This is a genomic window from Sphingobium estronivorans (assembly GCF_008692605.1).
GTDB lineage: Bacteria > Pseudomonadota > Alphaproteobacteria > Sphingomonadales > Sphingomonadaceae > Sphingobium > Sphingobium estronivorans.
In genome coordinates this window covers 1-57,671 of record NZ_LFCT01000018.1, presented here as the reverse complement: position 1 = coordinate 57,671, position 57,671 = coordinate 1, and the positions used below count along the sequence as shown (strand labels likewise).

The 57,671-nt window shown below is 60.4% G+C and carries 54 protein-coding genes; 22 read left to right on the top strand and 32 right to left on the bottom strand.

The window, feature by feature from the left end:
* Window positions 1-30 precede the first annotated feature (30 nt).
* Both F7P65_RS13475 and F7P65_RS13470 read left to right on the top strand, forming a co-directional pair.
* Complete coding sequence (locus F7P65_RS13475) at window positions 31-1,053, top strand: DMT family transporter (RefSeq protein ID WP_205452061.1); 1,023 nt, start codon at window positions 31-33, stop codon at window positions 1,051-1,053.
* A gap of 47 nt (window positions 1,054-1,100) precedes the next feature.
* Window positions 1,101-1,406, top strand: a complete 306-nt coding sequence (locus F7P65_RS13470; protein ID WP_162854615.1) for a putative quinol monooxygenase — start codon at window positions 1,101-1,103, stop codon at window positions 1,404-1,406.
* Window positions 1,407-1,455: 49 nt separating this feature from the next.
* Here F7P65_RS13470 and F7P65_RS13465 read toward each other — a convergent pair whose 3' ends face one another.
* From F7P65_RS13465 to F7P65_RS13455, 3 genes are all read right to left on the bottom strand, one after another.
* Complete coding sequence (locus F7P65_RS13465; RefSeq protein WP_150292529.1) at window positions 1,456-1,971, bottom strand: hypothetical protein; 516 nt, start codon at window positions 1,969-1,971, stop codon at window positions 1,456-1,458.
* A 112-nt stretch (window positions 1,972-2,083) separates the two neighbouring features.
* On the bottom strand, window positions 2,084-4,306 hold the full coding sequence (locus F7P65_RS13460; RefSeq protein ID WP_150292527.1) for a TonB-dependent receptor: 2,223 nt from the start codon (window positions 4,304-4,306) through the stop codon (window positions 2,084-2,086).
* A 459-nt stretch (window positions 4,307-4,765) separates the two neighbouring features.
* Entirely contained in the window at window positions 4,766-5,668 is a 903-nt protein-coding gene (locus F7P65_RS13455) for an IclR family transcriptional regulator (RefSeq protein WP_205452060.1), read from the bottom strand.
* Window positions 5,669-5,797: 129 nt separating this feature from the next.
* Here F7P65_RS13455 and F7P65_RS22035 point away from each other — a divergent pair, with 129 nt between their 5' ends.
* The 10 genes from F7P65_RS22035 to F7P65_RS13410 all read left to right on the top strand — a co-directional run bounded on the left by F7P65_RS22035 (window position 5,798) and on the right by F7P65_RS13410 (window position 15,661).
* The gene (locus F7P65_RS22035; protein ID WP_162854613.1) at window positions 5,798-5,941 is read left to right on the top strand and encodes a hypothetical protein; all 144 of its coding nucleotides are present in this window, start codon (window positions 5,798-5,800) and stop codon (window positions 5,939-5,941) included.
* A gap of 278 nt (window positions 5,942-6,219) precedes the next feature.
* Window positions 6,220-7,419, top strand: coding sequence for a CoA transferase (locus F7P65_RS13450; protein WP_150292523.1), 1,200 nt, complete (start codon window positions 6,220-6,222; stop codon window positions 7,417-7,419).
* On the top strand, window positions 7,416-8,633 hold the full coding sequence (locus F7P65_RS13445) for an acetyl-CoA C-acetyltransferase (protein ID WP_150292521.1): 1,218 nt from the start codon (window positions 7,416-7,418) through the stop codon (window positions 8,631-8,633). Before F7P65_RS13450 ends, F7P65_RS13445 begins: the two co-directional genes overlap by 4 nt.
* Entirely contained in the window at window positions 8,633-10,228 is a 1,596-nt protein-coding gene (locus F7P65_RS13440) for an acyl-CoA dehydrogenase family protein (RefSeq protein ID WP_150292519.1), read from the top strand. The genes F7P65_RS13445 and F7P65_RS13440 overlap by 1 nt, the downstream gene beginning before the upstream one ends.
* 3 nt (window positions 10,229-10,231) lie before the next feature.
* Window positions 10,232-11,086 (top strand): HTD2 family dehydratase, encoded by an 855-nt coding sequence (locus F7P65_RS13435; protein ID WP_150292517.1) that lies wholly within the window; start codon window positions 10,232-10,234, stop codon window positions 11,084-11,086.
* A gap of 2 nt (window positions 11,087-11,088) precedes the next feature.
* Window positions 11,089-11,901 (top strand): aldolase/citrate lyase family protein, encoded by an 813-nt coding sequence (locus F7P65_RS13430; protein ID WP_150292516.1) that lies wholly within the window; start codon window positions 11,089-11,091, stop codon window positions 11,899-11,901.
* Between the two features lie 68 nt (window positions 11,902-11,969).
* Window positions 11,970-13,439 carry a 3-hydroxyacyl-CoA dehydrogenase gene (locus tag F7P65_RS13425; protein WP_150292514.1) on the top strand — a complete coding sequence of 490 codons (1,470 nt, stop codon included), beginning with the start codon at window positions 11,970-11,972 and terminating at the stop codon, window positions 13,437-13,439.
* Window positions 13,440-13,446: 7 nt separating this feature from the next.
* Complete coding sequence (locus F7P65_RS13420; RefSeq protein WP_150292512.1) at window positions 13,447-14,238, top strand: enoyl-CoA hydratase-related protein; 792 nt, start codon at window positions 13,447-13,449, stop codon at window positions 14,236-14,238.
* 66 nt (window positions 14,239-14,304) lie between these two features.
* Window positions 14,305-15,093 (top strand): enoyl-CoA hydratase/isomerase family protein, encoded by a 789-nt coding sequence (locus F7P65_RS13415; RefSeq protein ID WP_150292510.1) that lies wholly within the window; start codon window positions 14,305-14,307, stop codon window positions 15,091-15,093.
* A 67-nt stretch (window positions 15,094-15,160) separates the two neighbouring features.
* Window positions 15,161-15,661 carry a flavin reductase family protein gene (locus F7P65_RS13410; RefSeq protein WP_150292506.1) on the top strand — a complete coding sequence of 167 codons (501 nt, stop codon included), beginning with the start codon at window positions 15,161-15,163 and terminating at the stop codon, window positions 15,659-15,661.
* 91 nt (window positions 15,662-15,752) lie between these two features.
* Here F7P65_RS13410 and F7P65_RS13405 read toward each other — a convergent pair whose 3' ends face one another.
* The 11 genes from F7P65_RS13405 to F7P65_RS13355 form a co-directional block, all read right to left on the bottom strand.
* The gene (locus tag F7P65_RS13405) at window positions 15,753-16,514 is read right to left on the bottom strand and encodes an SDR family NAD(P)-dependent oxidoreductase (protein ID WP_150292504.1); all 762 of its coding nucleotides are present in this window, start codon (window positions 16,512-16,514) and stop codon (window positions 15,753-15,755) included.
* A 71-nt stretch (window positions 16,515-16,585) separates the two neighbouring features.
* The gene (locus F7P65_RS13400) at window positions 16,586-17,548 is read right to left on the bottom strand and encodes an alpha/beta hydrolase (RefSeq protein ID WP_150292502.1); all 963 of its coding nucleotides are present in this window, start codon (window positions 17,546-17,548) and stop codon (window positions 16,586-16,588) included.
* Window positions 17,549-17,646: 98 nt separating this feature from the next.
* Complete coding sequence (locus tag F7P65_RS13395; RefSeq protein ID WP_150292500.1) at window positions 17,647-18,663, bottom strand: NADP-dependent oxidoreductase; 1,017 nt, start codon at window positions 18,661-18,663, stop codon at window positions 17,647-17,649.
* Window positions 18,656-19,441, bottom strand: a complete 786-nt coding sequence (locus tag F7P65_RS13390) for an acetoacetate decarboxylase family protein (RefSeq protein WP_150292498.1) — start codon at window positions 19,439-19,441, stop codon at window positions 18,656-18,658. Before F7P65_RS13390 ends, F7P65_RS13395 begins: the two co-directional genes overlap by 8 nt.
* 139 nt (window positions 19,442-19,580) lie before the next feature.
* A complete protein-coding gene (locus tag F7P65_RS13385; RefSeq protein WP_150292496.1) occupies window positions 19,581-20,363 on the bottom strand; it encodes an SDR family NAD(P)-dependent oxidoreductase in 783 nt (260 codons plus the stop codon).
* An 89-nt stretch (window positions 20,364-20,452) separates the two neighbouring features.
* Window positions 20,453-20,854: a nuclear transport factor 2 family protein gene (locus tag F7P65_RS13380; RefSeq protein ID WP_162854612.1), complete on the bottom strand. Its 402-nt coding sequence runs from the start codon at window positions 20,852-20,854 to the stop codon at window positions 20,453-20,455.
* A gap of 94 nt (window positions 20,855-20,948) precedes the next feature.
* A complete protein-coding gene (locus F7P65_RS13375; RefSeq protein ID WP_150292492.1) occupies window positions 20,949-21,308 on the bottom strand; it encodes a DUF4286 family protein in 360 nt (119 codons plus the stop codon).
* A 134-nt stretch (window positions 21,309-21,442) separates the two neighbouring features.
* A complete protein-coding gene (locus tag F7P65_RS13370; RefSeq protein WP_150292490.1) occupies window positions 21,443-23,242 on the bottom strand; it encodes a flavin-containing monooxygenase in 1,800 nt (599 codons plus the stop codon).
* Window positions 23,243-23,372: 130 nt separating this feature from the next.
* Window positions 23,373-25,781, bottom strand: a complete 2,409-nt coding sequence (locus tag F7P65_RS13365) for a TonB-dependent receptor (protein ID WP_150292488.1) — start codon at window positions 25,779-25,781, stop codon at window positions 23,373-23,375.
* Window positions 25,782-26,102: 321 nt separating this feature from the next.
* Window positions 26,103-26,936: a phytanoyl-CoA dioxygenase family protein gene (locus F7P65_RS13360; protein WP_162854611.1), complete on the bottom strand. Its 834-nt coding sequence runs from the start codon at window positions 26,934-26,936 to the stop codon at window positions 26,103-26,105.
* A 253-nt stretch (window positions 26,937-27,189) separates the two neighbouring features.
* Entirely contained in the window at window positions 27,190-28,047 is an 858-nt protein-coding gene (locus F7P65_RS13355) for a 3-hydroxyacyl-CoA dehydrogenase family protein (RefSeq protein ID WP_205452059.1), read from the bottom strand.
* A gap of 102 nt (window positions 28,048-28,149) precedes the next feature.
* On the opposite strand from F7P65_RS13355, the gene F7P65_RS13350 reads away from it, so the two are divergent.
* Together F7P65_RS13350 and F7P65_RS13345 are read left to right on the top strand one after the other, a co-directional pair.
* Window positions 28,150-28,938 carry an enoyl-CoA hydratase-related protein gene (locus F7P65_RS13350; RefSeq protein WP_150292482.1) on the top strand — a complete coding sequence of 263 codons (789 nt, stop codon included), beginning with the start codon at window positions 28,150-28,152 and terminating at the stop codon, window positions 28,936-28,938.
* A gap of 100 nt (window positions 28,939-29,038) precedes the next feature.
* Window positions 29,039-29,422 (top strand): nuclear transport factor 2 family protein, encoded by a 384-nt coding sequence (locus F7P65_RS13345; protein ID WP_150292480.1) that lies wholly within the window; start codon window positions 29,039-29,041, stop codon window positions 29,420-29,422.
* A gap of 237 nt (window positions 29,423-29,659) precedes the next feature.
* Here F7P65_RS13345 and bioB read toward each other — a convergent pair whose 3' ends face one another.
* The 18 genes from bioB to groL all read right to left on the bottom strand — a co-directional run bounded on the left by bioB (window position 29,660) and on the right by groL (window position 51,244).
* Window positions 29,660-30,697, bottom strand: coding sequence for a biotin synthase BioB (gene bioB, locus F7P65_RS13340; RefSeq protein ID WP_150292660.1), 1,038 nt, complete (start codon window positions 30,695-30,697; stop codon window positions 29,660-29,662).
* Window positions 30,698-30,718: 21 nt separating this feature from the next.
* A complete protein-coding gene (locus F7P65_RS13335) occupies window positions 30,719-31,909 on the bottom strand; it encodes a thiolase family protein (RefSeq protein ID WP_150292478.1) in 1,191 nt (396 codons plus the stop codon).
* Between the two features lie 2 nt (window positions 31,910-31,911).
* Window positions 31,912-33,366: a pyruvate carboxylase gene (locus F7P65_RS13330; protein ID WP_150292476.1), complete on the bottom strand. Its 1,455-nt coding sequence runs from the start codon at window positions 33,364-33,366 to the stop codon at window positions 31,912-31,914.
* A gap of 4 nt (window positions 33,367-33,370) precedes the next feature.
* Complete coding sequence (locus tag F7P65_RS13325; RefSeq protein WP_150292474.1) at window positions 33,371-34,756, bottom strand: acetyl-CoA carboxylase biotin carboxylase subunit; 1,386 nt, start codon at window positions 34,754-34,756, stop codon at window positions 33,371-33,373.
* On the bottom strand, window positions 34,749-35,249 hold the full coding sequence (locus F7P65_RS13320) for an acetyl-CoA carboxylase biotin carboxyl carrier protein (RefSeq protein WP_240334292.1): 501 nt from the start codon (window positions 35,247-35,249) through the stop codon (window positions 34,749-34,751). The genes F7P65_RS13325 and F7P65_RS13320 overlap by 8 nt, the downstream gene beginning before the upstream one ends.
* 10 nt (window positions 35,250-35,259) lie before the next feature.
* Window positions 35,260-36,999, bottom strand: a complete 1,740-nt coding sequence (locus F7P65_RS13315) for a pyruvate, phosphate dikinase (RefSeq protein ID WP_150292472.1) — start codon at window positions 36,997-36,999, stop codon at window positions 35,260-35,262.
* Window positions 36,999-37,601: a hypothetical protein gene (locus F7P65_RS13310; protein ID WP_150292469.1), complete on the bottom strand. Its 603-nt coding sequence runs from the start codon at window positions 37,599-37,601 to the stop codon at window positions 36,999-37,001. Before F7P65_RS13310 ends, F7P65_RS13315 begins: the two co-directional genes overlap by 1 nt.
* Window positions 37,598-39,076: a class I adenylate-forming enzyme family protein gene (locus tag F7P65_RS13305; protein WP_150292467.1), complete on the bottom strand. Its 1,479-nt coding sequence runs from the start codon at window positions 39,074-39,076 to the stop codon at window positions 37,598-37,600. The genes F7P65_RS13310 and F7P65_RS13305 overlap by 4 nt, the downstream gene beginning before the upstream one ends.
* Window positions 39,076-40,617, bottom strand: a complete 1,542-nt coding sequence (locus F7P65_RS13300; RefSeq protein WP_150292465.1) for a hypothetical protein — start codon at window positions 40,615-40,617, stop codon at window positions 39,076-39,078. Before F7P65_RS13300 ends, F7P65_RS13305 begins: the two co-directional genes overlap by 1 nt.
* A complete protein-coding gene (locus F7P65_RS13295) occupies window positions 40,614-41,354 on the bottom strand; it encodes a PEP-utilizing enzyme (RefSeq protein WP_240334291.1) in 741 nt (246 codons plus the stop codon). Before F7P65_RS13295 ends, F7P65_RS13300 begins: the two co-directional genes overlap by 4 nt.
* Before the next feature lie 389 nt (window positions 41,355-41,743).
* A complete protein-coding gene (locus F7P65_RS13290) occupies window positions 41,744-42,826 on the bottom strand; it encodes a zinc-dependent alcohol dehydrogenase (protein ID WP_150292463.1) in 1,083 nt (360 codons plus the stop codon).
* Window positions 42,827-43,184: 358 nt separating this feature from the next.
* Window positions 43,185-44,081: a GntR family transcriptional regulator gene (locus F7P65_RS13285; RefSeq protein ID WP_162854610.1), complete on the bottom strand. Its 897-nt coding sequence runs from the start codon at window positions 44,079-44,081 to the stop codon at window positions 43,185-43,187.
* A 241-nt stretch (window positions 44,082-44,322) separates the two neighbouring features.
* Window positions 44,323-45,555 carry an amidohydrolase family protein gene (locus F7P65_RS13280; RefSeq protein ID WP_150292459.1) on the bottom strand — a complete coding sequence of 411 codons (1,233 nt, stop codon included), beginning with the start codon at window positions 45,553-45,555 and terminating at the stop codon, window positions 44,323-44,325.
* Between the two features lie 296 nt (window positions 45,556-45,851).
* The gene (locus F7P65_RS13275) at window positions 45,852-46,079 is read right to left on the bottom strand and encodes a DUF2274 domain-containing protein (protein WP_150292457.1); all 228 of its coding nucleotides are present in this window, start codon (window positions 46,077-46,079) and stop codon (window positions 45,852-45,854) included.
* A gap of 10 nt (window positions 46,080-46,089) precedes the next feature.
* A complete protein-coding gene (locus F7P65_RS13270; RefSeq protein WP_150292456.1) occupies window positions 46,090-47,106 on the bottom strand; it encodes a TraB/TrbI/VirB10 family type IV secretion system protein in 1,017 nt (338 codons plus the stop codon).
* Window positions 47,107-48,279: 1,173 nt separating this feature from the next.
* Window positions 48,280-48,408, bottom strand: coding sequence for a hypothetical protein (locus F7P65_RS22505; RefSeq protein WP_275897560.1), 129 nt, complete (start codon window positions 48,406-48,408; stop codon window positions 48,280-48,282).
* A gap of 345 nt (window positions 48,409-48,753) precedes the next feature.
* Window positions 48,754-49,032, bottom strand: a complete 279-nt coding sequence (locus tag F7P65_RS13255; RefSeq protein WP_205452058.1) for a hypothetical protein — start codon at window positions 49,030-49,032, stop codon at window positions 48,754-48,756.
* Between the two features lie 586 nt (window positions 49,033-49,618).
* Entirely contained in the window at window positions 49,619-51,244 is a 1,626-nt protein-coding gene (gene groL, locus F7P65_RS13250; protein ID WP_150292450.1) for a chaperonin GroEL, read from the bottom strand.
* Between the two features lie 392 nt (window positions 51,245-51,636).
* Between groL and F7P65_RS13240 the strand changes: the two genes are divergently transcribed.
* From F7P65_RS13240 to F7P65_RS13205, 8 genes are all read left to right on the top strand, one after another.
* Complete coding sequence (locus F7P65_RS13240) at window positions 51,637-51,855, top strand: hypothetical protein (protein ID WP_100238915.1); 219 nt, start codon at window positions 51,637-51,639, stop codon at window positions 51,853-51,855.
* A 751-nt stretch (window positions 51,856-52,606) separates the two neighbouring features.
* Window positions 52,607-52,813 (top strand): cold-shock protein, encoded by a 207-nt coding sequence (locus tag F7P65_RS13235; RefSeq protein ID WP_150292446.1) that lies wholly within the window; start codon window positions 52,607-52,609, stop codon window positions 52,811-52,813.
* Between the two features lie 60 nt (window positions 52,814-52,873).
* A complete protein-coding gene (locus F7P65_RS13230) occupies window positions 52,874-53,209 on the top strand; it encodes a DUF6481 family protein (protein ID WP_150292444.1) in 336 nt (111 codons plus the stop codon).
* A complete protein-coding gene (locus F7P65_RS13225) occupies window positions 53,206-53,505 on the top strand; it encodes a hypothetical protein (protein ID WP_150292442.1) in 300 nt (99 codons plus the stop codon). The genes F7P65_RS13230 and F7P65_RS13225 overlap by 4 nt, the downstream gene beginning before the upstream one ends.
* Before the next feature lie 58 nt (window positions 53,506-53,563).
* Window positions 53,564-53,785 (top strand): hypothetical protein, encoded by a 222-nt coding sequence (locus tag F7P65_RS13220; RefSeq protein ID WP_150292440.1) that lies wholly within the window; start codon window positions 53,564-53,566, stop codon window positions 53,783-53,785.
* A gap of 12 nt (window positions 53,786-53,797) precedes the next feature.
* On the top strand, window positions 53,798-54,508 hold the full coding sequence (locus F7P65_RS13215) for a polyamine aminopropyltransferase (protein ID WP_150292654.1): 711 nt from the start codon (window positions 53,798-53,800) through the stop codon (window positions 54,506-54,508).
* Window positions 54,509-55,139: 631 nt separating this feature from the next.
* Window positions 55,140-55,427 carry a hypothetical protein gene (locus F7P65_RS13210; protein ID WP_150292438.1) on the top strand — a complete coding sequence of 96 codons (288 nt, stop codon included), beginning with the start codon at window positions 55,140-55,142 and terminating at the stop codon, window positions 55,425-55,427.
* Between the two features lie 457 nt (window positions 55,428-55,884).
* Window positions 55,885-57,671, top strand: a 1,787-nt coding sequence (locus F7P65_RS13205) for a recombinase family protein (protein ID WP_240334289.1), incomplete at its 3' end; no start/stop codon positions are given.

Genomic DNA, 57,671 nt, shown 5'->3' with positions numbered 1-57,671 from the left:
TAGAGTTCGATGAAGAGGGGCGGGCGGATTATGCGTATAATGGGCATGGATGAGGAGCAGCATGGTCGGCTGAATGAGGGACTGGAAGCTATCGCCAACCCCCTGACCGGCGAAGCGCCTGTCGCCAGAGGTCCTGCGACGGCGCTGACTGCGGCGCCCCCGAAACAGGCCCTGCCCTTGACCTCGAACCTTCGGGGCGCGACCTGGATGTTGGCCTCCGCCCTGGTCTTCACCGTCCTGATGGTGCTGGTGCGCTATCTGGGGACCAGCTTTCCCGCGCCGGTGCAGACTTTCTACCGTCAACTCGCCAGCTTCCTCGTGCTGATGCCCCTCATCCTGAAGCGGGGGTCGGCGGCCTTCACCGCCAGCCGCCCCTGGGTCCTGTGCCTCCTTTCCGGCTTCGGGACTGCAGCGCTGGGGCTGTCCTTCTACGGCTTCCAGAAAATGTCCCTGGCAGAGGCCAACGCCTTGTCCTTCACCCGCGCCCTGTGGCTCGTACCGCTGGCGGCCATCGTGGTACGCGAGCGGGTGGGCGTCATGCGGATCGTGGCATTGTTCGCCGGCTTCGGCGGCGTACTGATGATGATCCGCCCGGCCGAGGGCCTGCACTTCACCATAGACGCGCCGACCTTGGCGATGCTGGCCTCCGCTTTCCTGCTGGCGATGACGGTCGTCAACCTGAAGCTGTTGACCCGGGATCATTCGCCGACGGTGATTCTGGTCTGGGGCGCCGCGCTGGGCGTGCTCTTCACGCTGCCGCCGGCGCTTCTCGTCTGGCGCTGGCCTCATGGAGTGGATTTGGCTCTGCTAACGCTGCTTGGGGTGCTCGCCACCGTTCAGCAGGCCTTCTTCGTGAAGGGAATCCAGCTGGGCGACGCCGCCATCATGGGCTCGATGGACTACAGCCGGCTGCTCTTCGGTGCGGTCGCCGGCTACTGGCTATATCACGAGGTGCCCGGCCCCTGGACGCTGGGCGGCGCGGTAATCATTGTCGCCTCCACCCTGTTCATCACGCTGCACGAGCGGCGGCTCGCGTTGGACGGCAAGGCATAGGACCCGTTTATTTTCAGCTAAGGTTTTGGATGGATCAGGAGAAATCGATGGCGATAATTCGGCACTACCAGATGACCGCCATCAGCGGCCGAGAAGACGATCTGAAATCGGCGTTGGTCTTGCTAGCGCAGAAAGTGAGCGCAATGGATGGATGTGTGGAGCTACAGATTTTCCAGGATCCAAAAGCTACTGAAACATTCATATTCATCGAACGTTGGCGGTCTCTCGCCGATCACGAAGCTTCCGGAAAGGTGCTGGGGCGTGAAGCATTCTCAAATGTGATGGCTGCTCTCAGCACGCCGCTCTTGGCACGCTATCTTGAGCCGGTCTGTCAAGTACACCCCGTTGGCTGAGCACGGGAACGAAACAGATAGATCCTGCGTGTTCGGCTCGTAAAGTCGCCTAACTTGGCGTTGCACAAGTTTTGGCGGCCTTTGCCTTTCGCCCCGCAAGGGCCGTCTGTATAATTGCCTGTATAGTCGCCAGACCACCGAAAATGATAACGCCCGCGGCGATCCCCAGAAAAACTTCGGCGGGCTTCGTTGAATTGACGATCTGCGGAATGGTCGCCACGGTCAGGAAGGCCATCGTCGCTGGATTGATGACAATTCCGGCCATTCCACGGATCAGCAGGAAAACAGCCACCAAGACTGCGAACAGCATTACGGCCAGGGCTGCACCGGCGCCAAGCAGCGGTGTCAACCAAGTCGGCAGCGAAGCAATCGCGACACCCGTCAGCGCACCCAGCGCAGAGCGCGGCAATCGATTGAGTTTCATGCCTTCCATCATACTCCACTGGAACAGGAACAGAAATCCAGCCCAATGTTCACGTACACCGAATGCACCGGTCAGGATGAAGAAAATGGCGATCAGGATGCTCGCGGCGCCCAATGTTGCGATCGCCTTGGTCGTCGACATGTCCGTCTCCTTATATAATGGGCTCGCGATGGCCAAGGTCCCGCACGGTCGCGAGATCTTGGCCATTCTTCATCATTGCCCCCGATATTTCAGGAGGACTCTTCCATATCCGTCAAAACTCGAACCGTAGTTCGGCTCCATACATGCGCGGATCGCCATAGGCGACGCTGTTGAACCCTAACACGGTGGCCAGCGGATTTCCCTGCTGCACATATTTTGCGTTCAAAATGTTGGAACCGAAGAGAGCGAGCGATAACGGCTTGCCGCCGATACGCGACCATTCGGCCCGCAAATTGACGAGATCATAGCCTGGTGCGCGGGATTCAGGATTGTTGAAATTCAGGTCCCACAAATATTGATAACTCTGATGATAATAAATCGCCCGGAAGCTGACGGCGCTATCCTTATCGGACAAGGGGGCCTTGATTTCACCGGTCAATCCAATCTTGGTCTTCGGCGTGTTGGAGAATTCGGAGTCTACGGCATTGCCTTCCGAGGAAGGGAATTTCTTATAGAAGGCATCTGTGTAGGAGTAGAATGCCGAGAGATTCAACCAGGTCGTCGGATTGACCGTAGTTTCGAAATCCACGCCTCTCACTGTGCCTTTCGCGGCGTTCAACGTCGCGCCGACAAGCTCTCCATTGACCGACACAGTCTGCGATTTCTGTACATCGGTATAACTTCCTGTATAGAGGGTGAGATTTGTCCGGCCCGCCACGCCGGCAATTCGCCAGTCCGCCTTAACGCCAACCTCATAGTCCGTTATATATTCCGGCTGAAACTTGGCGAGCTCCGGAACGGGCGAGGTGGGATTGAACCCGCCGCTCTTATAGCCCCGGCGTGTAGCGGCATAGACGAACAGATTGGGATCGATACGGTAGTCGAGGCTGAAGTTATAGGTCGGGGCCGTGAACCGCGCGGTCAGGGGCAGCGTGCCGGCGAGCAGATCGGCATATTTACGATAATCCCACGTATATCTGCCACCAGCGGTAAACTTCAGGCCCGACAGGAAATCGCCCAGATCATAGGTCGCCTGCCCGTAAATGGCTTTGCTGGTCTCATGGCGGCTAGCCGATGAGGGAAATGGTCCACCGAATACCCGCGCCTGTGATGAATTCGCTCCGGACGGCGACGATTTCTCGTAATAAAAGCCGGTGATCAGATTGAGCTTGCCATCGAACGCCGTTCCGAAGGCCTGAAATTCATTTGTAATCAGCTTGGTATGCATCTGCAAAGGAAACCACAGAATATTGAACGGACTTCCATCCTGATCCGTGACAAACTTCTGGCTGAAGCGCTGATATCCGAAAATATCCCTTAGGGAGAAGTTCGGCGTAAATTCATACGTGGCGGTATTGACCACGATCAGCTGATGTTGCCTGTTGGATGTCGTGACGTCGGATTCTATGATGCGTGGCCCACGCGCATTTTGGGTTTGCACATATTGCACGATATCCGGGTAGACGAGGGCGACGATCGAATTGGGCCGCACCGCGTTCATCATGAACGTTCCGCCGCTATCGTCCGCTCCGGAACCATCCACCACCAGATAATCGGAAAAGCCCCCGGCTGGCGTGAAAAGCACACTGCCGCGATAGGCGTAGCTGTTGACGTTGTCGCGATGCTTGCCGGTTGTGAGATTCAGCGTGTAGCCGTCGCGCTTGATCCTCTGGCCCGCGAACCGCACGGCCAGAACATCAGGAACAATCGGAATGTTCACCGCACCTTCAGCGTGCCTTAGATTGTAGTTTCCCGCTTTGAGCATGACGTAGCCATCCAGTTCGCTGGTTGGCCGCTGCGGCGCGAAGAGCACCGCCCCACCGGTGGTGTTGCGACCGAATAGCGTCCCCTGCGGCCCTTTCAATACCTGAACATTCTGAAGATCGAGGAAGGGCGGACTCCCCTGATTAATGATCGGCATATCCGCAAAATAGGAAGCAACGCCGGGCAACGCGCCCCCATAAGCCTGGGTTTGCCCGCGCATCGCGTAGGTTACCTGGTTCCGGCTTCCTCCCCCTCCAACGACCGTCAGTTCGGGCGTGTGAAATTGCAGGTCGATGATATTCTTGACGCCTGCAGCGACGAGCGCCTCGGCCGAAATCGCCGTGACCGACAACGGGACGGTCTGCAGGGATTCTGCCCGTCTGCGGGCCGTCACTACAATGTCCTCCAACGCAATCGGAGCTTTGCCGCGAGCGGAATCAGAGGATTTTTCCGATGCACCCGCCCGAACCAGGGCGTTTTCTTCCGCGACCGCAGGCGACGCCGCCATGCATGTCAAGACTATCGGCAAAGCGCTCACACCTAAGCGCATCAAACTCTTTGACCCCTGCATATTGCCTCCCCCCTGTTACCAGTTTTCCTGGTGGTTACCTCGCGAATTGCTCTTGAGGCTCTGTGCCCAAGCGCCCCGCGATTGAAGGGGTGCGAATGAGCGTCGAGAATGCTCAGCTATAGTGTTCCAGGCTGCCAATGCGTGACCGACATCAGCTTATGTGTTTATGGTCCGCCGAGGTGATCTTGAGCGATATTCATCTGCCCGGATTGCTGGAGAAGTGGAATTTCGAGGCTGGATCTGATCATCACGGAGAGCGCAGAAAGTTTTTTGCCTGGGACAAACATCTCAGGCACCGCGCCGCGGCATGGCTCTCCCCCGTCGCCGCTTCATGGGCAGCGGCGGGGGTTGAGCGAACGGGTTGAGCTTCGTACCGAGAATGGTTGACCGGACAGTGTAATCAGCGCCAGAAATCGCTTACGCCCGGTTTGGGCAACGCCAGATGACTATCGATGGGGGTCACAGCGCTCTGGGCATTCTTCCGCCCAGCACCTCGGTAAGCTTATCCGCCTTCTTCTTCACGATTTCCCCAATATGGGGCAAGCCGTTGGGCTGAACCTGCGCGAGCAAAGATATGACGCAAAGTTGCAGCTGGGTCTCGCCGTTGATGTCGAAGATCGGCGCGGCAATGCCAAGGGTCGGGACCTGGTAGACACGCGTGGCGGTGGTCGTCTTTCTCGCTTCTGTGAATTTCAGAATTTCGTCGAGCTGCGCTTCCCGTCCCTGTTCCGACGATCGCCCTATGCCCTGCGATCCGGCTTCCTGGAGCCAACCCTTGATCTGGTCGAGATTCGCGCTTGCATTGTCACCCGCTGATATCGCCCAGGTATATCCATGAGAACGGACCCAGCGGATATCCTCCTCCAGCTCAGGGGTGAATTCCTCGGGAACCCTGCCTCCATTCCGAAAGCCCTGCCCCTGTGATCCGGCTTTGCCGCTCCACGCGATCTGCAGAAGGTTGACCAGCGGGAGATGAGGCAGTCTCGATCCGACGGAACGGTTGATGGCGACCGGCCCAGGACCTGCGCAAGTGGCAATGCAGATGACCTGAGCATCGGGCATCACCTGAAATGCCTCGGCGTTCATCCCGGTCTCATTGGCCAGCTCGTTCAGAGCATTGCGCACCAGTTGGAGGACAGGCCCCTCGCCAGCCGAAGCTGCGCCGAGCGCAATCAGGGCCGATCCCAGTGTGTAAGTCAGGTCTTCCGGATTTCGCATGACGAAATGCCCTGCCAAAAGGGCGAGCAGGAACCGGTGCGTGCTCGCTTTCGACAAATCGCACCGACGCGCGATCTCCGAAGCGTTCAGCCAGCGAGGAGATTCCTCCAGCAAAAGTCCCAAAATCTTGACGACACTCGTCACCGCGGGTGCGGGCGAAGGGGCAGTAGGTTGAACAATCAAATTGACAGCTCCTGATGGGTCTGACAGATATTATATGCAGAACACGTGTCTTATATATGATCCACCGAAGATCGTCCAGAGGAACTTATCATGCGCATGACCTTCGGCGTTTTTTCGCCCTGCCACGGGCCGAAAGCGCCGGTTACTGCGGATTTTCCTTCAAATCCCAAAGAGTTGGACCGTAGATTCAGGCACCACCGCACGCACGACAAGATGAGCGATGCTTCAAAATGACGCCCCTTGGACACACCCTCCCTATCGATTCGCACAGACGCCATCCTCATACTGCAGCAGACGCACTTTTGCGACAGAGCCATCCTTGCGTGCTAGGATTGCGGCGACCGGCGAAGCGATTACCAGTTCGGGTAATGCCTACCCCCCAGTTTCATCGGCGCCGAATTGTCGAAGCAGGGATGCTCTGATCTCCTACCACCCATGATTTGACGCCGCCCAATATTGGCGTTTCGAGGGACGACGTTTTCAGCATCCAGAATTTCGTAAAAGAGATATTCATGTATAATTTAATCTCTGATCTGTCGATAATAGAGGCATCGTCATTCGTTGCGTCGCCTTCGGCCGGTCTTTATTGCGCACAGATGGGCGCGGAGGTGATCCGGGTCGACCAGATTGGTGGCGGACCTGATTTTCGCCGCTGGCCGGTGACTGACAACAATGATTCCCTCTATTGGGAGAATCTCAATCGCGCGAAGAAATCCGTCGCCCTCGATCTGGGCAAGCCGGAGGGGCGCGAATTGTTGCAGGAACTTGTGCGCGCAACGGGCCAGTTCATCACCAATTTCCCATCCGAGGGCTTTCTCTCCCACCAGACATTGGCTGAAGGCCGCCCCAACCTCATCACCGTGCGCGTGATGGGCTGGCCCGATGGCTCGCCCGCGCTGGATTATACGGTGAACAATGCCGTGGGCTATCCGATGATGACCGGACCGGGACCCGAGCCGGTGAATCATGTGCTCCCCGCGTGGGATCTGCTGACGGGCGCTTACGCCGCCTTCGCGCTCTTGGCGGCGATCAGGCGGCGCGAGGCGGACGGTTCAGGGTGCGAAATACGGATACCCTTGTCGGACGTCGCCATCGGCACGGTCGCCAATCTCGGCGGCGTTGCCGAGATGATCTATGAGGACGCCAACCGCCCGCGCCTCGGCAATGCCGTCTATGGCCTGTTCGGGCGCGATTTCGTCACCGCTGATGGCAAGCGGACCATGATCGTCGTGGTCACGCCGCGTCAGTGGGCAAATCTTGTCGCGGCGCTGGGTATCGGTGAGGCAGTGGCAAACGTCGAAGCCGAACGAGGTGTGTCCTTCGCGAAGGACGATGGCCTTCGTTTTGCCCATCGCGACGCGCTGTTTCCGATTTTCGACCAAGCCATCGCCGCGCGCAACCATGCCGATCTTGCCGCCGCTTTGGATGCTGCCGGCGTGGTGCATTCCGCCTATCGCACCATGCTGGAAGCTGTGAACGACCCCGCGCTGGTCGGTGACAATCCCATATTCGGCGCGGCGCCCAATCCCAGCAAGCTCATCTATCCCGCCGCGGGCACCTTCGCTTCGGTGCCGCAGCAGGAGCGCGGCGCGCCCAGCTCCGCCCCGCGCAACGGCCAGCATAGCGTGGAAGTGCTCAGCCAGCGCCTCAATCTCCCCTCGGGCACCATCGCCCGTCTCATTGACGCCGGAATCGTAGGAACAAGCCAATGACCCAGCTTCGTCGTGCCGCAATCGTCGCACCCATCCGCACCGCCGTCGGCAAGTTCGGCGGCGCGCTGTCCACCATCGCCGCCGGAGACCTTGGCGCGGTGATCATCAAGGCGCTGGTCGAGCGGACGGGCATCGATCCCGGACGGGTCGATGACGTCGTCTTCGCCCAGGGCTATGGCAATGGCGAAGCGCCCGCCATCGGCCGATGGTCATGGCTGGCGGCGGGTTATCCGATCGAGGTTCCGGGTTACCAGCTTGACCGCCGCTGCGGTTCCGGGCTTCAGGCGGTCATCGACGCCGCCATGATGGTGCAGACCGGCGCCTCCGACGTGGTGCTGGCGGGCGGCGTTGAATCGATGTCGAATGTCGAACATTACACCACCCAGATCCGCAAGGGCGTCAAGTCCGGCGGCCTCGACCTGCATGACCGGCTGACGCGCGGCCGGGTGATGAGCCAGCCGATCGCGCGTTTCGGCGTCATCAGCGGCATGATCGAGACGGCCGAAAATTGCGCCAAAGACTATGGCATCACCCGCGATCAGTGCGACGCCTATGCCGTGCGCAGCCACCAGCGCGCCACCGCCGCCTGGGCCAATGGTCTGTTCGCCGATGAACTCGTCCCCGTGCCTGTGCCGCAGCGGCGCGGCGAGCCTGTGACATTCGATCATGACGAGGGGTATCGCGCCGATGCCAGCGTGGAAACGCTCGGCGCGCTCCGGCCCATCGAAGGCGGCGTGGTGACGGCGGGCAACGCCAGCCAACAGAATGACGCAGCGGCCGCCTGCCTGGTGGTGGCAGAGGACAAGCTCGATGAACTTGGGCTGGAACCCATTGCCTGGTTCCATGGCTGGGCGGCGGCCGGTTGCGAACCGAGCCGCATGGGCATCGGCCCGGTCCCGGCGGTCGAAAGGCTGTTTCGCCGCACGGGGCTTGGCTGGGATGATCTGGGCGTGATCGAACTCAATGAAGCCTTCGCGCCGCAGGTGCTCGCCGTGCTCAAGGGCTGGGGCTGGAGCGAGGATGACAGCCGCAACGACATACTCAACGTCAATGGCTCGGGCATTTCGCTGGGCCATCCGATCGGAGCGACCGGCGGACGCATACTCGCCAATCTCGCGCGCGAGATGCAGCGCCGCGATGCGCGCTATGGCCTGGAAACGATGTGCATCGGTGGCGGACAGGGCCTTGCCGCGATTTTCGAAAGGGCAGCGTGATGGCGGAACTGGCAAAGACTCTGGAGGGCGCGCGCGCCTATCGCGAAGCGGCCCTCTCGGCGTTGCGCAAACGACTTGAGGCCCGCAGCATCGATGCCGAACAGCGCGCCGCGCATGGCTTCGCCTGGGTCGCGACATCGGTTGCCGCGCTGGAGGCGATCCATGGCTGGCTCGCGGCAAATGGCAAGGCCAACCCGCTAGACGAAAAGATTGCGCATCTCGCTTTCGCCGAAACCGTCTCGCAACTGATCGGCGGCCTGCCGATGGGCCAGAACGAGATTTTCCGTCCCGGCGATCTGGACCTTGGCGAAGCGGCGTCCGCGCTTCGCGAGGCTTCGCTCGGCGTGATCCACGGCGATCTTGCGACGCTGCGCGCCGAAGTCGCGGCCATGTTGGCTGAAGGCCATTGGCCGTCCGAGACCTTCCACGACAGCGATCTTGACGCGATCCGCGACCAGTATCGTCGGTTCACCGATACCGAAATCATCCCCAATGCCCACCAATGGCATCTGGCCAATGCGCTGATCCCCGACGAGACGGTGCGGCACATGGCCGAACTCGGCACCTTCGGCGTCTGCATCCCGGAGGAGTTCGGCGGGCTGGGCCTCGGCAAGCTGGTCATGTGCCTCGTCACGGAGGAGCTGTCGCGCGGGTGGATCGGCACCGGCTCGCTCGGCACGCGTTCGGAAATCGCAGGCGAACTGATCGTGCTGGGCGGAACGGACGCCCAGAAGGCGCATTGGCTGCCCCTGATCGCCAGTGGCGAAATATTGCCGACCGCCGTGTTCACCGAGCCCGATGTCGGCTCCGACCTTGGCAGCCTGACCACGCGCGCACGGCAGGATAGGAACGGCGAATGGGTGATCGAGGGGGCCAAGACGTGGATCACCCACGCCAGCCGGTCGGACCTGATGACCATGCTCACCCGCACCCTGCCCGATGCGAAGGGCTATGCCGGCCTGTCGATGCTGCTGGTGCCCAAGCCGCGCGGCACCGAAGACGACCCCTTCCCCGCCGATGGCATGGCCGGCAGCGAGATCGAGGTGCTCGGCTATCGCGGCATGCGTGAATATGCGCTGTCGTTCGACGGCATGCACGCGCCTGCCGATGCGCTGCTGGGCGGCGAGGAAGGACTGGGCTTCAAGCAGCTGATGCGCACATTCGAGGGCGCGCGTATCCAGACCGCCGCCCGCGCCGTGGGCGTGGCCCGGCGCGCGCTGGAGCTGGGGCTCGACTATGCGTTGAACCGCAAGCAGTTCGGCAAGGCGATCGTCCACTTCCCGCGCGTCGCCGACAAGCTGGCGATGAGCGTGGTCGACATGGTGCTGACGCGCGAGCTGACTTACGAGGCCGCGCGCGCCAAGGATTCGGGCAAACGCTGCGATATCGAGGCGGGCATGGCCAAGCTGCTCGGCGCGCGCGCGGCATGGTCGAACGCTGATGCGGCGCTCCAGATCCACGGCGGCAATGGCTATGCCATGGAGTTCGAAATCAGCCGCGTGCTGTACGACGCCCGCATCCTCAACATTTTCGAGGGCGCCGCCGAAATTCAGGCGCAGGTCATTGCCAAAGGCCTTGTCGGCGGGAGGAACTGAAACATGACGCAATGGGCTGCATGGCTAGGCCGGGAAGAAGTGCGCGAAGACAGGATCGACATGGCAGCGGTGACGCGCTGGTGCGCGACGCTCGATCGGGTGGCCGCTGCCGACGGCACGGTTCCGCAGGGTTATCACTGGTGCCTTGGCCTGCCTGACGCTGCAACGGCTGATCTGGGCGAAGACGGCCATCCCCGCCGCGATCCATCCTCCTCCAGCTTCCTGCCGCCCGTCCCCCTGCCCCGGAGGATGTGGGCGTCGAGCAAGGTCGAATTCCTCCATCCGTTGCGCATCGGCGGGACGGTCGAGCGCCGCTCCCGCTTGAAGGCGATCACGCCAAAGCAGGGTGGTTCAGGACCGCTGGTCTTTCTGGAGGTCGAGCATGAAACCATCTCCGAAGAACGGGTCACGGTGCGCGAGGTGCAGTCGATCGTCTATCGCGAGGCGGCCCCCGAAGGGGCGCCCACAGTGCCGCCGCCGGGGCCTGAGCTGAAAGGACTCGACGGCTGGAGCGCCACACGCACCCTCATCCCATCCGAGCCGCTGCTGTTCCGTTTTTCGGCCCTGACATTCAACAGCCACCGGATTCATTATGACCTGCCCTATGCGACCGCCCAGGAAGGCTATCGCGGTCTGGTGGTCCATGGGCCACTGACCGCGACCCTTCTGCTGGACCTTGCCCGGCGCACATTTGGCGAGCAGCCGCTCTCACGCTTTTCCTTTCGCGCGATATCGCCGGCAATCTGTGGCGAGGCCCTTCATCTCGCGCTGAGAGAGGGGGAGGCAGGCCTGGAACTCATGGCTCTGGCAAGTGACGGCCGCCAGATCATGGCCGCAACGGCAACGATGCGGAACTGACCATGGCATTCTCCCGATCCTGGCTATTTGTTCCCGGAAATCGTCCCGATCGTTTCGCCAAGGCTGCGGGTTCCGGAACCCAAGCCGTTATCCTTGATCTGGAGGACGCCGTCGCGCCTGATCAGAAGGATGCGGCTCGCGCTGCGGTCTGCGAATATCTGGGCACCCCAGGGGCTGCGGCGGGGGCCAGCATCGCGGTTCGCATCAATCCCGCGTCCAGCCGCCCGGGTTTGAAGGATTTGCTGGCCCTGTCGGGGGAAATTTCGGCAGCGCCGGATTATATCGTGATGCCAAAGGCTGAGGCTGGCGCGGAGATTGCTCTTCTGGGTCGATTGCTCGACGAATGCAGGAGTCCTTCGCGCATAGTCGCACTGGTCGAAACTGCGCGGGGTATCGCGGGACTCAAGGAAATTTCAGAGGCCTCGCCCCGGTTGGCGGCGTTGATGTTCGGCGCGGCAGACTATGCCGCCGACCTTGGCATGAGGGTGTCCGCTCTACGGTCGGATTTTGCTCGCGCCGCCTTGGTCAACGCTGCCGCCGCAGGCGGGCTGGCAGCGCTTGATTCACCGTTTTTTGATGTGGGTGACGAGGCGGGACTGGCGCGCGAATGCGCCGCTTCCGCAGCTCTGGGATTCCATGCCAAGGCTGCAATCCACCCCAGCCAACTGGCCGCGATCGGTCATGCTTTCGACGTGAACGACGAAGACCGGAATCTTGCCCGACAATATCTCAATGCCAGCATCGACGGTGTTGGCATGATCGATGGAAAGATGGTCGATGTCGCCATGCTCAACTGGGCGCGCAGGATCGTCTAAATGCAGGCAAATGCAAAGTTCGGTTACCCGCGGCGGTAGCCTGACTTAAGAAGAAAGGCTTTGATTCAATGGACGATATAAACGCGATGGGCGTTGTTGGAGCCGGTCCGATGGGATCGGGCATTGCCCAGATCGGCCTCACCAGTGACATGTCGGTCGTCCTGATCGACAAGGATCAAGGCGCGCTGGACCGCGCTGTGCAGGACATACACAACCGGATCGCGCGGCTGGTCGAAAAGGGCACCATTCCGCGCGAACGACTGGATGCCATTCATTATCGGCTCAGCACATCGACCGATCTCACTGACCTCGCCTCCTGCGATGTAGTGATCGAAGCCATCATAGAGCGCCTCGAGCCCAAGCAGGCCCTGTTCAGCGATCTGGAAAATATTGTCAGTGCGCAATGCATATTGGCGACCAATACCTCGTCCCTGTCGGTTGCGGCGATTGCCGCGAAATGCCGCAACAGGCAGCGGGTTTGCGGAATGCATTTCTTCAATCCCGTGCCGCTGATGAAACTGGTGGAAGTGGTCATCGCCCCGGGGACAAGCAGCGAGGTGGGCGAAGCGGCCCACCGCCTTTCGCTCAGGCTCGGCAAGGTGCCCGTTACCGTGAAGGACGGCCCCGGCTTTCTGGTGAATCTGCAGGGACGGGCCTATACGACGGAAGCGCTTGCCATCGCTCAGGAAGGGGTGGCCGACTTTGCCATGATAGACCGCATCATGCGCGATGGCGCCAGCTTCCGGATGGGACCCTTCGAGTTGATGGACCTGACGGGAATCGACGTCAACTATCCGGTGACCCAGTTCATCTACGAAGGCTATCAGCACGATCAGCGGCTGCGGACGACAACGCAGCATGCCCTTCTCGCCGCGGCCGGAAATTTCGGCCGCAAGAGCGGGCAGGGCTTTTTCGACTATGGCGAAGGCCGCACGGAGGCGCCGATCGACCGGGCCGCTGGCGGGGCAGAACTTCGCCCCAGGCTGATCGGAAATGCGCCTGTCTGGGAAGACTTGCGCGCGGCGACGAAGCTTGTCGAAGGCGCCGACGTCAATCTTGTCGCACCGGTGGGCGAGGATTGCGCGACGATCTGCCACCGGCTCGACCTCGATCCCGCGAACACTGTCGCGGTGGATTTTACCGCGGTCGAGCGAAAGCATCTGACTGTCATGAGCGCCATCGGAGGGTCACCGAAAGCGGAACAGGTTGCGCAATGGCTGCGCGGACATGGTTTCACGGTCGAAATCATTCAGGATTCGCCCGGATTCGTGCTCCAGCGCATTCTGGCGATGGTGGCCAATCTCGGTTGCGAACTCGCGCAGATCGGCGTCGGCAGTCCCGCAGATATCGACACCGCCATGAAGCTGGCCCAGAACTACCCCCTCGGCCCGCTGGAATGGGCGGAAAAGCTGGGCGTGGCCACATGCCACGCCATTCTCGTCCAGTTGCAGGCGATCACCGGCTCCGACCGTTATCGTCCCAGCCTATGGCTCCGACGCCGCGCCCTGCTCGGCCTGTCGGCACATACACCCAAATGAGGCCCTTATGAGCGATATAGAGGCAGACGAGCCGCTACTGTTCGACGTCATCGACGACCACATCGCCCTGGTGCGTTTCAACCGTGCAAAGGCGCGCAATGCCATTGACGGCGCGACCGCCCTCGCCCTTTCGGCGGCGGTGACGCGCATCGAAGCGGACCCCGCCCTGAGAGTGGCGATCCTCGCGTCCTCAACCCCCGCAATGTTTTGCGCGGGTGCCGACCTCAAGGTCGTCGCGGCAGGCCGCGTGGCTGAACTGCGACCGAACGACAGTGGCTTTGGCGGATTTGTCGATGCCATCAGGCAAAAGCCATGGATTGCCGCGGTCGATGGAGCGGCCTTGGGGGGCGGGACGGAACTTTGCCTCGCGTGCGACATGATCGTCGCCAGTCGAAGTTCCGCGTTCGGACTGCCCGAGGTCAAGCGAGGACTGATGGCGAATGGCGGTGGAGCCTCGCGTCTGGTCCGCACCCTGCCGCGCAATATCGCTCTGGAATTGCTGGCGACCGGGGAAAAGTTCAGCGCGGAGTTCGCGGAACGCCACGGCATGGTCAATCGGCTGGTCGACTCCGGCGATGTCATGGAAGCGGCGCTGGAACTGGCGCGGACCATCCAGGCCAATGCCCCGCTATCCGTTCGCGAATCGCTCTACATCGGACGTCTGGTCGGCGATCGTTCCGACGCGGAACTGCGGCGCCTTTCGCGCGAACGCATGCAGGTCGTTATGGCAAGCGATGATGCAAAGGAGGGGCCACGCGCCTTCGCCGAAAAGCGCGATCCGCAATGGAAGGGCCGCTAGGGCGGATGCAGGCCCGATGTCCCAGGCTCCTGGTAGCCTGGCAGGTTTTCGAGTTTGGAGGAACCAATGGACTATCATTTCATCACCTATGATGTCGAAGACCGGATCGTCACCGTCACCCTCAATCGACCCGAGGCGATGAACGCGCTGACCGACGAGCTCTATCGCGAACTGCATGACGCTCTGGAACGTATCCGGTCCGACAAGGACATCGCATGCGTGATCCTGTCCGGCGCGGGCCGGGCATTTTGTGCCGGCGCCGACCTGAAGGTGCCCCGCGATCACATGACGGCCATCGACCGGAGGACGCGACATCGCTGGATCCTGAAGGATGTTCTCGAACCGCTGCACAGACTGGAAAAGCCAGTCATAGCCGCAGTCAATGGAGCCGCGGTCGGCGCTGGGTGCAACCTTGCGCTGGCATGCGACTTCATCGTGGCGAGCAAAAGAGCGTCGTTCCATCAATCCTTTACAAGACTGGGCCTGGTGCCCGACCTTGGCGGGCTTTATTTCTTGGTGCGCGCTGTCGGGCTGAACATGGCGAAGGAACTGTGCCTGACCGGTCGAAAAGTCGATGCGGAAGAAGCTGGCCGCATTGGGCTGGCCAATCGTGTCGTACCACATGAGGACGTTCTTCCCGTGGCGCGCCAGATCGCGTCTGAAATCGCGAACGCTTCGCCGACGGCTAACGCCATGGCCAAGACCTTGCTCAACATGTCCGGCAGTTCTTCACTGGAACAAATGCTCGAATATGAAGGCTATGCACAGACAATGGCCTTCATGTCGCCCGATTACAAGGAAGGTGTCCAAGCATTTCGTGAGAGGCGCCCACCGAACTTCTTCGATTCCCTGTGAGAGGTCTGAAAGCCCCCGTCGTCAACGGGGTTCAGCAGGCCATTCAATCAACCCGGGGAGGATGAAAATGGTTGCGAACGAAGCAACGATAGATGCGGCGCATTTTCGGCATGCTCTCGGACATTATCCGACGGGCGTTTGCATCATTACGGCACGCAGCGCCGAAGGCGAACTGTTCGGCATGGCCGTTGGGTCGTTCACCTCGGTATCGTTGAGTCCGGCATTGGTCGGCTTCTTTCCCGACAATGGTTCGACAAGCTGGCCCAGAATCCGGGCCTGCGGCAGCTTTTGCGTGAATGTCATCGGCAGCCATCAATTGGGTCTTTGCCGCCAATTTGCCGCACGGGGCGGCAACAAGTTTGAGGGCGTGACGCATCGCCTTTCTCCAGCAGGGCATCCTATCCTGGATGACTGCGTCATGTGGATCGATTGTGCTCTCCACGATGAGGTTGCGACAGGGGACCATAGACTGGTTCTGGGACGGGTCGCCGCGCTGGAGGTCGAGCGTGCCGACCACCCCCTCCTGTTCCTGCGCGGAGCCTATGGCGCTTTCCAGCCACTGTCCTGAGGAAGCATCGCTCCGGCCCTCGCCGCACAGGACCGGCGCAACCGCCGGACCTGATCCGCATCGATATGCGCGGCTCCATGTGACGGGCCGCTTACCGCATATAGCTGCCCCCGTTGAGAAGGATGGTGTCGCCGGTCATCCACGACGCTTCGGAGGAGGCGAGATAGACGGCGAGCGCCGCCGGATCGTCCGGCATCCCTGCCCGGCCGACGACGATCGATGCAATGCGCTCCCCCAGCACCGGATCGGACGCCTTGATCTCGTAGGGAGGGATCATGCCCAGGGCAATCGCGTTGACCGTGACTCCCGATTTGCCGACCTCGGCGGCGAGCGCCCGGGTGAAGCCCAGAGCGCCCGCCTTGGCCGCCGAATAGATCGACACGCCGATGTCGGTCCCTCTCAAGCCGGACGCGGATGAGATATTGATGATCCGTCCCCAGCCCTGATCGATCATGGAAGGCAGCGTCGCCTTGCAACAATAGAGCACGCCAAAAATGTTGACGTCGAACGTGGAATGCCAATCCTTGGGGTCCATATCGACGAATTGCGCCATTTTGACCGCCTCCGCACCGGCATTACCCGCATTGTTGACCAGAATGCCAATCGGCCCCTCAGTTTCTGCAACAGACCGGACGACCCGCGTGGTCGCGTCGAGATCGGTCACGTCGAATATGGCGGGAACGGCGCGCCCGCCTGCATCCACTATCTCTTGCACGACCCGCTCGGCACGGTCGGCATGATAATCGTTTACAGCCACGACAGCGCCCCTGCTGGCAAGCGCCCTGGCGATTCCCGCGCCAACATTCTGGCCCGCACCCGTGACGAGCGCGACCCTGCCAGTGAGATCGAACATGCTTATGTTTCCACTTCTTCCAATGTCCCGATCCGATCGATCGGATTGTCGTTTATCCGGCAGCCGCCCACCTATGACTTCGTGAGGGCACGCTTCAACGCGCCCATAGAGTCGCGGTCGAGGGCCATGGTGATGTCCGCATCCGGCACAAGATTGAAAGCATGCGGCCCACCGGGATAGATGTGCAGTTCTGTCGAGACACCCGCAAGGATCAGCCGCCGCGCATATTCGAGATTCTCCTCCAGAAAGAGATCGAGCGCGCCGCAGGCGATGAAAGTCGGCGGCAGGCCGGAGAGGTCCTCCGCTCTTGCGGGTGCGGCATAGGGGGAAATGTCCGCCCCGCCTGGCTCGCCGCCGATCAGCGAGCGCCAGCCGAAACGGTTATTATCCTGCGTCCAGATGAACTGGCCGAGATAGGGCGAGGGATCGTCGCGGGTTGCCGTGCGGTCATCCAGCATGGGATATATGAGGTGCTGGAAGGCGACGGGCACCTCGGCACGGTCGCGCGCCAGAAGCACGAGCGCGGCGGCCAGCCCACCACCCGCACTCTCGCCAGTGACGGCGATGGTAGCGGGATCGACGCCAAGCGCCAGGGCATTTTCGTGCAGCCATTTCAGCGCCGCGTAGCAGTCGTTGACGGGTCCTGGATGCGGCGTTTCCGGCGCAAGCCGATAGTCGACCGAGACGCACACCGCCCCGAACGCCCCGGCATAGGCCGCGTCGATCTGCGCGGTCATGTCCGCCGAACCCATGATATAGCCGCCGCCATGGATGTGCAGGATAGCCGGTCTTCCAGAACCGCTCGCCTTGGGAGCGGTGATGATCAGACGCACATCCGGCGCGCCGTCAAGACCCGCTATGCGCTCCTCATACATCTTCAGATCGGCCGCCAGCGGTGCGGGCTGCGGAAGCATCTCAGCCATGGCCACCATCGCGGCTCGGGATTCAGAGAGATGCTCGGCATCGAGCACCACGGAGGGCGCCTGCTCGACCATGGGCAGAATTTGGGGGTCGACGAGATGGCGGGACGGCATGACGTTTTCAGCTCCAATCGATCTTCTGGTGCCCTAAGCTTTCCAGTGAGGCGTTGCGGACGGCCCATGATGGACGCCGCCACCGGGCAATATTTCGCTCATTCGACCGCCGCCAGCAGGGTGCCCTCATTCCCCCCCTCGAACAACGCCGCGAAGGTTTTCGGAATGCGCTCGAAGCCGGGCCTAATGTCGGCGCGGTGAACGATCAGTCCCTGATCCACCCATTGGCGCAATTGCCTGAGCGCGGCGTCCGTCTCGTCTTCATAGTCGGCTTGCAGGAAGCCCTGCATCGTCACGCTCCCATAGATCAGCCGCATCATATTATTGGGGCCTCGGGCCGGGCCACCTTCGGTATAGGTCGCGATCTGGCCGCAGAGTATGATGCGCCCGAACTTCGCCATGTTTTCGATTGCCGCCTGCAATATGTCGCCGCCAACATTATCGTAGAAAATGTCTATTCCGTCCGGGCACAGTTCGCGCAGCTTCTCCTGAACGTCACCGCTTCGATAATCCACGGCCGCGTCCAACCCGCATTCCCCGGTCAGCCACGCGCATTTCCGGGCGCCGCCGGCGATGCCGATCACCCGGCATCCCATGATCTTCCCGATCTGGGCCGCGATCGAACCTGTCGATCCCGCCGCGCCCGACACGACCAGAGTGTCGCCCGCCTTCGGTTTGCCCACTTTGAGAAGCCCGAAATAGGCGGTGCGAGCGTTGAGTCCATAGGTCGTCATGATGTCGATCACCCTCAACCCATCGGGAACGGGCGTCACGGGATGATCGGCTGCGACGCGCTGATAGTCCTGCCAACTCGTAAAGGCGGTGACGCGCATGCCGACCGGTACACCCTCCCGCGCCGAAGCCACAACCTCGCAAGCGGCGGGCGCCGTGACGGGGTCTCCGATGGCAATGGAGGGGTAGAGGCTGTTCCCCGGCGGCTCCATCCAGTTCCGCATGGTCGGCGCACAGAGGAACAGCAGGTTGCGCAGGATCAACTCCCCCGGCCGCAACGATGAACTGTCAGGTATCGATGTCTCGGAATATTCGAAATCGTCCGCGGTGACATTGCTGGTCGGACGACGACGCAGCAACCATTGGCGGTTGACTTCAGCCATTTTTTCCATCGACCAATCCCTCGGCGAGATAATCCTTCACGACCTTGCCAAGGGGAAGCGAGAAATTGGCGGTCTGGACATGACCGGCAAGCATGCGTACCGGCTTGAACAGGTGCCAGGGGTCCACCTCGCTCGGGGAATCGAATGCGACCGAGGCGCGTCCCGCCCAGAGCACGTCGCCCAGCACAGGCGTCTGGTGCAGTCCACCCTCGACGTCCAGCCTGACGAGTTCGGCCGCCGCCGGGCCGCGCTCCGGATCGGATGGCGGAATATAGCGCAGCGACAGGATCGGCAGCCCCTCCACTTCGTCCGGCCGGGCGAGCCGGTCGCGCGAAAGGGTGAAGGTGACCAGCCGCTTGCCCACGGGCCGCTCGATGGTGAAGATGATCTGCTCGGCCTCCTCACGCCAGGCCATGGTCGCAAGCTTCTTGGCATAGCCCCATATCTCCCGGCCGGCGGCCAGAGCAGGCTCGCGATTGGTGAAGATCACCGGTTGATACCAATAGCGCACCCCGTCCACCTCCACGCGAACATGGACATAGGCTTCCAGATAGGGTCCGAAGGTGGTCGAGGGATAGTCGCAGACCCAAAGCTCGCAGACGGGCGGGTTGCTGTCGGGCTTCACGCCGGGAGGGAGCATGCGCGCCACCGCTTCGGCATCGGCTTCATAGGTTGCCCATGCCAGTTTGGCGCCGTGGAAGTGATGGGGCGGCGGCGGATAAAGCGACGCTCCCATCGGCATTGAAAAACCTGACGGCCCCGTCAAATCGATAGCCATGCCCTCTCCTCTCCAGCGGATTATGTTGCGTTCTTACCGGCCAGCGACGGGACCGCCATATTGCAGCACCCGCCAGCCTGTCCTTTTATATTATCCTACAATATTATAATGCCATTCCCGGTCAATTGGCCACATGAAACTACTGCCGGGCCGAAGTTCCCCCGTCGATGACCAGCACCGAACCGTTGCAATAGGAAGCTTCATCGGATGCGAGATACAGGCATCCATAGGCGATTTCCTCCGGCCGGGCCGCGCGGCGCATCGGGGCGATCTGCTCGGCGGCAGTCTCATCCTCAAAGACATTCATCACAGAGGCCACCATGGGGGTGTCGATGAAGCCCGGCGCGACACAGTTGGCGCGAATATTATGCTTCGCATAGGCAACGCACAGCGAACGCGTCAGGTTGATCATCCCCGCTTTGGCGGCCGTATAGGCATGCGCCGCAGCCAGTCCCTGAGAACCGGAGATACTAGCCACATTGACGATGGCGCCCCCGCCATTGCCGATCATGTGCGCCAGCACGGCGCGATTCACTAAATAGCAGGCGTCGAGATTGATGCCGATCACCTCGCGCCACTTGTCCGGCGTCGTGTTCACCACATCGTTCATGCTGCCTGGGCTTTTCTCTTGCCAGCTATAGCCCACGCCTGCGGCATGGACGAGGATGTCGATCCCGCCATAAGCCTCCAGTGTCGCGTCGACCACCTCCTGCGCGCCATGATCGAGGCTGAGGTCCGCCACGACAACGCGGCCCTCACCGCCTGCTTCCGTCACAAGGGCCAATGTCTCATCCAGGCTGGAGCGGGTACGACCTACGCCCACGACCCGGGCCCCTTCGGCAGCGAGCAGCATCATGCACGCACGGCCGACACCGGTTCCCGCCCCGGTAACAATCGCGACTTTATCGGCTACCCTTGCCATGACCTCACCTCTCAAATACAGGCGCCGTCAAAAGGGCGCCTTTTCTCTCTTGCCGATGACGTGGCCATTTCATCCAGCCGCCCCATCGATCAATTTCGGTTTTCTTCCGGCGCCCTGAACGGCGCGGAGTCCAGATATTCGTCGAGCCGTTCTATCCGGCCATCCCGTGTCCGGCAAACCACGCAGGAGGGAAACTCAATCTCATGGCCGTCCAGATGGCGGCCCCAGAAGATATGCTGCTGCACGAATCCGCCCTCGAATGCGCTTACCCGGCGGTCCCGGAAACGCCGCTCAGGATATTGCGCGTCCAGGAAGCCGAGAGCGGCGACCTGATCGGCCAACGTCATCTCCTTGCCATCGGTGTTGTGCCAGATCACAGGATCACCGACATAACAGTCGACCACAGCCTGCATATCGCCCGTCTCGATAGAGTCGAAGAACTTCCGCGCGAGCGCCATGTCGGCGGCCGGCGTTCTGATGGACCCGGTCATGATATATTCTCCCCGCCTTGTTCGCATTTGCGCAGAAGCAGACGCCGACCCTGAAATTGGCTCCCTGAAACCAGCCCAATCATGGCTGGCGCCATCAACCCGGCACGCCCGGCGAATGTCCGGGAGCATAGACGATTTCCGAACATGGCTCAAAGATGCCACTGTTTTCGGACGCGGCATCCAGTGCCGGAGAAACGAACATCTGTTCGGTACCGGCGCGGCGGCCGATTTCGGCCATCACTGCCATGGGATCGTCGGTCTCCATATCGTAGATCGCCACATATCGGTTCCTGATCTCGCCGGCGGTGGTAGCCTTCAGAACGAAACGCTGGGCGGAGATGAATCCGGGGATCGCGACGACATCCGACAGATGCACCTCGTTGTACCAGCCATTATAATCCTGATCCCTGCCCGCGACCGGATCGGTAAATGCGATCAATCTGTATCTGGTCATCTCGACATCCTCTTTTTGCGATCATGAGGCATCCAGCATATCGGTGCAACAACCCCGATTTCAGGAAAGTAACGTGCGATCCCATGACAGGATCGCACGTCCCTAAAATGGATCAACGCAGCCAGGACGGCATGTCATTCCAGATATGTCCGCTCGATGTCCCGCTCGATCCCGCCGTTTTTCAGCCAATCGCGCACAACTTCGGTATAATCCACCGGTCCGCCGAAATAGAATAGATCCAGAAATCCGATCGATGTTCCCTCGGCATTATAATAAGACGGCGTGCATTCTTCGTAGAATTTCGCTCGGGAAAATGCCTTGTCCTTGAGCTTCTCCTGCCAACGCCCTTCCGCCTCGGCAGTGGCCTCGAATGTCCGAACCCTGTTTCTGGCGCAATCCGCTATGATCTCCGCAATCACTTCGGTTTGCGCCTGAAGGGCGAACGGAATGTTGATGGAAAGCGGCCCCTGTGGCCCGAAAGTGACGAAATAATTGGGAAACTGGTTGGTATGAATCCCATGCAGCGTCTTCAGCCCCTGCGCCCAATATTCCGTTATCGACAGACCGTTACGCCCATAGATTTCATAACCCATCTGATCTTCGCTTGAGACGCCGAATCCAAATCCCGTTGCATAGACGATGCAGTCGACTTCATAGGCCTGCCCATCGACGACCACCGCATTCTCGGTGATTTCCGATACACCCTTGCCCTTTGTGTCGACCAGCTTCACATTCTCTCTATTGAATGTCTGCAAATATTCATCGCTGAAGCAGGGCCTCTTGCACATCATATTATACCATGGCTTGAGCGCTTCGGCCGTTTCGGGATCTTTGACGATCTCGTCTATTCTCCTTCGATTGGCCTCCATCTTCTTGAAGTCCGCCATCTGAAGGACGTCCCCCGGCGTGAGTTTATTTTTGTCTGGCGCCGCGAAGTGGAACACTGTCGAGAAGATATCGGTCCACCCATCGGCGACCATGTCCTCTTCCTGGTAGATGCCGCTGACCATGGACTCGAAATTCGTCATGCGCTGCTTTTGCCAACCGTGCGAAAGGGATCCGGCCCATTCGCGGTCGGTAGACCGGTTGGCGCGAACATTGATCGAAGATGGCGTGCGCTGGAAGACATAGAGCTGTTTGGCCCATGCTCCGAGATGGGGGATGCACTGGATTGCCGTCGCGCCTGTGCCGATGATCGCGACTTTCTTGTCCTTCAGCCCGACCAGGTCACCCGTGGGTCCGCCGCCTGTATATTCATAGTCCCAGCGAACCGTGTGGAACGAATGCCCCTTGAACCGCGAAATCCCCGGCACACCCGGAAGCTTGGGCTTGTTCAACCCGCCACCTGCGCGAATGAGGAACCTGGCCCTGAAGACATCGTCCCGATTGGTCTTGACGATCCAGCGGGCGCTGTCTTCATCCCAGGCGACACTCGTGACGGTCGTCTGGAAATAGGCGCGCCGGTAGAGATCGTAATGTTTGCCAAGGCGTTGGCAATGCTCGAATATCTCCTGTCCGCTCGCATATTTGCGGGTGGGGATATAGCCGACCTCTTCCAGCAACGGCATATAGCAATAGGATTCGACGTCGCAGGCGAGGCCCGGATAGCGGTTCCAATACCAGGTCCCGCCGAAGTCGCTCGCTTCCTCGATGATGCAGAAGTCCTCGACGCCCCGCTTTTCAAGATCCGCGCTGGCCAGCAACCCGGAGAAGCCGCCGCCGATGATCACCACCCCGACATCGACCGAGACCGGATCGCGCGCCACGGGTTTCGCGTAGATATCGTCCTTGAAGTGCGCCAGGTCGCCTTCCGCGCTGAGATACTGGGTGGCGCCGTCGGGCCGTAGGCGCTTGTCGCGCTCTTCACGGTATTTCTGACGGAGGGCATCGGGATCCACCTCGATCTCCGAACCGCCAAGTACCTCTTGATCCATATCTCAATCCTATTCCTGACGTTTGCAGATGGTAAGCCGGGTGAACCACCCGGCCTACAGGGTGGGGCGGAAATCATGGCAGGCCCGTGAAACTCCCGGTTTCCCGTGCCATGACAGCCGCCCCCTCAGTCTATTTGGTCCCGAAACCGTAACGAAGCTTCAGGCCCCACATGCGCGGTTCGCCGTAGGTGGCGGTGGTAATGCCATATGAGGAGGCCGAGATCAGCGAGCTCGGTTGCAAGAGATAGGTCTTGTTCGTGACATTGGTGGCGAAGAGCGTCGCGTCCACCGGAGACCCAAGTACATGCTTCCACGTGATATCGAGGTTCAGCAACGACAAGGACGGAGAAAAGCTGTCATCCATCGCATAATAGGCCGCCAGACTGGAACGATAATACCAGTTTCCGCCGATCGTCAGTTCGCCATATTCCGCCGGCAGCGGCAGAGTATATTGCGCCGACAGGTTGACCATGTGCTTGGGCGTGCTTGGCAGCGGACTGAGCGGACAGAAGCCGATACCAGCTACCGGATTTGTCAGCGGATTACTCGGACAGGCGGTTTCCAGTTCACTCGGGCTAAGCCTGTTCTGGTAACGGGCATCCGTATAGGCCCAGGTTGCGCCCAATGTCATACCTTCGAACGGCACGAGCGTCTGTTCCAGTTCGATGCCCTTGATCCTCGCTGCGGCGGCATTGGTAATAATCACCGCGGCCACGCCGCCGGGACCGATCTGATTAACGTTCGCCTGAATATTGGTAAAGCGATCCGTGTAGGCGGCAATGTTGGTGCGCGCGCGCATGGAGCCGATATTATAGTCGAGCTTGGCGCCGACTTCGAAGCTCAGATCATATTCCGGACGATAGGTGGGAACCACACCTCCCGTCGCAACCGTGTTGATGCCTCCGGGCCGATATCCGCGGCTGACCTTCGCATAGACGAGTTTTCTGGGATCGATCTGATAACTGAGGCCGAACGTGCCCGTCACCGCATTCGAACTTTGCCCAGCCTTGGTGCAGGGCACGCTCGCCACGGCGATCATGGCGGGATAGTCCGCAAGATTGGTGACGCACTGCCCATGCGGCATGGCGTTCGGATCGAGGTCTGCAAAGCCCAGATAATTCGCGAACGACGCCTTGACCGTATCCTTGGTGTAGCGCAGCCCCGCGTCAAGCTTCAGGCCCGGAAGGACGCCGGAAAGATCATAGCCAATCTGTCCATAGGCCGCCCTGCTGCGAGTCTTGGGATAGCTGATGATAATTCTTTGCAGCGGTATGCCCAGCTGGCTGACGCTGAAATTCTCCGCTTTTCCTGGCACTTTCTGCCAATCCCAATAGGTGCCAATAGTATAGTTGAGTTTTTTATCGAAGGCGGTTCCCTGAATTTGTAGATCCTCGCTCCACTGCTCCTGATAGAAAGCGGGATCAGGATAGAATTGATTGGGCGTGTCCACCGCCACGACCGAACTTCCATCGAAGTCCGATCCCCAATGGTTTCTGAAATAAATATAAGCCAGGACATTCTTGATTTCTATATCGTCACTCAGACGCCATATAGTCTTATTGACGACATAATGATCCTTGGACTTCACATATAGCCCGTAATTATCTCCCCACATGGAGGAACCGATATTGACTGCGCGCGGCCCCATCGCCTGACCTGCCGCGACTTCCGCTTGCATCTGAGCCGCAAAGGCTGGCCCGTTCAGAACAGAGAGAAGGCCCAGCGGGTTGAAATTGATGAGTTTATTCGAGGTTCCGTTCTCATTGACGGAGTTGTAATTGTAGATAAGCGTGTTTTCAAAATCCTCGGTCGGCTTGAACAACACACTGATACGGGCAGAGTCATAATGCACGTCGTCGAGCTTCCGCCCCGAGCCCAGATTTCGTGTGTAACCGTCACGCCGGTTGATTTCGAAAGCCCCACGCACGATCAATTTTCCGGGAACAATTGGAATGTTGAGCGCACCGGCGGCACCGCGCAGGTCATAATTGCCTGCCTTTGCCTCGACATATCCCTCAAAGCGATCGACGGGCCTCTGCGGCGCAACCATGACGTTGCCGCCGTCGGTGACGCGGCCGAACAACGTCCCTTGGGGACCGCGCAGCACCTGGATGCTCTCCAGGTCGAAGAATTGCCCGCGATTCAGCTTGAGCACAGGGACTTCGGCAAAATAGGTCACCACTGCGGGAAAGAGGGTTCCGCCAGCCTGACTCTGTCCTCTCAGGGAGAAATTGACCGAGTTGCGCGAACCACCGAAGCCAGCATCGGCATTGAGACCGGGCACCGTATATTTGAGGTCCGAAACCTCGAAATTCCCGCGACTGGCGATCTGCTCCTGCGTCACGGCGCTGACCGCGACGGGAACCGTCTGCATTCTCTCCTCTTTACGCCGTGCGGTGACGATGATGTCGCTGATGCCATCGCCGCCTGGCTTTGCAGTCGGAACGTCAGACGCAGAGGATTCGGCCGCCGACGCGGAACCTGCTGCCAACAGCATCGCCGCAGCGATGGAAGTCGTGGAGAATAGATGGGTACCCATGTCAGAATCTCTCCCGGAACTATTTTGTTTCTCGTGCAAGATTGTACTATAATTTTATAGGACCACAATAGCAAATCGTGATGCCGGGCCTTGGACGCCCCCGCTGGAGGCAACGCCGCCCACTAGCCATCGCTAGCCGAACCGAACGGCCTCAGAGGGCAAATTCCCATGCAGCCGCGACTTCTCAATGCGGCACCGTTCCGGCCGGACCGCACTCCGCTCGACTGAACCAGCCAGCCAAGTGCGCGTCCGGCAATATCCTGATCCGTGCCCCCCACCGAAATCCGTCGAAGGACATCCGAGGCCAGCGCGGATCGCGCCCTACAGCTGAAATTCTTCCTTCAGCGCGATCTTGTCAGCCATGGGGCCGCTATAATGTTCGGGCGCGGTATAGATGCGGCCGACTGGAATCTTGCTTGGACGCCAACCCATCAACGCCTGCAGTTCCGGGTCGAAGGTGGCGGCACGCTCCTGCGCCACCGCGACCGTGAAATTCTCCTGCGGCCTGGCCCAGTTAGCAACATAAGCGACGGTCATGCCGTGACGGACTTCATCCGCCGTCCGGTTCGCTCCGCCGCCGTGATAAATGGAGCCCAGGGTGAAGAGCGCGCTCCCCGTGGACATCTCGGCCGCTATGGTTTCATAGGAAGCGGACTTCTCGAAATCCGGATATTGATCGAAGAGATGGCTACCGGGGATGACCCTGGTAGCACCATTCTCTTCCGTGAAATCACTCAACGCCAGGATGACATTGACGAAATAGGTCGGATGATCCCGAGGCAGCAGGTGGGTATAATCGTCCGCATGAATAATCTGGGCCGGCTCGCCCGGCCCGATCGAAACCGAACCGTAGCTGCTCAAAAGGCAGTCCTCGCCGATGGTCGCGCGCACCACAGGCAGCACCTTGGGCGCGATGGGGATCTGCTGGAAGATCGGCGCCGCGTTCAGAAGGTCGAAATAGCGGGCCGTCCTGTGGCCGTGGAAATCCTGCACATGGGCCCGCCGCCACTTGCCCTTCATGCGCCCGAACTCAGCCACCAGTTCGTCGCAGAGGGCAGAATCGATCGCGTCCGGCATGATCGAATATCCATTCGCGATCAGATCGTCGCGATGCCGGACAGTGAGATCGTCGAGCTCAAGGGCACTATCGTTCATGGTTCTCTCCAAGTCCATTTTGTTTCTCACAAGCGATTGTACTATAATCTTATAGGACCACAATATGAATCGTAAGGCGAGTCCGCTATAATTCAGCAGCGGTCATGCTGCTTGGGGGAAAATCACCTGCCGCTATGAAACGGCCTGTCCTGGCCCGGCGACCCATGTTCCGCGCCGATGATGGTCACGATCTTTCCGACCACAAGCCCGCCCCTATTTCCGTCGTTTCGGCGCATGAACCGTTCATGACCTATCAGCGCCAGCCCTTGCGCCCCTTGCCGCCGACAAGGCCGGCCGCGACCCGTTGCTTAAGAAGGGGACGGGGACGGAAACGCTCGCCATAGGCCTCAAACATGATCTGCTGCGCCGACAGGCAAAGGCTGGATGTGGTCGCGTCCATCAACTCGAACGGACCCATGGGATGGCCAAGACCCAGACGGCAGGCAGTATCGAGATCCTCAACGCTCACCACGCCCTCCTCTATCAGGCGGACGGCCTCGATCATGAACATGTGCAACACGCGGTTGATCGCGAAGCCCGGCACATCCTTCACCCGGATCGGGACCTTGCCCGTGGCTTCGGCAAGCGCATAGGCCCGCGCCACACAGGCTTCGCTGGTAAAGATCGCGGGGACCACCTCCACCAGCTTCATCCGACTGACCGGCGAGAAATAATGCATGCCGATAAAATCCGGACGCCGCGCCTCACCGACATGCGACGCGAGCACCGAAATCGGAATCGTCGACGTATTGGTCGCGATCATCGCGCCCGGGGGAAGCACCTCATCCAGCTGACGCAGGACAAGGGCCTTGACGCCGGCATCCTCGAACACTGCTTCCGTCGCGATGCCGCAGGAGGAAAAGTCGGCGATGTCGACGGTCGGACGGATGCGGGAGAGCGCCTGGGATGCCGCCGGCGCCTCGTAAAACCCTCGTCCGACCCCCTTGTCCAACAGCCCTGCCAGACGGGCCATCGCGCCGTCCAGCGCTGTCCAGTCGCGGTCCAGAAGAAGCACGTCATGGCCCGCCAATGCCTGCACAAGGGCGATTTCGGCGCCCATCAGGCCAGCGCCCGCAACGCCACTCATCTTATTTTGAGTCTGCATCATCATGCTACTATCTTGTTTTACAATATTGTCCTATTACTACCATGACGCATGACCATGCAAGTCGATTCTGGCGAAAGCCGAAAATGCGCGAAAGGGAGGGAACTTATGGCCGATATCGGCTCGGACGTCGTTGGCTTTGAGATGATCGACGATCATATCGCACTTGTTACGCTGCGCCGACCCGAAGCGCGCAACGCAATCAATGGCGCGGCCACCCGCGCGCTGCGCCAGATCGTCGACAAGGTGGAAAAGGACCCTGATATCTGGGTCGCGATCCTGACCGGCGAAGGGGGCAAGGCCTTTTGCGCGGGCGCCGATCTCAAGGAAGTGTCGGCGGGCGGAATGAACGATCTGATCGATCCCGTCGGCGGTTTCGCCGCCTTCGTCCACGCGGACCGGGCAAAGGCATGGATTGCTGCCGTCGATGGGGTCGCGATGGCCGGAGGATTTGAACTCGCACTGGCCTGCGACCTGATTGTCGCCTCCGAGGACGCGCGCTTCGCCCTGCCCGAAGTCAAGCGGGGCCTGGTTGCGGCAGCGGGCGGCATTTATCGTCTTCCCCGGGCGCTTCCGCGCGCGATCGCGCTTGAACTCGTCGCGACCGGAGAGGCCCTGCAGGCCAGCCGGGCCCTGGAGATGGGATTGATCAATCGGATGGTCCCGAAAGCCGACATATTCGACGCGGCGCTCGCTCTGGCCCGGCAGATTTGTGAAAATGCGCCGGTCGCCGTGCGGGAGAGCCTTAAAGTCGCGCGGCTCGCCTTCGACCGGACCGATTCCGATCTCAACCAATTAAGCCTCAGGGCACAGGCGGTCATCATGACCACCGACGATTTCGCGGAAGGCCCACGCGCCTTTATCGAGAAACGCCCTCCTGTATGGGTCGGGCACTGATGCCGGGATATTCCATTATCGCGGCATGACTTCATCCCCTGGCTCCGCCTTTTCATCGAAGCGAGGGCATGACTGATATGATAACAACCCGGAGACATATATGAACAAGAACACGCAACTGGCTCATTCATTCCTTGCGACGATGGCCAGCGACGGACTTCCCGTCGCGATGGAGAGACATTGTAGCGCTGACTTCACATACTGGATGACAGGGGCCGGAGAAATCCAGGAACATGCCGCAGCGGCAAATGCCTATTTTCAGGCCCTGATCGAAGAGGGTAGCGAAACCCTCAGGATAATAGGCACGACTTCGGAAAATGACAGGGTTGCGGTAGAAGCCGAGACGCGCGCGAAGCTGAAATCCGGCAAGGAATATTTTAATCAATATCATTATCTTTTTTCGATTGATGGGAACAAGATTTCTTCCGTTCGCTCCTATTTCGATACGGCACTAGCACAATCGACGCTGAACCCCGGCGCATGATGAAATCCGAGCGCGGGTGATTTAGGGAAGCATCGTCTTCCTGGACGGTTTGACAGCCGGATCGAGCCATTCCGCCATTTTGGTCATCGGATCATGGGAAATCCACCCATGATCCGATGCACCCGTCAGCCCTATTCCCTCGTCGGGAACGTGGCCTTTTCAACTCCCTCCCGTGCAGTGGAAGAAGTTTCGACCCGACGGCAATGATACCACGCCCATCCATGAACGATATGGAAGTCAGCCCCTGTCACGCGGCCATTTCACGGAAGTAGCAAGACCCAGTTTACGGAAAAGACCGGCATCGGCATCCGTCCCGGCATTGCCGGTCGTCAACAGTCGGTTCCCGGTGAAGATGGAATTTGCCCCGGCCAGGAAGCAGAGCGCCTGCGTGGTCTCGCTCATGCTCTCACGCCCCGCCGACAGCCGCACCACCGCGCCCGGCATCGCGATCCGCGCGACGGCGACGGTGCGGATGAATTCGATATCGTCGATGGGGGCGGGAACATCCTTCAGCATATCGCCGAGCGGCGTGCCTTCAATCGGCACCAGCGCATTGATCGGCACGCTGCCCGGATGTTCGGGTAAGGTCGCCAGCGCATGGATGAAGCCGATCCGGTCGGTCCGGCTCTCGCCCATGCCAACGATGCCGCCCGAGCAGACGTTGATGCCGCTTTTTCGGACCCGCGCCAGCGTATCGAGCCGGTCGTCGAAGGTCCGTGTCGAAACCACCTTCTCATAATATTCGGGAGAGCTGTCGATATTGTGGTTGTAATAATCGAGCCCCGCTTCCGCCAGCCGCTCGGTCTGCTCGTCGGAGAGCATGCCGAGTGTCATGCAGGTCTCAAGCCCCATCGCCCTGACGCCCTCGATCATCGCCACGATGACATTCATGTCGCGATCCTTGGGGCTGCGCCACGCCGCACCCATGCAGAAGCGTTCGGAACCGCTTGCCTTGGCCGCGCGCGCCGCTTCCAACACCTCGTCCACGGCCTTGAGCTTTTCGGCCTTTACGTCGGTGTCGAAAGACGCCGACTGGCTGCAATAACCGCAATTCTCGGCGCAGCCGCCGGTCTTGATCGAAAGCAGCGTGGAAAGCTGGACTGCGTTCGGATCATGATGCGCGCGATGCACCTTCTGCGCCTGCCAGAGTAGGTCGTTGAACGGCAGATCGAACAGCGCGGAGATTTCGGCGCGAGTCCAGTCGGTTCTTATGGTCGCGTCGGCTGCTCCGGCATCTTCCTCGAACGGAAGCGCTTTTTCGATCACGTCATTCATCACCGTCATTTCGCTGGCTCCCTAAATCTTCTCGAAGAGCGTGGCGTTAGCCATGCCGCCGGATTCACACATCGTCTGAAGACCGAAACGGCCGCCGCTTTCATCGAGCGCGGCGAGCAGGTTGATGAGCAGGCGACCACCGGACCCTCCGGCGGGATGACCCAGCGCAATCGCACCGCCATAGCGATTGACCCGATCCGGTGACACGCCCAGATCCTTGATCCAGGCGAGCGGAACGGAGGCGAAAGCCTCATTGACTTCGAAAGCCGCTATATCGCCGATCGACAGCCCCGCGCGATCGAGCAGCTTGCGGGTGGCGGGCATGATCGCGGTGAGCATGAGGAGCGGATCGTCGCCCGCGACCGCAAAATGCGTGATCGCGGCGCGCGGCTTCAGGCCCAGCCGCGCGGCCACGCTTTCTTCCATGATGAGCGCCGCCGCCGCGCCGTCTGTGACCTGGCTTGCATTGCCAGCGGTCACACTCCAGCGGATTTCGGGAAAGCGAGCGGACATGGCCGCATCCTCGAACGCGGGTTGGAGCATGCCCAGCCGCTCCAGCGACGTCTCGCGGCGCAGCCCCTCATCATGGGTCACCCAGCGGGCACCCTCCGGGGCTGGAACCTCGACGGGAATGATGCTGCGCGCCGTAAGCCCGCTGTCCTCCGCAACTGCGGCGAGACGGTGCGAACGCAGCGAGAAGGCGTCCATCTCTTCTCGCGAAACATTCCATCGTGCCGCAATGAGTTCGGCGGAGACCCCCTGGCGTATGAACCCGTCCGGATAGCGCGCCTTGAGCCGCACCCCGTCGGCGTCCTTGCCGAGCCGGTTGGCGCGCATCGGAACAAGGCTCATCATCTCGACGCCGCCAGCGATCACGATGTCATAGGCGCCCGCCATGACGCCCTGCGCCGCGAAATCAAACGTCTGCTGGGCCGACCCGCATTTGCGGTCGAGGGTCACGGCAGGCACGCTTTCCGGAAAGCCCGCCGCCAGCGCCGCCTGCCGGCCGATATTGCCCGCCTGTTCACCGACCTGAATGACGCAGCCGGTGATGACATCCTCTACCAGTGCCGGATCGATGCCCGTGCGCGCCACCAGACCACGCAATATCTGTGCGTAGAGATCGACCGGATGGAGCCCGTCGAGCGCCCCTCCCGCGCGGCCGCGGCCAAAGGGCGACCTTACGACATCGACAATGACGGCGCGGCGCATGGTCAACGGCTCAGCATCAGCGACAGGCCGGCGCTGCGGAACTGCACATAGGGCGAAGTCGCGGTTTTCATCAGCCTGGCCGCCTGATCGAGTTCAGGCGACGACAGCATTGGATAGGAGCGCCTGAGCGGCCCCGCCTCGCGCATTTTCTGCAGATCGGATTCCGGCATCAGCGCGCGTAGAATGAGTTCGTCGTCGTCTTGGGTGCCGTAACGCTTGCGCAATTCCTCGATGGTCGGCTGTTCGGGCGGATGATCGAGGACATGCTTCGCGCGCGGACAGTTCATGATCCGATCGAGCACATTGGCATCGATGGGCGCGACCGGCTCACCATAATAGCCCGCCGCATATTCGACGATTTCATCGGGGATGATGGCATAGCGCTCCCCCTTCACCACGTTCAGCACCGCCTGGATGCCGACCAGCTGGCTAAAGGGCGTCGCCATGCCGGGATATCCCAGTTCGCGGCGCACGACCGCGACTTCCTTGAGCACCTCATCGAAGCGTTCGGACATCCTGTGCTGGGCCAGCTGCGCCTTGAGCGTGCCGATCATGCCGCCGGGAATCTGATGCAGGGTCGAGAGCACATTATATTCATTATGCTGGTTGACCAGGAAGCCCGCCGCCTTGCCGACCTTTTCGAAATGATCGGCGACCGGGGCGAACAGGCTCTTGTCGAGGCTGTGGGTGTGGCCGAGCAGTTCGATATTGTCGACCACGCTCTCGGTAGACGGCACTGACGGGCCGTTGGCCATCGGCCGGCTCGCGGTGTGCAGGATGGTGACGCCCAATGGGATCGAGTCGAGATAGGCCTTGCCTGACTGGCCGAGGATGTTGTTCGCATGGAACTCGATCCGCTTGCCGCGTGCCTTCGACACGATCGCGGGGAGCAGCGTCGTCAGCCGCTCCTTCTCAAGCACGCCAGCCGTGTCATAGAGCAGGATGGTGTCGATATCGTCCGACGCCGCAAGCTTGTCGACCTTGTCGGCATAATAAGCGTCGTCATGGACGGGAGAGAGCGTGAACATGATCGCGCCCGCTACCTCCGAACCGAATTCCTTCGCGACCTTGGCAAGCCGCAACATCTTGTCGATGTTGAACAGCACATCATAGATCCAGAAGCTGCGCGCCCCATGCCGGTTGAGCTGGCGCATCCAGGCATCCATCAGCGCGTCGGGGGTCGTGCGGAAAGTGACGCTAGCGTTGGAACGCATGCCCGAACGGAGCACCGACTGGGGCATCGCCTCCACCAGCGCATCCATCATCGCCCAGGGATTTTCCCGGCAATGGCGGATCAGCACCTCGAAATGGTTCGAACCGGTGAGATCGATCACTCGGAAGCCCGATCGGTCGAGCCAGGAAGCGGCCGGCAGCGCCATGCCCGCCTGCAATCGCATGCCCCACAGGCTCTGCTGCCCGTCCCGGATGGTTTGATCGAGAAATTCCACATGGGCCATGAGGTCAGCGTCCTTGTCGCGCGCGGAAGGCGGGGAGCACGTCAGTCTCCAGCCAGCGCGTATTGATGGAGTTGGTCCGGAAATCCGGATGGGCAATAATGAATTTCAGCAGCGGAATGTTGGTGGCGATGCCTTCGACCTGGAAGTCGTCCAGAGCCTGGGCGAGCCTGTCGACCGCTTCTTCCCGGCTTGCGCCATGCACGATCAGCTTGGCGATCATGCTGTCATAATAGGGCGGCACCATCGCGCCGGATTCCATCGCGCTGTCGACTCGCACGCCGGGGCCGGTGGGTGGCGACCAGCGCGTGATGCGCCCGGGACAGGGCATGAAGTCGCGGTCCGGGTCCTCGGCGATGATGCGGGCCTCGATAGCATGGCCCTGCGTCTGGATATCCTCCTGCGCGAAATCGGCGATGGCGCCGGTCGCGAGGCGGATCTGCGCCTGGATGAGATCGGTGCCGGTAATCGCTTCGGAGACGGGATGCTCGACCTGGATGCGGGCATTCACCTCCATGAAGAAGAAATCCTCGCTGGCGCTGTCGTAGAGAAACTCCACCGTCCCGGCGTTGCGATAGTCGATGGACGAAAGCAGCTGCACCGCCGCGGCATGAAGCCGCTTGCGCACATCGGGCGAGAGGATGGCGGCGGGCGCCTCCTCGATCATCTTCTGGTAGCGACGCTGGATCGAGCAGTCGCGTTCGCCGAAATGGACCACGCCACCCTTGCCGTCGCCGATGACCTGAACCTCGATATGCCGCGCCACTTCGACATAGCGTTCGATGAACAGCGTACCGTCACCGAACGCCTCGCGCGCTGTCGTCACCGCCTGATCGAAAGCCGCGGCCAACTCCTCAGGCGCATGGGCGACGACCATGCCCCGCCCGCCCCCGCCAGCCGACGCCTTGGTGATGACGGGATAGCCGATCTGCTCCGCGAGGCGCAGGGCGTGGGCCAGATCATCGACGGCTTCGCTGCCGCTGGTCATCGGCACATTCGCCGCCTTGGCCATGGCGCGGGCGGAAAGCTTGTCGCCGACCTGCTGGATCGATTCCGGCGTGGGTCCCACGAAGGCGATGCCTTCCTCGGCACAGAGCTGCGCCAGTTCCGCGCGCTCTGACAGGAAACCGTAACCTGGATGCAGCGCCGTGCAGCCCGTTTCCTTGGCGGCATGCACGATCAGTTTCGCGTTGAGATAGGAATCGCGCGCCTGCGCCGGACCGAGCACGACGGCGCGATCCGCCCTGCGCGCGCCCAGACCGTCTCGATCCGCTGCCGAGACTCCCAGAACAGCCTCCATGCCGAGCGCCTGCGCGGCGCGGATCGCCCGAAGCGCGATCTCGCCCCGGTTCGCGACGAACAGCCGTCCTTTCGAGGGGGCCGGATCAGGCATCGGGTTCGATCAGGAACAGCGGCTGGCCATATTCGACCAACTGGCCATCCTGCGCATAGATTTCGCGCACGGTGCCGGTCGCGGTGGCGCGCAGCGTGGTGAACAGCTTCATCACCTCGATCAGGCAGAGTTCGGAATCCTTCGCGACACTCGCGCCCAAGTCTGTGAACATCGGCACGCCCGGCTTGGGCGCCCGGTAGAAGGTGCCAAGGCTGGGCGCGGTGACCAGCACCCAGCCCGGCGGCACGACGGGATCGCCCGCGCTGGCGGAAGGCTGCGCCGCCCCGGCGGGTGCAGGCGCGGGGGCCGATAGCGCTGGCGTTGGAACCGAAGGCAAAGCGGGAACGGAGGGCGCGCCCGCCAGAGCCGAACCGCTGCCGTCCTTGCTGAGGAACAGGTCGAAATCACCGGCTTTGAGGTGCATGACCTTCCACCCGGTGCGTTCGAACAGCGCCATCAGCGCTTCGATATCCTGTGTCGAAATCTCGCTCACGCTTGTCCTTTCAAATTTCGTTGGGGCGTTCGGCCGCCACCAGCAGCGCCGGCAATACCGGCTTTGTTACGATGGTCGCGGCCCCTGCCGCGATCGCTGAGCGAACGGCGCTCGCATCATTGGCGAACAGCGCGCCCGACACGGTCGCGCCGCGCGGCAGCGACGCGAACAAGGCGCTGGCCTCCTCGACATTTTCGTCGAAATCGATGGCGTCGTCTCCGCCGGAGGAGGATGTGACGACAATCGACGCCCTCTCATTGGCCCAGGCCGACAATTGGCGCAGAACCGCATCATCCTCTTCGCTGGGCGTCACCACGGGAAGGGCGCCGGGATAGATTTTGCCCGTCTGACCATCGACAGTCACCGTCTGGCCTTCGAACGCCGCCAATGTGCCCTCCCCGCATCCGACGACGCAGGGCCGGCCGAGCGCGCGTCCGACGACGGCGGCATGGCTTGTCGATCCGCCATGTTCGGTGAGGATCGCGCAGGCGGCGATCATGCCGTGCAGATCGTTGGGACTGGTCGTCGCGCGGGCCAGAACCACCGTTTCGCCCAATCCGGCGCGGCGCTCCGCCTCATCCGAATCCATCACGACGACGCCCACGCCCACGCCGGGCGAGGCGGCCTCGCCGGTCAGTGCCGGGCTGATGCGGTCGGCCGATCCCTCGGCGAGTTGCGGGCTGAGTAGGATGCGCACCTGTTCGCTCGACACCCGCGACAGCGCTTCTCCGGCATCGATCATGCCTTCGGCCACCATGTCGACCGCGATCCGTGCCGCGGCGCGGGGCGACCGTTTCGCCGCGCGGGTCTGCAACAAATAGAGCTTGCCGCCCTGCACGGTGAACTCGATATCCTGGACGTCGCGGTTCTCCTGCTCCAGCTTCCGCGCGGCGGCGAGCAGTTCATCATGCACCTTCGGCATGGTTTCCCGCATCGCCACGAGGGGTTTGGGCGTGTGCTTCCCCGAAACAATGTCTTCGCCCTGCGCGCCGCCAAGATATTCGCCATAGGCTTCCGGAGCGCCGGACAGCGGGTTGCGGCTGAACAGCACGCCCGTTCCCGAACGGTCGCCTTCATTGCCGAACACCATCGCCTGCACCGCGACGGCCGTGCCCAGATCGTGGGGGATGCCGTGATGTTCGCGATACCGCCGTGCGCGGCGCGAATTCCAGGATTCGAATACCGCACGGATCGCCGATTTGAGCTGGGCGCGAACATCGGTGGGCACGCCCTGCCCGGTCTCGCGTTCAATCGCGGCGCGCCACCCCGAAGGGTCGCCTGCGGGGTCGATCTCCAGATCGCCCTTCAGAACGATGTGGGTGTAGAGATCGAGGAAGCGCCGATGGGTATCGCGCGCAAATCCGGCGTCACCGAAATCCGCGGCCAGTTCGGCCTCGGTGGCATCGGTGATGCCAAGGTTGAGGACAGTGTCCATCATCCCCGGCATCGATATCGCCGCGCCCGAACGGACCGAGACGAGGAGCGGACGAGGCCCGTTGCCGAAGGTGCGGCCGGTGCGGCGCTCGAGCCAGGCGATGCCCGCGTCTATCTCATCGGCCAGGCTGTCGGGCTCCATCCCTTCCGCAAGGAAATGCGCGCAGGCGCCGGTGGTGATCACGAATGCCGGCGGCACGCTGAGGCCCAGCGCGCTCATCCGCGCGACCGACCATGCCTTGCCGCCGATCAACGCCTTGTCCGGCAGGCTCGATCCGTCGAGGGCAAGGACCCATTCTCCCAGGGGAAGCGCCATTATTCCACCCTCGTCCGGCCGACGATCCGCAACAGATCCTCGTGCAGTTCAAACCACAGCGTATGATAGCTCTCGATCCGGGCGTCGCTGACCCATTCGATGGCGCCGTCCTCGGCCTTCTCCAATGCGGAAAGAAGATGGATCCGATAATAGTTCAGCCGCGGCAGACCTTTGGTGAGCCGGGACAAGATGCTATCGGCGCGCTCGTGCAGGTCACCCAGCCGACCAATGACCTTTTCATCATGGGCGCCATTGCTGTGATCATTGGCGACGCGCTGGCCGGCGACCTCCATCGTCTGCCAATCGGTGATCAGCGCCTTGAGCTGGACATTGATCCTTTCGAACGCCTCATAGGCGGCAAAGAAGTCGGCATCGTCGCGCAGTTCGGCATAGTGCCGGAAATAATCGCTTTCGAGCGCGACGCGCGCGAGCGGGCTCAGCAGATATTTCCCGTTCGCCTCGATCGCGCGGCCGCCCGACGTTGCGACCCGCAAATATTCGGCCGTGTCTGTAGCGCTGAGCCCTATCAGGCCGGCAATCTCGTCCGGTCCGGCATGCTTCTTGATCGCGAGACCGTGGAGAACAAGGTGCATTGGACTCATGCCGATGCACCCTCCCGGCGCGCCGTCACGGTATCGCGGATCTCGCGCCGCAATATCTTGTTCGCGCCGCTCTTAGGCAGCTCCGGCCAGATCTCGATCGACTTGGGCTGCTTATAATTGGCCAGCCGCTCCTTGGCGAAGGCAAGCACAGCCTGATCGTCCAGACCGGCACGCCCGGCAATCACCGCATGGACCCGGTCACCCCATTTTTCGTCCGGCAGGCCCACGACAGCGGCTTCGACAACGCCGTCATAGCCCAGCAGTACATCCTCGATCTCGCGCGGATAGACATTATAGCCACCCGAAATCAGCATGTCGTTCTTGCGGTCCAGTATGTAGAAGAAACCATCCTCATCCATTCGACCGATGTCGCCGGTGTGCAGCCAGCCGTTGCGAAACGCCTCTGCCGTCGCCTCAGGCCGGTCCCAATAATAGGCCATGAGCTGCGTACCCCGGCACACGATCTCCCCGACCTCGCCCGCCGCGAGGAAATTGTCCTGCTCGTCGACGATGGCAACCTCGACCGTGGAAAAGGGCCGCCCGCACGAGCCGACGCGATCATGATCCTCCGGCTTGAGGCAGGTGATCACCATCGGGCTTTCGGCCTGACCGTAGGTCTGGGCGAAGACCTTGCCGAAGCGTGCTTCGCCGCGCCGCAGCAGGCTGTCCGCAATCGGTGAGGCGCCATAGGCGATACGGCGCAGATCGAGCCGGGCTTCAGCGCAGCCGGGCTGTTCGAGTATCATTGCCAGCATCGTCGGCACAAGGAAGGTCATCGATGCCTTTTCAGCCTCGGCGAGCGCAAGAAAGGCCTGGGGATCGAACTTCTTCATCACCACCGAGCGCACGCCACGCACGAGCGCGGGCAGGAAGAAGGCGCCGGACGCATGCGCGATCGGCGCGGCATGCAGGAAGGTGTCGCCCTCATGCATCTCCGGCATGAGGTCGATGAGGAAGGCGGAAAGCTCCGCCGTCTCGCCGCGCATCGTCAGCGTCACGCCCTTGGGCTTCCCGGTAGTGCCGCCGGTATAGCCGAGGCGATAGGGCACCTCCAGATCGCGGTCGACCGCGCAAGGCGTGGAGGCGCCGGTACGGGTCATCTCGGCAATGGCGTCGGGGCACAAGCAGAAGTCCAGCGTGTCGGGCACGATATCGTCAACGCCGCAGATCACGGCCCGGCTGCCGCTGTCGGTGAGCTTATAGGCGTGGTTGTCCTGCGTTTCCCGCGTATTGAGCGAGACCCGCACCAACCCGGCCTTGGCAAGCGCATAATAAGCGACAAGGCAGTCGATACCGTTGGGCAGAAGCACGCCGACGCGGTCGCCGGGCTGGAGTCCGATGGCGAGCAGCGCGTTGCCCAGCCGGTCGGTCAGAGCATCGAAGTCGCGGAAGCTGACGATCCTGTCGTCTTCGACAAGGCAAGGCGCGTCCTTATAGTGCAAGGCGGCGCGACGGATGATGGAACCGATCTGCATTAATTTTTCTCACTCATCGAGCCGTGATCTTTTCGTGTTCCCGACTGACGTTGCTCAACCTTGTAGAGTTCGTCGGCCATCAGCGTCCCGGCATTATATTTGACCCAGGTCTCGCAGAGGAAACGGTAGCGGTCGGAACAGATTTCCGGCCTGTGCTCCTGCGCAAGACGATTATATTCGGCGAGACTCAACGTGCCCCGACTTGTCCGGTAACGATCGACCTTCGGGTCGAGATTATTGGTGCCCGGCTGGGGCGGCCCCGCGCTCGGCACATAATCCTCGCCGTTCAGGATGGAGAGCGGCACCGGCGTAAACATACGCCTGGCGGCATCATTGTGCTGCATCATCGTGAAAGGAGAGACTTGCTGGCTCGGAAGGGTCAGGCTGCCGACCAGTTCGTTCAGGACGCTATTGCCATATTCATCGTTGAGCAGCGGCCGGAAGCGCTCCGCACGCGGATCGATCTCCAGCCAATCCTCGACCTCGAACACGCCGGCAACATGGGCGAGATCCTTGATCACCGCGAAATAGGACAGCGCGCCCGCGTCAAGGAGTTGATCGCGCGACCATGCGGCCATGCGCACCCATAATTTGTTGGTGGCGTCCTTCAGCACCTCGTTCAGTTCGAGGAAGGTAGCCGTGAGTTCTTCGCGCGACCCCATCCCAAGAGGCACAAAGCCCTCAGTCAATGGATCGGAAGTATAGAGACCGATGCCGGCAAGCTTCTCCGCCGTGAATTCGGGCGTGGATTCGAAGCTGCCCCAATCGTCGACCAGATGGAAATGACAATCGCGAACCGACATTGTAACGGTGAAATTATTATGCGGAACATCGGCCGCGACACCGTCCAGCCAGGGCAACGAACATTCAGCAAGGTCCATGAAATCGCGAACCAACAACTGGTGCATGTCGTCGAGCCGATAGGGACCGGAATTCGTCAGACTGATCCGGCTCTCGCACGAGACGAGGAAGCCATATTGCGAGGCGGTCGCCATGAACGCCTGCGCAGCGCTGTGCAGTGCATCGCCCGGTTCGCAAGGGAACATATCCGCCTTGAATATCTCAAGCCGGCGATCAGGCAGGATTTGCGCGCGATGACCATATTCCCGGTTGGTCAAATGGCCGTCATTGCGATGCCAGGCGAGTTGGAAACGCTTCCAGAAGTCGAGCACATAGACAATGTCCTCCACCGCATCCTGGGGCCTGAGCATACCCAGCGAGATCAGCCATTCGCGACCCAGCAGGTAAAAAGCGGGAAGACACCAGCCCATGTGGGAATTCTGAATCTTGATGCCCATGTTGCGGCTGCGGTCGGCGATGTCCTCCGCCTTCATCCGCGCTTCGATCTTCCGGAGCAGCGCCGGATAGCGGTAGAAGGCATTCAGGTAGGAAAACATGATATAGGCCGATACCGGAAACAGTTTCGACCCCTGCACCGTTCGCGTCACGCACAGCCAATAGGTTTCGTCGCCCACATTCTGCATGAGGTTGTTCGCCTCAAGCAGCTGGATATAGCTGAGGGTTTTCATATTGTCCGTCATGCGATTTTCCACACACGCGCGCGCATTTCCATGCCGCTCTGATAGGATTCGGCGGTACGTGCGGCGGCGCTGGTCTCTATCAGAACACGCTCCCCCTCGCGAATGCCGCTGATCCGTGCATTCATCAGGCAGGGTATGCCATATTCGCGCGTCAGGATGCCCAGATGCGAACGAACGGTACCGCCGGCACAGATCACACCCTTGAACCCTTCCAGGATCGGCGCGGTGAGCGTTCCGCCGCTGTCGTCGATGATTGCTATCGTATCTTCGGGAACGCCGTTCTTCATGAAGTCGATCACGCGCTCGCTGGTGCGGATGTAGCGCGCGATCCCGCCGGTATCGGTCGGGCAGCGCACAACATTGTCACCGACGCCCCGCTGTTCGCGCCCCTCGGCATCGACCGGCGCGACGATCGCGTCCGGATGCTCGAAACTGAAATCAGGATCGTCAATCGCGCCTTCCACGACCGCGTAGATATCGGGCCGGTCCCGCACGGAAAGCATGGACGACCAGGCAAAGCGATAACCGGTGTCGAGAATCCGGCGCTCGATCGCTTCCATATCCGCTTTGGCCACAAGCCTGTCGGAAGAACCGAACGCGAAGCTCGCCCAGCTTTCGCCACTCTCACTCCATCGTTTTCGCACCAGATCCCGGACGGCGTTGTGCACCGCCTCGACCAGCAACGAGGCGGGTGCCTCTCCATAGCGGTCTCGATCGGTATACAATCTTCCCATCATTCCCCTCGCCGTCGCTCGACCGCCCGGAAGCAATCGCCTTTTCTATGCTGCCTATTTCGCACCGAAGCGACGGGACTGTCAACCCATTAAACAACAATATTGTAGCGCAATTCTGAACTAACAATTGGAATTGGCGACTGCGGTTGCATCGGATCTCGGATGCGGATCGACGCGCCCGATCCGCACGGTGGGGGCGATTCCATAACGACCTAACGTTATGGAAATACGGACAAATCCTTTGCTTCGACAGCCGCGCCGCGCGCCGCCTGCTGGACCTTGTTCAAGGAGATCGCGCAAAGAAATACCCGTCCGGTTTCCTTGCTCAGTGGCAAGGACCAGACGGGTATCGCTGGGTCGATATGACGTCCGCCACAAGGCGGCATCGAAACCTATGCCGCCGCGGGGACCTCCGGACTGGCGCTGATGATCACCTTCACCGTTTCCCCGGCTTGGAGCTGGACCGCAAACGCCTCGGCAGCCTCTTCCAGCGGGAAGCTGTGCGTCATCAGATGCCGCACTTTGATCGCGCCCGAAGCCAGCCTATCGATGGCGGGTGCGAAATCGCCTCCGAGCGATCCAACGATCCGAGGCATTTTGTGGACGATCTTAGTAGTATCGATTTCGGCGGCATGTTCGGGCAGGCCCACAATGCAGATCGTGCCGCCCGGACGCACCATCTCCAGCGATTGCTGGATAGTGAGAGGGATGCCCGCCGCCTCGAATACCACATCGGCATTGCCACCTTCATTATAGTGGTAAGGCGCAATGCCGAACTTCTGCTTCACCCATTCGGTGGCATCGCCGGTTCGCGCGTCGAAGACATCGTTCGCACCGCTCTGACGCGCGATTTCGAGGCGGGCGGGACTGACGTCCACCGCGATCGCCTCCGCCGCTCCGGCAGCCTTCGCGGCCTGCAGACAGGCGTTACCGATCATCCCGACACCGAGAACGACCACCTTGTCGCCGGGCTGGACATTGGCCTGAACCGCAGCGGCCACACCCACCGAAACGGGCTCGATCATCGCCGCTGAGACATCGTCGATCGTATCGGGCAGCTTGTGCACATTGCTGCCGAGCAGCGCATTTTCGATCTTCACATATTCGGCAAAGGCGCCCGGAAGGCCATAGCCGGTCGAGCCGGTGAACAGTTTCGCGCACAATATGTATTGCCCACGCTTGCAGGCGTCGCACTCGCCGCAAATGCTCGCGGAAAAGCCGGTCACCCGGTCGCCGATGGCGATCCCGTCCACCTTGTCGCCAACCATGGCGATATGACCCATGAATTCATGACCCATCACCTGGCCCGGCTTGACATACATACCCGTTTTGAAACTGTGGACGTCCGATCCGCATATGCCGCAATTCACGACACGGATGAGCACATCCGACTCGCCGATCTTAGGCATCGGGACGTCCTTGACCGCGATCTTTCCGGGACCTTCCAGCACAGCGGCCCGCATCGTCTCGTTCATGTCCGAATCCTCTCTCATGCGCCATATTCCACCCATCGGGCCACAACCGCGCAGCAGGGGGATAGCACTCTGTCCTACAGAAAGGAACGACAATTATTGATGTGGCCACGATTTAACGGACGGGGCTACGGGTCATTCCCCGCAATGACGAATGGGATTTGGACCGGGAGAGCCGTTCCTTCGACGCAGCCCGTGACGTGAGGGGCGACCTGAAGATCGCCCTAAATCATGCCGGGTGGTCGGGCGTCGCTATTGTTACGGAAGCAAGCCCGGTGTGCTTGATCGAAAAAGGGGCCGGAACCTTCGCCCCGCGCACTGGATGAAAACGGATCGACCGGCGGGCAACCGCCGAGGCATCTTATGTGCGTCGAGCGAACGCCTGATCCGGGAGGCGCCCGATACGTTGATGCATGCTCCTCATATGGTTGCGCATGGCACGCTGGGCACGCATCGCATCGCCCGCCAGCACCGCATCGGTGATCGACGCATATTCATCGACGCGATCCCGCCGGTCTTCCAGGCTGAAATAGGATTCCAGCTGAAGCCTGAGCAAGTGAACCCGCATCATCGGCATGACGGACTGGAGCTGCGAGTTCCCGCCAATTCGGATGAGCGTATCGTAGAAATGGCTGCGCTGCTCGTTGAAGGCAAGATTTTCGAGCGCAGGGTCCTTGAAGCGTTCGAGCCATTCGAATGCTTCGCGCACAAGCTCTGCATTATGGTCGCGCGCCACGGCATTGGCCGCAAGGCGCGCGATTAGCGCCGTCAACACCTCAAGGATCTCCAGAATATCAAGAGCCTCCTGTCGCGTCAGCGAACGGATATAGGCGCCGCGATGCCGGGTAAGCTCAACGACACCCTCGGCATCCAGCCGCTTGAGCGCCTCCCGAACCGGACCGCGGCTGATGCCCAGGCTTTGCGTCAAATCCGCCTCGATCAGCTTCTGCCCGGGGACATAGCGGCCAACCAAAATGCCCCGATGTATTGTGTCGATAACCCGATCGGGCGAGCTCCCCGCCGTATCACCATTCAAACTGACCGGCACAACGTCGCTCGCGCCCCCTGCGGCGGTTTTCATTTCTCTTTTCTTCCGTTGCATCGCCATTACTTCTTCCATCGGCCCTAGCAGCTTGCGCGGTTCTCCTGTCGTGTCGCGCAATTCACGGCGACGCGCAAGCACGCTCACCTGCGGCGAGTGTACAATATAGTGCCACATGCTCATCGGACAATTGGAAATGGGGGCGCGGAAATTCACGGAAAATCATCCGTATTCTGCGTTTGTTCCATGGATGGAGAATGGCCGCATGACCATGGACACGCACCGCAACGGCAGGGACAGCCTCACGCGACAGCCGGTATCGAACCCGAATCGCAGGAACGGCCGGACTCGGCTGGTGAGCGGCAGCACGCCTCGTAGGGTGTCGCTCACCAGCCCGGAAAAGTCCCGGCTATACCCGCCCTCTACAACGGCCTATCGATGGGAAAGGCCATCCCGATCAGTCCGGAAGCAGGAACAGGCCGTTCGATCGGAAGAAGCCTTCCTTCACGGCTTCATCTCTGCCCTTCAGCTTTTCCAGGAAGATCTTGTCGGACTCGACCCCGCCCTCCACATGAGGATAGTCGGTCGCATAGGCGTAGACCTGCGCCAGCTCCGGATAGCGATCGATATAATAGTCCACCGGCTCGAAGTAGAAGGGCGTCGCGCGAACGTTGCGTGCGATATAGCCGGATGGCGGCATGGACAGATCCGCCAGCCGCTTGACGAACTGGCCGGCAAGATTGTCCATCCGTTCCGCAAGCGGGCCGACCCAGTGAGCGGCGCATTCGATGATACCCACGCGCAGTCGGGGGAAACGCTCGAATACCCCGCCCAGGACCATGCAGACCAGATAGTTTTCCATGCAAAAGTGGAGCGTAGACGTGTGATATGGCGTCACCTGAAATTCCGCCGAGGAGACGCGCGATGGATAGAAGGCCGGCACATTGTTCGGCCATTTGAGCGAGCTCATGAACGCGAATTCGGTACCCAGATGCAGGGTGAGCGGGATGTCGTTCTTCTCAAGCAGTTCCCAGAACGGGTCCATGGCCGGATCGGCGGGCGAAGTGCCCGCGGGTGGCGAGCCGGCCGGCAGCATGATGCCCCTGATGCCCGCCGCCAGCAATTCTTCCGTCTGCTTCATGATCTCGGGAATGGAATCGGGCAGAACCATCCCGACGGGCCGGGTCTTCGACTGGGTGGCTTTGGTGATGCGCGCCGCCCATTTGTTGTGTGCGTCGCATGCCTCCTTGCCGAGGCGCTTGTGATCCACGCCCTCAGGATCGTAGATCAGATATTCGTGCGGATTGGGCAGATAATAGAGGATCAGGCCGATCAGGCCGAAGGTCGGGAACACCAGCTGCCGCTCGATACCCATCGCCTCCATGACTTCAGGACGCCTGCTGAGGTCGATCGCACTGGGCGCTCCCGGGCCCTTGACGTTCCACACCGTGTCATGGTTGATGGGCGTGACATCACCGGAGATGTCTGGCCTCAGCATCGAATTGCCCGCTCGCAACTCACCAGACGCCTTCATGTCGAGCTTGCCGAGAAAGTCTCCGACATCCCCGAACTCCTCGCCCCAGAAATGGAACGGCACCATCTCATGACTGTCCACGTCGACCTTATTTCTAAGGTACGAAGCCTGCTCCCCTTTCTCGGGATGCCCGGGGGTTTCTCCAATGATATTCATTACGAATCTCCTCGGCGGCGGATTACCACCTCAATTCAAACCAGACTCGGCCGGGCGCGACGCATCATCGGCTGCCTTCTCGAGCGCTCCCGCCACAAGAACACCGGTCGGGAGCGTCTGGAATGGGTGAGAAACGCATATGCCGATGTCGGCCGCGCATTGGCAACCCGGAAAGCGCCCCAATGCCGCGTCATGGCCTGGGAGCTGCTGTCAGACAAAGGGAGCCCATATCCGTAGAAATCTTTCTTCAGAATTTCGACCGAACGATCCATAAATTGAATTATACCATGCCACCACTAACCTTCGCTCCTTATCTTTTCTCGTCCTTTCATAAATCCACGATCGCTCTCCAGGAAAGCCGCCAACATTGCCGGAACCAAATCTGTAATCGGCTCTTCCCTCCCATATGTCTGACTATACAAGAGAGCATAGTCCACGAGCGCACTATGCAGATCGGGCATGACCGAAATTGTCAGCTTCACTGGCGTTCGATCCGGAATCCTCGGCAGTTTCAATTCGGACATCCTCTAACTCCTATCCTTTCCAAGGGGGCAACACGAGATCTCGGTGGATCAGCAGCCGCACAGGCGCGCCCGGTCGCACCGTGATCGTAGGCTGAACCTGTAGATTGCGCGCCGTGATCTGATCGCCAGCCCGAGCGACATTCTGTTGCGTCGCCTCGCGGATCACCTGGACAAGATCGCTCTTGTCCGAGAAGGAAAGGTTCGCTCCAACACCCAGCAGGGTCGAGACTGCTACGCCCTGCAACAGCCGCCATGTATGGAAATCCACCTTGTCGGAAAGGCCGGCATATCCAGATGGATCGGTCGCCGGCGCATTGTCGATCCGGATCGAACTTCCGTCCGGCATGATGATGCGCTGCCAAACCACGAGAGCGCGGCTTTGCCCATAGGCAATGACGCTATCATATTGTCCGATCAGCCGCGCTCCTTGCGGGATCAGCAAAGCTCGACCGGTCGCGCTGTCATAGACCCGTTCGGTGACCTGCGCGGTCACCAATCCCGGCAAGTCGGAACGGAGTCCAGTAATGAGGCTTGCGGAGATAACGCTACCTGCTGAAAGGATGTTGGGCGACGCTGGAGGCACCAATGCGTGCGAGTTCACGTCACTGGTGTCGCCCTTTGCCGTCACGAAACGCGCCTTGCTCACTTGCCTGTTCGGATCGCGCTCGGGATCGATGTCGGGAACCGATGAGGCCGAAGCCGGGGCAGCGCCATCGGCCTGACCGAGCGTCGCCTCTGCATAACCTGCCGTACCCACCTTGCCACCCTCAACAGCCAGCAGTGTCGAATGTCGAGCGGCGCGTAAATCGGCCGCAGCTCTCTCCTGCGCAGCGGCGGCATTGCGCAACGCAATTCCGCCATAAATCGCCCCGTGCGCATGCATTGAGTTCTGTGTGACCATCCCGTCATCGCCCGGAACGGTGCGCAACGGTTCGGAATCGCTGACGGTGAGCGGGTCCTTCACCAATCGCTGTTCCGCCGCCTGCGCGCCTTCTACAGTCAGAAGCACATCGTTCGTGTGCGGCATGATAGGCGATCCTTGCTTCTACCTGAAGGCGCCTTCGAGATCCTGATCTGGCTGGCACAGCCTTCGCCCCGGCATCCGGACAACATCCGATACTGGCCACTGTTCCGACAATCCGCAACGCTGCATATTGGGCGAATAGCCCGGGTGATTAGCGGGGGCGAACGCCTGCGACCGCTTGCTTTCCTTCGCGGATCAACACGTCTATGATCTTTGCGTAGGCGCGGGCTCGCTCCTCATGCAGGTTCCTTTGACGGGGGCAACTGGCTAAAAGCGCTTCTTTCAACGCCATCACCCTGCCGCGTTCCAACAAACGGGATCTTTGCATCCCTTATTACCGAGAACCCGAGGGCGGCAACTGCCGTGCAATATGGGAGGGAGATCGTCTTACCGCGCCAAGGATCAGCTTGTGCTTCATGAGGATGCGCAATGACTCGGCATCGCGAGGGTCCAGCAGCACGACTCTTGACCCGCCTGATAAAAGGGCTTCCACGGTAGAAACCCGGAACGAATGTTTTCTGCACAGATCCTCGACGGCGGTCGGGGTCTGATCGATATGGACAGCCCGGCTCACGCCTGATGTCCCCATGGTCCGAAAGAGAATAGCTTCGAAGCGCGCGCAGCGGCTTGCGAAAGCAGCAGATCTTCCTGCTTACGTTTCAAACGAGCGTTAAGGTCTTCCATGATCTGCTCCTCGACTTGGCAAGCGGGAGCGCGATGGTCTCTCAGTCGCGGCGGATGCCTGCATCAGTTTCCGCGCAATATGGACCGCATAGCTGACTTCCGGTTGGGTGTCGCCTATAAATTTTCGACCGCATCGTCGGGCTTATGAGGATCGCAAGTCATTTTCATTCATGACATTATAATTTCCAACCATCTTGTTTATATTATGCTTCAGATGGAATTGCCTTAATTGAAGATCGCAAGTCCGGGATTGTAGGACTTATGGAGTGCCCAGCCGGTGTCCAGTAGAACAGTGTTGTTTGCTGAATGTTGGCCCTTTGGTGAACATAAGAAAAACCCCGCGTCGTGTCGGCAACGCGGGGCCCTCCGCGAGCAAGGGTGCTCAGGCTCTCATCATAGGGCTGCTACCAGGTAGGGCGATGGCGCATTGTGAGTAGAGTATCAAAAGTCGGTCTACCATGATGGTTTTCGATTCTGAGTTTGTTCAATCTTTCAGCTTTTCAAAGTGACCAGGTTCACTCCTCCAGGCTTTTGTGAAGGATTGGAGGCATTCTGCTTTTTCGATTTTTCTGCCTTGGGCTTGCGCACTTCGCGGTTAGATCTTTTCTGACTTTTAGCCATTTTGAATATTCCTTCAAATGAATGCGCTGTGATTTTGTGACCCTACATGAATCGTGTGCTATACGGCGCGTGCATCAATCCGGATTGGCCGAAGCCGCTGGGGCTGAGATCAGCTCCGTCCAAATCCGAACCAGAGAGATTCGGCGTCCTCCAGTGCCTCGAACATATCTGCTTCCGCGTGCATCCGATTGAGATGACCGCGAACCGTGTCGGGGTCTCCTGAGCGAAGAAATGTGCGATCGGCCGCCGCTGCCCGCGCAAGATCTCCAATCCATCCCGGCCGGCTGTGCTGACATATCAACCAGCTACCAAATTGCTCGACCTGAACCTTCATGCTCTGATCCATCACAATTTTTGCTGGGGATCGAAATCAACCTCGCCCGACTTGTCGCTGATGAGCATCTGCTCCTCTTCCTCTCGCCTAAATTCCAGAGCGATCGCTGCGTCTTCAGCGCTGAGCACGCCCTGCTTTCCTGCTTCGCGCACCTCAGCCTCCCTGGCCTGAATGTCCCATGCCTTGGCCGCCGCGAGCGCGATCCTCCGCACCTTCTCAAGGTCAGAGGCGGCAGCCACCTGCCGATGATGAGCTGCCTGTTGCCTGCACATAGCTGAGCTGTTGCGCATGGCTGGTCTAGCGACGGCGGGGGGAGGGCGTGTTACGGACCCACAAAGGCACCCAACGCCAATCTGTTGGCGGGGGACCATCGGAGCGCCCGGACGGCTCAGCTGGCTGTTCAACTCGACCGGGCTCGTCCCGGGCCGCGACCCTATCTCGCTGCAACGCGGCCTCAAGTTCCCCAGGATCGATCTGGTGATGTTCGATGGTCGCGCCTGTTCGGATACGTATGGTCGTCGCAAGCCGACGGAAGCCTGCATGGGCTTGACCTTCCAGAGCTTCTTCGTCCGTTTCGACCACATAGGTGCCCGCAGACAGAGGCTCCTCGAAACCCGACAGGCGGAAGGGGGCCGAAAATGTCACAGGTCTCCGCCTCGAGCGAATGCTCATGACGGCTTCGCCCCGGTGGGGCGGATTCGGGTCAGATCGTCAGGCATAAGCTGCTCCCGGTTGCAGGCGGGAGCACGACGGTCTCTCTGTCACAACATGCCTGCGGCATGATCGGGGTGATGAAGGATTGTAACACGAAACGCCCGAGCACACGCATCAATTCGTCAGCCATGGTGAACGGTGAGCATGGGCTTGAGAGGTCCCTCAAAATCCTCCGCCGGAAGCTCTGATCTGCGGGCGGTCGCTGTCGGCGACCCACTCTGCAACCGCCGCTTCGGTCGTGATCAGCAACCCGGCGATGGAGGCCGCATCCTGCAAGGCGGTGCGGACAACCTTGGTAGGATCGATGACGCCGGACTGGAAAAGGTTTTCATATTGCTCGCTCTGCGCGTTGAACCCCAGATTTTCGTCCCGCTCGTCCAACAAACGACCGGCAACCACGCCGCCATCATATCCCGCATTCTCCGCGATTTGGCGGAGTGGCGCCTGAAGCGCTCGGCGGATGATCTCGATGCCCCGCCGCTGGTCGGCCTTGACCGGATCAAGGCCGTCCAATGCCTTCGAAGCATAAAGAAGGGCGGTGCCGCCGCCAGGTAAAATGCCTTCCTCCACCGCCGCCCGGGTCGCATGCAGAGCGTCCTCCACCCGATCCTTGCGTTCCTTGACCTCAAGCTCCGAAGATCCGCCGACCTTGATGACGGCGACGCCGCCGGATAGCTTGGCAAGACGTTCCTGGAGCTTCTCGCGATCATAGTCGCTGCTGCTGGTCTCAATCTGCGCCTGGAGCGCGGCGACGCGCGCCTTGATGGCTTCCGCGCTGCCGGCACCGTCGACAATCGTGCTAGTATCCTTCGTGATCGTCACGCGCTTGGCGGTGCCCAGCCTGTCCAGCGTAACATCCTCCAATTTGATGCCAAGATCCTCCGTCACAACGTCGCTTGCCGTCAATATGGCGATGTCCTCCAGCATCGCCTTGCGCCGATCGCCAAAGCCCGGCGCCTTGACCGCAGCGACCTTCAGCCCGCCGCGCAGCTTGTTGACGACCAGCGTCGATAGCGCATCCCCTTCCACATCCTCGGCGATGATGAGCAGCGAACGGTGCGCTTTGGCGACCGCTTCCAATAAGGGTAGCATGGCCTGCACATTGCCCATCTTCTTCTCGTGGATCAGGATGACCGGGTCCTCCAATTCCACCGTCATTTTCTCGCTGTCGGTGACGAAATAGGGCGACAGATAGCCGCGATCGAACTGCATGCCCTCGACCACCTCCAGTTCGAACTCGACGCTCGCTCCCTCCTCGATGGTGATGACGCCTTCCTTGCCGACCTTCTCCATCGCCTCGGCGATCCGGTTGCCCACCACCTCGTCGCCATTGGCCGAAACGATGCCGACCTGGGCGATCTCCTGATTGTTCGATACCGACTTGGACCGCGCCTTGAGTTCGGCGACGATGGCGGCGACGGCCAGGTCGATGCCGCGTTTGAGGTCCATCGGATCGATGCCCGCCGATACCGACTTCATCCCTTCCCGAACGATCGCCTGCGCAAGGACGGTCGCCGTCGTGGTGCCGTCTCCGGCATGGTCATGCGCTCTGGACGCCACGGCACGGATCATCTGCGCGCCCATATTCTCGAACTTGTCCTTGAATTCCATTTCCTTTGCGACCGTGACCCCGTCCTTGGTGATACGGGGCGCCCCAAAGCTCCTGCCAATGAGGACGTTGCGTCCCTTGGGGCCCAGCGTCACGCGGACGGCATTGGCGAGGATATCAACACCGCGCGCGATCCCTTCGCGGGCCTCGTGCGCGAATTTCAGGTCCTTGGCAGTCATGATTTGGGTCCGACTTTCCTGGCGCTGGTCCGCGACGGAATGTCGCTTTCACAAGCGGAAGCCAGCGCTGCCAAATTGCGAACTGGCAGGCCTGAAGGCGGACCGCCGATGAACCTGATATGCGCCCTGCGGCAGCCAAAGACAAGCTGGACGCAATATGTCGGTGTCGATCAGCGATCCCTTAAAACGGGTGAATCCATCACAAGCCATGAGCAAAAATGTCGTGTCGCAGGTGGAATGTCAGGTGAGGATATTTTTCTCTCGAATTTTCGGGGACACGGCAATGTTGTATGATTGTCGATTAAGCCTATATGGAAGTCATCAAGTGCATAGCAATGTAGGCGCTCTTGACTGAGAGACCATCGCGCTCCCGCTTACCAAGGGAGTTACACATGGATCTCAATCAGCTTTATTTCGAGCATCAGATTTTGCTCATGAACGCCGCCGACGCGATCAGTGAGCCGGCACGCCGCAAGCATCTGTCCGCAGCGGGCATTGTCGGCGGTCAGATCTTCGACTTGCTTTCCTCGAAAAACGCAGGTGCGTCGGTGGGTTGGCTGCCGTGGATCGATCAGCCTCGCCTAGCCGCGCACTTGGTTGGGTCGGCATGACCGTGGACGCGATCACACCGGCTCGCCCGCGAAGGCGAGCGTTCATTAGCCGCGATCTGCGGATTTCTGCTGACCAGGCGAGGCGGCAGGGGTTGATCACCCATCTTGCATTCGTCCTTCTGGGGCAGGAGGAAGCAATCCGCTTTCTAAACACCCACAATGCCTCGTTGGGCGCCCGGCCCCTCGATTTGGCGATCGCCGATCCAGAGGGGTATTCAAGGGTGGAAAATGCGGTCCAGCTGCTTGCCCGACCCGCAGCCGGCGGTCGGCAGTAATCTTGCTCGCCACCCATGCTCACCAGGATTGGACAGAAGATGACAGATGTCCCGGCAGACGAAACGGAACTCATGGCTCGTTATGGCATCATAAAGGTACCGGCATATCGCTACCATTATCGTGACTGGCGATATTCGACCTTGGACGATGCGCTTGCTCAAGCCAGGCGCGATGAGGCGGCGCGCTCGAAGTGAGCAGCGGGCTGCGGCATCCGATCATGCCGCGGGTGCGATCACAATAATGAAATTGACGAGAACTCAGGACGGAGTTCCCGGCAGATGAAAAAGCGGTCGCTCGATCGGTTTGGGTCCTCGTTTTGCATTTCCGTCGTTTTGTGCTATCAACGCTTCGCTGAACGTCGCGCTTCGACGGATATCGGGCCGCTTCGGCTCTCCCTTGTCCCACATTTGCCTCTTGAAGCCGGGATGCCCGCATTGTCGCTGGCGCCCATGAAACTTGGACAAGGAGCTCCAATATGATCATCGGAACAGTCAAATTCTTCAATGCCGACAAAGGCTATGGCTTCATCGCGCCGGAAAGCGGCGGCGGCGACGCCTTCGTGCACATAAGCGCGGTTGAACGCGCGGGCATGCGCACGCTCGAGAAGGAACAGCGCGTGTCCTACACGCTGGAAACGGATCAGCGCGGCAAGGCATCGGCAACCAACCTTCAGCCGGCCTGAAGGAGGTCGGGCGGCTTCGGCCGCCCCCTCGAGCGAATTTGAAACAGGATTTTCCTCTTAATGAAAAGATATAAGGAACCGCATTTCCAGGAGCGCATAGCCGCTGCGGTGAGCGCCCGGACAGAGGTTCTCGAGCGACTGCGGACGAAAGTGCCCGTAGTTCGGGCCGTTACCCCCGACCAAGCAGAACGCCGTCTGGCAAAGGAAGCTGCGGCGCGGCAAAAGCGCCAGGCGGCCCTGCTCGTGGCGAAAGAGCAAAAAGCCGCCAAACGTGCGCAGGCCAATGAAATGGCCGCGGCGAAGGCGGCCAAGCAAAAGCCCGAACTCAGTGAGGCTGAACGCAAGTCAGCCCGCGATGCGCGATATCTCGCCCGCAAGAACCGGCTATCGTCTTGAACGAGATGCTGCAAAGCCTTTTGGCTGGTGCGGCATCCTTGCAGATACAACCCCATGTCCGTCGCCGCCATCGTTGCGAGCGCCTGATCAAAGGCCGCGCCGTGCAGCGAGGAACTGATATGAAAATGCGGCCCACGCCGCGAGGACCATCTATGAATATATTTTCCAAACCCGATAAACGCGCAACCCGCTCCTCCTCCTTGCGCAGGCTGGAGGCGCGCCTTCCTGCCCTCGGCCGCCCGACGACCCTGTCGAGCAGTGAATTGAAGCGCGTTGTCATAGCGATGGTGGGCTGACTTCATCCCCGGCAGAGTATTCGCCCTGCGATCATCCAAGTTACAGTGAGGAATCTCCATGAGCCGAGAAGCAATCCGTCCCTATCTAATCTCCAAAGATGATGATGGGAATTTCCGGCTCACAGTGCGCGAGACCCGCTACAATTCCCAGGGCTATCCGCTGGTCACATCGCATATGCAGGAGGAGACCTTCAAATCCGCGGCCGCGGTCCGTACCTTTGCGCGCAACGTGTTCAAGGCCGAACCTGGCCAATATGATCAGACGAAGTCGCGGTCGTAACGCGGAATGACCATGTTGGCACCACAGGATGACCGGACGGCAATCCCGGTAGAGCTGCTTGACACCGCACAACTTCCCGACGGAGGTGAATTGCTCCTGTGGCGTCGAGGAGACGATTATTCGATCCGGTTCGGCGAAGACGAGCTGATGGGCAATCAGGTTCGCCATTCGGAAGAAGCGCTGGCGACACTGGTATGCGAACGGCTGTCTAAAAGGGACGCCCGCATCCTCATCGGCGGGCTGGGCATGGGCTTCACGCTGGGGGCGGCGCTCTCCTCGCTTTCACCGGCTGCTGAGGTCGTCGTCGCCGAACTTGTGCCTGAGATCGTCAAATGGGCAAAGGGGCCGCTGGCGCATCTGTTTCAGGACCATCTCGTCGATTCCCGCCTGTCGCTTGAGATGGCCGATGTCCATGATGTGATCGTCAGGCAGGAGGCCGCATTCGACGCCATTCTTCTGGACGTCGATAATGGTCCTGACGGGATGATCCACCTTCCCAACGAACGGCTTTACTGCGACTGGGGATTGCGTTCGGCGCGTGACGCGCTGAGGGCCGGTGGCATTCTCGCCATATGGTCGGCCTACACGGATGATCACTTTGTCGATCGCCTGGAGAAAGCCGGTTTCGATGTGGAAGAGGTGAGCATCCCTGCGCTGGCCGGCGAGGAACATGTAATTCACACGATCTGGCTTGCATCCAAGGTGATTGAAGTCGGCGGCTAACGATGAGCCGGCGACATCCCGTGGCTAGTCCGCTCGGCGCCAGAATCGGGTGTCAGAACAGGAATGCTGAGCTTTCGTAGAAGGTTGGGCCTTGATGCCGGGTGGACTCCGGCGACTGCGCCACCTTCGTTTTCCCAATCATCGATCGCAGTCTCCAGTCGCCGTTCACGCTCCCGCGAAAGGGATGCCGCGCGACGTGTCCGTTCCCGTGCCGCGCCCAGGGCGAGCCCCTGACGCTCGACGTTGGCGTGCAAACCACGTTCTCGCAATGATGAAGAGGGAGAATATATTGAGATGGACATGTCGCTCTCCTTGCCAAACGGGAGCATAAGTCTCTCTCAGTCACAGCATGTTTGGAAATCAGAACTGGGATACAGCAGTATATCACATAGTGCATCAGGAACCTAACGGACTCGTCCTCCGGAGATGCAGGAGAAATGGGCCATTAAATCGTTCAACCGTCTGACTGTTCCGTAGAAAGGGGGAACATGTCGCTCTCCTCTTGTGCGGAAGTGTGATTGGCTCTCGCTCCCGGCGAGCAGTGCGATCGAGGCCGCGAATGCAGCGTGTTCAACACATGGACTCGGTTGCCTAACGGTCACATCGGTTCTTCGCGGCATATGAACGATAGATGCTGAGCGGCGTTATAGCCTTTATGGCTCTACCTCCGATCGAACAAGCCGCCAATGCCCTCGTCGCAGAGGTTCAAAGGCAATCCGCAACCCGTCTGGCGTTCTATGATCCTGAAGGCGACTTTCATTTGAGCGCTACAGAGCTGGTCCGATCCGTCGTCACCTCCTTGCGAGAACCCTCTCAGCAGATGATAGACGCGGCCATCTACGAGGAGAGTACCGACCCCCGTGCGACGGCAAAACATGTTTGGCAGGCCATGATCGACGTCATGCTGGCGGAAGACTGAAAGTCTATCCCCAAATGGTCGAACAGGGCGCGGCAGGTTCCTCGCGATGGGATTGGCAGCTCTGCCGAGTCTCCCGTTGCCGACCCGCCATTCTGGAATCGGCCAATTTGGGTGTGAAGTTCGAATAGCTGCCCTTCCGGACCTGGAGATCGAAAATTGGCCCCGGAACGGCAAAGAAGGGTCGACGGCGGCATTCCAAGACGAGCGGGTCGGAGCCAAGGCTGGGCGACCATTCGGGCCGTCGCAGGATAGCCAAGACGCCGATTTGAACCGAAGCAGGCCGATCTGCTCCGATCTGAACGGGTGACATGCCCTCGCTGTTCGCGAAATATCAGCTCCCGGATGCAGCGAATATGCCCCTTGCGCTGCGGGCCAGAAGAGGTGAACATGCGCAGGTGCAAGCATCCCAGGCAGTCACGCTCGGCCGATGAGGCCGTGCTTGATCTGACTGTCCTGGATGCGGCTCGCGATAAACGCCTTGTTGCCTTGGTTCGTTTGCTCGCGCGTCGTGCCGCGCGAAAGGCCTATCGCGAAATGTTGGAGGAGCGCAGCACGCCCCGCTCCTGACGCAGGAGGTCGCCTGGTGAAGGTCGCAGTTTATGCCCGCTATTCCTCGGATAACCAGAGGGACGCCTCGATTGAGGATCAATTCCGCGTTTGCCGCCTGCACGCCGAGAAGCAGGGCTGGCAGGTGGTCGAGGAATATAGCGATCACGCGATTTCAGGTGCCTCCCTCATCTTAAGGCCAGCTATCCAGAGATTGATCTCGGACGCTCATAGCGGCCGATTTCAGATCCTGATGGCCGAAGCCATGGATCGCCTTTCCCGCGATCAGGAAGACATTGCAGGACTGTTCAAGCGGATGGTCTATGCGGGGGTGAAGATCGTCACCCTGTCGGAGGGTGAACTCAACCATCTTCATGTCGGCCTGAAGGGGACGATGAACGCCCTGTTCCTGAAGGATCTAGCCGACAAGACACGCCGCGGTCTGCGGGGACGGGTCGAGCAGGGCAAATCGGGTGGCGGCAACGCCTTTGGCTATGATGTCTTGCGCAAGCTGGATGGCAATGGCGAACTGATCCGCGGTGAGCGAGCGATCAACGAGGTCGAAGCCGATATCATTCGACGTATATTCCGCGACTATGCCGCCGGTAAATCCGGCCAGCGGATCGCGGCCGAACTCAACAGGGAAGGGATAGCCGCGCCTACTGGCGGGGACTGGGGCTTCAGCACCATCACCGGCAATCCCAAGCGCGGAACCGGCATCCTCAACAATGAGATATATGTCGGCAAGCTGATCTGGAACCGACTCACCTATATCAAGAACCCCGACACAGGGAAAAGGCAGTCGCGGCTCAATCCTGAGTCCGAATGGATCACGCAGGATGTCCCTGAGCTGCGGATCGTCGATGACGCTCTCTGGCGGACGGTGAAAGATCGGCAGGATTCATTGCGCTTCAATGGGGTTGCGAAGCGGAACCTTGGAGACCAGCTTCATAAAACCAGGCGACAGCGCTCCCTTCTCGCCGGCTTGGTCAAATGTGGGCACTGCGGCGCGCGGTACACGATGATCTCAGCCACGCTGCTCGGATGTGCGACCGCGCGCAACAAGGGGACGTGCAACAACCGAACGAACATCCGACGAGACCGCCTGGAAGAACGAGTTCTCCACGCATTGCGCCATCACCTGATGGATCCATCGTCGTTCAAGGAATTTTGCGACGAGTTCACGCGCGAGATGAACCGCCTGCGCATGGAAGGGCAATCCTCGATCGAGGCTGCCAAGGCGGAGATCAAGAAGATCGATCGGGATCTCGACATGCTGGTGAACCTTATCCTCAAAGGCGGCGCTGCCGACAAGATCAATGCCAGGATGGTGGTCATGGAAGGCCGCAAGAAGGAGTTAGAACAGACGCTGGCCATCGCCGACGAGCCGCCCCCGCTGCTGCATCCGAACATGGCCTATCACTATCGCGCGCAGCTCGATGACCTTTATGTAGCGTTACGGGAAGATTGCGAGGCTAACCGGCTGGAGGCTGCGGAAGTCATTCGCTCGCTGATCGAGGCCATCATATTGACCCCGGAGGAGGGTGAGTTGAAAATCGACGTCCGCGGTGATCTGGCCGGCATATTGTCGATTGCGGTGGAACGCAAAAAACCCACCTCTGGGGCGGGCTTCAACCGGTCGGCGAAGTCTGGACGACAATCGCAATTATTGATGGTTGCGGGGGCAGGATTTGAACC

Coding starts and splice junctions, on each gene's coding strand:
- F7P65_RS13475 (WP_205452061.1), top strand. CDS start 31: ATGCGTATAATGGGCATGGATGAGGAGCAGCATGGTCGGCTGAATGAG.
- F7P65_RS13470 (WP_162854615.1), top strand. CDS start 1,101: ATGGCGATAATTCGGCACTACCAGATGACCGCCATCAGCGGCCGAGAA.
- F7P65_RS13465 (WP_150292529.1), bottom strand. CDS start 1,971: ATGTCGACGACCAAGGCGATCGCAACATTGGGCGCCGCGAGCATCCTG.
- F7P65_RS13460 (WP_150292527.1), bottom strand. CDS start 4,306: ATGCAGGGGTCAAAGAGTTTGATGCGCTTAGGTGTGAGCGCTTTGCCG.
- F7P65_RS22035 (WP_162854613.1), top strand. CDS start 5,798: ATGCGCATGACCTTCGGCGTTTTTTCGCCCTGCCACGGGCCGAAAGCG.
- F7P65_RS13450 (WP_150292523.1), top strand. CDS start 6,220: ATGTATAATTTAATCTCTGATCTGTCGATAATAGAGGCATCGTCATTC.
- F7P65_RS13445 (WP_150292521.1), top strand. CDS start 7,416: ATGACCCAGCTTCGTCGTGCCGCAATCGTCGCACCCATCCGCACCGCC.
- F7P65_RS13440 (WP_150292519.1), top strand. CDS start 8,633: ATGGCGGAACTGGCAAAGACTCTGGAGGGCGCGCGCGCCTATCGCGAA.
- F7P65_RS13435 (WP_150292517.1), top strand. CDS start 10,232: ATGACGCAATGGGCTGCATGGCTAGGCCGGGAAGAAGTGCGCGAAGAC.
- F7P65_RS13430 (WP_150292516.1), top strand. CDS start 11,089: ATGGCATTCTCCCGATCCTGGCTATTTGTTCCCGGAAATCGTCCCGAT.
- F7P65_RS13425 (WP_150292514.1), top strand. CDS start 11,970: ATGGACGATATAAACGCGATGGGCGTTGTTGGAGCCGGTCCGATGGGA.
- F7P65_RS13420 (WP_150292512.1), top strand. CDS start 13,447: ATGAGCGATATAGAGGCAGACGAGCCGCTACTGTTCGACGTCATCGAC.
- F7P65_RS13415 (WP_150292510.1), top strand. CDS start 14,305: ATGGACTATCATTTCATCACCTATGATGTCGAAGACCGGATCGTCACC.
- F7P65_RS13410 (WP_150292506.1), top strand. CDS start 15,161: ATGGTTGCGAACGAAGCAACGATAGATGCGGCGCATTTTCGGCATGCT.
- F7P65_RS13405 (WP_150292504.1), bottom strand. CDS start 16,514: ATGTTCGATCTCACTGGCAGGGTCGCGCTCGTCACGGGTGCGGGCCAG.
- F7P65_RS13400 (WP_150292502.1), bottom strand. CDS start 17,548: ATGCCGTCCCGCCATCTCGTCGACCCCCAAATTCTGCCCATGGTCGAG.
- F7P65_RS13395 (WP_150292500.1), bottom strand. CDS start 18,663: ATGGCTGAAGTCAACCGCCAATGGTTGCTGCGTCGTCGTCCGACCAGC.
- F7P65_RS13390 (WP_150292498.1), bottom strand. CDS start 19,441: ATGGCTATCGATTTGACGGGGCCGTCAGGTTTTTCAATGCCGATGGGA.
- F7P65_RS13385 (WP_150292496.1), bottom strand. CDS start 20,363: ATGGCAAGGGTAGCCGATAAAGTCGCGATTGTTACCGGGGCGGGAACC.
- F7P65_RS13380 (WP_162854612.1), bottom strand. CDS start 20,854: ATGACCGGGTCCATCAGAACGCCGGCCGCCGACATGGCGCTCGCGCGG.
- F7P65_RS13375 (WP_150292492.1), bottom strand. CDS start 21,308: ATGACCAGATACAGATTGATCGCATTTACCGATCCGGTCGCGGGCAGG.
- F7P65_RS13370 (WP_150292490.1), bottom strand. CDS start 23,242: ATGGATCAAGAGGTACTTGGCGGTTCGGAGATCGAGGTGGATCCCGAT.
- F7P65_RS13365 (WP_150292488.1), bottom strand. CDS start 25,781: ATGGGTACCCATCTATTCTCCACGACTTCCATCGCTGCGGCGATGCTG.
- F7P65_RS13360 (WP_162854611.1), bottom strand. CDS start 26,936: ATGAACGATAGTGCCCTTGAGCTCGACGATCTCACTGTCCGGCATCGC.
- F7P65_RS13355 (WP_205452059.1), bottom strand. CDS start 28,047: ATGATGATGCAGACTCAAAATAAGATGAGTGGCGTTGCGGGCGCTGGC.
- F7P65_RS13350 (WP_150292482.1), top strand. CDS start 28,150: ATGGCCGATATCGGCTCGGACGTCGTTGGCTTTGAGATGATCGACGAT.
- F7P65_RS13345 (WP_150292480.1), top strand. CDS start 29,039: ATGAACAAGAACACGCAACTGGCTCATTCATTCCTTGCGACGATGGCC.
- bioB (WP_150292660.1), bottom strand. CDS start 30,697: ATGAATGACGTGATCGAAAAAGCGCTTCCGTTCGAGGAAGATGCCGGA.
- F7P65_RS13335 (WP_150292478.1), bottom strand. CDS start 31,909: ATGCGCCGCGCCGTCATTGTCGATGTCGTAAGGTCGCCCTTTGGCCGC.
- F7P65_RS13330 (WP_150292476.1), bottom strand. CDS start 33,366: ATGGCCCATGTGGAATTTCTCGATCAAACCATCCGGGACGGGCAGCAG.
- F7P65_RS13325 (WP_150292474.1), bottom strand. CDS start 34,756: ATGCCTGATCCGGCCCCCTCGAAAGGACGGCTGTTCGTCGCGAACCGG.
- F7P65_RS13315 (WP_150292472.1), bottom strand. CDS start 36,999: ATGGCGCTTCCCCTGGGAGAATGGGTCCTTGCCCTCGACGGATCGAGC.
- F7P65_RS13310 (WP_150292469.1), bottom strand. CDS start 37,601: ATGAGTCCAATGCACCTTGTTCTCCACGGTCTCGCGATCAAGAAGCAT.
- F7P65_RS13305 (WP_150292467.1), bottom strand. CDS start 39,076: ATGCAGATCGGTTCCATCATCCGTCGCGCCGCCTTGCACTATAAGGAC.
- F7P65_RS13300 (WP_150292465.1), bottom strand. CDS start 40,617: ATGACGGACAATATGAAAACCCTCAGCTATATCCAGCTGCTTGAGGCG.
- F7P65_RS13295 (WP_240334291.1), bottom strand. CDS start 41,354: ATGATGGGAAGATTGTATACCGATCGAGACCGCTATGGAGAGGCACCC.
- F7P65_RS13290 (WP_150292463.1), bottom strand. CDS start 42,826: ATGAACGAGACGATGCGGGCCGCTGTGCTGGAAGGTCCCGGAAAGATC.
- F7P65_RS13280 (WP_150292459.1), bottom strand. CDS start 45,555: ATGAATATCATTGGAGAAACCCCCGGGCATCCCGAGAAAGGGGAGCAG.
- F7P65_RS13275 (WP_150292457.1), bottom strand. CDS start 46,079: ATGTCCGAATTGAAACTGCCGAGGATTCCGGATCGAACGCCAGTGAAG.
- F7P65_RS13270 (WP_150292456.1), bottom strand. CDS start 47,106: ATGCCGCACACGAACGATGTGCTTCTGACTGTAGAAGGCGCGCAGGCG.
- F7P65_RS22505 (WP_275897560.1), bottom strand. CDS start 48,408: ATGGCTAAAAGTCAGAAAAGATCTAACCGCGAAGTGCGCAAGCCCAAG.
- F7P65_RS13255 (WP_205452058.1), bottom strand. CDS start 49,032: ATGCGCAACAGCTCAGCTATGTGCAGGCAACAGGCAGCTCATCATCGG.
- groL (WP_150292450.1), bottom strand. CDS start 51,244: ATGACTGCCAAGGACCTGAAATTCGCGCACGAGGCCCGCGAAGGGATC.
- F7P65_RS13240 (WP_100238915.1), top strand. CDS start 51,637: ATGGATCTCAATCAGCTTTATTTCGAGCATCAGATTTTGCTCATGAAC.
- F7P65_RS13235 (WP_150292446.1), top strand. CDS start 52,607: ATGATCATCGGAACAGTCAAATTCTTCAATGCCGACAAAGGCTATGGC.
- F7P65_RS13230 (WP_150292444.1), top strand. CDS start 52,874: ATGAAAAGATATAAGGAACCGCATTTCCAGGAGCGCATAGCCGCTGCG.
- F7P65_RS13220 (WP_150292440.1), top strand. CDS start 53,564: ATGAGCCGAGAAGCAATCCGTCCCTATCTAATCTCCAAAGATGATGAT.
- F7P65_RS13215 (WP_150292654.1), top strand. CDS start 53,798: ATGTTGGCACCACAGGATGACCGGACGGCAATCCCGGTAGAGCTGCTT.
- F7P65_RS13210 (WP_150292438.1), top strand. CDS start 55,140: ATGCTGAGCGGCGTTATAGCCTTTATGGCTCTACCTCCGATCGAACAA.